Below are 57671 nucleotides of genomic sequence, written 5' to 3'. Positions count from 1 at the left end.
CTTTGAAATGGGGCGTACGGCGGCAACGATGTTACTGAACCGAATCCAAAATCCGATGTTGGAGAACATTGAGACGATTGTACTGGATGCGAAGTTGATTGTCCGCAAGAATACGCTGATAAAGAAGGTTGCTAATCCCGATATCTCTTTATAGTATTTCAGGAAGAAATCACAATCTCCGAAACAACATCCACCCCACTCTTCGCACAAGTTTCTTCGTCGGTCACATCCAGATATAGAATGAGAAGGACAAAGGCAAGATATTTGCAACCACCCTGTTCCATTATGCCCACTTTATCGTTGGATGTTATAAATGCCAGTCCATCATTTAAAGTTTTGGATACCCGATAGTACATTCTGGCATCGGGATCAGGGTCAACCTCAGTAGAAAAATAGATATATTCACTTGTAATAGCAACCGGAGTAATCCACAGATTGTATTCAGCGTGCGGATACTGATTGATTACTTTATACTTGTTCCCATCTATATACTTTTGTAACCGCTCAGCCATATTCTCATCCTGCAACCTGATCAGTTTTTGGGCAGGAAAACTGACATTAACATCCAGTATAGAACGTAGTTCAATTACTTGGGGGAGATTCGGATTATCCAATTCACAGGCAAAAAGATACACATTATCTTTGAAAATCTGCTGTCTTTGAAAAAATGCTACGGTGCTCTCCGGATGCTCAATATGCATTGTAAGCCACTGTTTGTCATCACGTGAAAAAGTAGCCTCGTAACGGGCATAAAGAACTTGTTTTTTCTCTGTATTGACTGCATACCGATACAGAGAAAATCATCTGTAACCACCTGTTCAAAATGCCAGAACACTGTAGGAGCGGAAAGCAATTCGGGTTCTACCCAAAAGCAATCTCCAAGATCAAGAAGCACTTTGTTTTTCACAACTTCCATGTTTGCTGCATACAAATTCTGAGAATTGGAAAAACAACTATAGGTTTCGAGTACGGTAAGCGTTGTGTAAATCAAAAAAGCCCGGTTGCAACAAGTGCTTTCTCTCGCAACCTTCTCTAGGCGGTCCAACACAGGTAAACGATACAGAAACTCATCACATTCAATAAACTCCCGCAGAAAAGAGTAGATTTTCCGGAAATCAGCCATGATATTTCTGACATCTCCTTTTGTCGAAGTATATAGTGGCAGAACATCAAGCATTAAAAGCAAGATAATGGACATTTCAATTCCCTGGCCATACATATTAATAGCTATATCTTTCAGAAAGGTTTTATCATTGGGCAACTGATAATCGTCTATATAGGTGTACTTCAACAAGACATGTATATTTTCTTTTTGAAGAACCTTCTTTCTTCCTTTTATATATTTGTCGTAAAACTCCGAGGCGGTTTTATACCAATCCAAGATTTTCTCTAAATCCAGCACTTCGTCAAGTTGCTCGTATGTTTCCCGGCTAAGTTCGCGAAAAATACAACGTGCCGTAAAAGGGGGTATGTTTTTAATACTGTTATTTGACCTAAGATTATACTCAATATATTGACCCAACTCATCATTTGTATTACGAAAGAGACGAAGCCTGACTGTTTGATTTAATAACTCTCTAAAGTCCACTTCGGGTTTAAGGGAAGTAGTTTCCATGTTCATTATTCAGTAGCGTTTAGTGTTCGGATACGTTTTACTTTGTTTTCTGTTATAGTTCGCAAATATAGTGAAAAGGTTTCTTGATAAATTTCCCCAAAGAGACTTATTTCGCAGTATTAAGATTAAAGACTTTAAGCATTGGCAGTCCACAATATTTATCGGAAAGGCTTTTCTATAACAAATTCTTTTTTGTATGTTTGCAAAATCATCAAACATCAAAATAAGATTATAAGAAGAAAAAACAGAAGATAAAATATTGATTGAACGTTAAGACGATTATTTGATTCACTTAAATCTAGCAGTTTATTATCGAATTCAAAGTAATAAGTCCAAATGGCGTTCACACCCTAATAGGGCGTGGACTGCTTTTGCTTATTCTGAATTCGGGGTCATGCTAGAACCTAAGTGAGCGGATAATGCGAAAGTGGTATCACGCTCTTTTTTTGTGCGTATGGGTGAGGTTTCTATTATGATTGGAGTATGCAATATCTTGTGTTCCTCATACTCTTTAATATAAAGTCTGCTATATGAAGGAACAGTATAGCTATTAAAAACAGTGTATATGAAAAAAGTATTTTTTTGTTTAAGCATTCTATGCTTATTATTTGTGGCATGTTCAGACGATGACGACAACACAAACAATCCCCCCGCTACCGATTTCCAGTTATATGGATATGGGTATATTCCTGGTGCCGGCGAAGATGAAGAAGAAGATGCTATGTACAGCCTCGATCCGGAAACCGGCAAGTACGACAAACTTAATTTAAAGATGTTTGATCTCGAGTTTTATGATTTCATACATATGCCCGGTACCAAAACTATTTATGGTATTGAGTATGGCGAGAGAGAAATGTCAGAAGCAATTTGTTCATACAACATGGATACTCAGGAGTACAAAAGAATCAGTCCAAAGACTACCCCAAATTACGGCAACCTATTAACTAAAGATGGAGAATTATACAATCTGGAACAAAACAGTTCTACCAGCAATGTCACTCTGTATAAAGTAGATATAGCCACAGGCGCCTACACTACCATTGCCGACTTTGGTGTAATAGACAAAGATGAATTTGGCTGCGTATACGACCCAGTATTTGATGCAAAAGGTGCAAACATTATTTGTGCTACCGAAGAGGGGTCTACACTTATACTCAATTTAGCTAAGAAAGCGGTAACGTATATTGAATCCGATGAAGATGAATGTTATACCATTTTTAGAAAAGGCGACGAAGTGTGCATGTTAGCCTATACCGGAGCTGGTATGATTCTCTATTCTGTCAATGTAGATGCCGCAAGTATCAGTAAAGTCGGTTCCTTTAATGGAGAATGGACACAATGTACATATAGTACAACTAAAGATAGATTATATTGTCTTTCCGACAATGAAGGAAACAAATATGGTGCTTTAGGGTATTACGACTACAAAACAGGCAGTTTCAAGAAGCTAATGTCCGAGAGTCCGATTGAATGGATTTTCGGCGTTGAATAGCAGGCTTTTGGGGGTCAAGCAGAAAAATAGATTGAGCGGCCAGATTAACCTGGTCGTCAATCCTCTAAGTCACAAATATAAGCAAAATCAGATCAAAAAGATAGCATTTGATTCATTTTGATTACATGCAAACTTTCAAAAAACCATCAATGAGATGTTAAAATCAGGTCTTAGGCTTGCTTATATAGTGTATTATTGATATTTGGAGGTGCCCCAGCGCAATAATTTCTGCACTTGAGCCGCGTACTGCCGACAGCACGCGGCTCAAGTATAGATAACGCGCGGCTCAAGTATCGACAGCCAAGCGCTCAAGTATCGACAGCACGCGGCTCAAGTGTTCGGCGTGTTTCATTTTATAGATTTTTATCCTCTGGTTGGTCTGTTTTAAGCGAAACGATTGAAGTGTGTATTTGCTGTATTTGTTTTTACTTGTGTGGCTATTTGCGGCTTATTTTGTTGTATTTTGGATATTTTGATAGTTTATTTTGCAAATTTAAATCTTATCGATTTCCGCAAATACGATTCTTTTGCCATTTTTCCTTTCCTTTCTGCCCCAAGCCCGGAATTTGCGATTACCGCTCCATTCTATTATCAAAATGTCATTTCTGTCATTTTGTCTATACTTTGCTCTTTCCAACAAAACCCTATAAAAGGAAGTAAACGGAACTATCTCAAGCATTCATCCTTAATAACTATGTTAATTTAACAAGGGAGGGGGTACAGTAAGCTGAAGGATCGTGAATCCCAATTACTATTGTAGCATCCGTTGGGTAGTATGCTGAAAGTAGCAAAAATCTTGCAATCAACTGAAACGTGAACCATCGGTTAATTTAAATCCACGAAGTAATTCTTCAATACTCAGTCGTTTCTTGCCCGAAACCTGCAATGACTTTACAGACAAAAAGCCATCAACTGTAGCTACATTCAAGTATGTTTTCCCGTCAGTAACGAGTGTTCCGGGAGCAAGGTCATGTTCCTTCTGTATCTTCTCGCTTTGGTATATCTTCACCGCCACGCGCTTGCTATCAGGCGTTTCCAACTCTGTCCAGGCAGCAGGATAAGGAGAAAGACCGCGGATAAAATCATAAATACGCTTTGTGAGTTGCGTCCAATCAATCCGGCAGGTATCTTTAAAAATCTTTGGAGCGGGACGTAATTCGTCGACTACAACCATCTTTTCCTGCGGAATAGATTCAACTGTACCATCAATTATTGCATCGACAGTTTCTACGACAAGCTCTCCACCAAGCATCATGAGTTTATCGTGAACAGTGCCTACATCATCCGTATCGGCAATAGGAACACGCACCTGCTGAATAACTTCACCTGTATCAATTTCATGAGTCAGGAAGAAGGTAGTAATACCTGTTTCCGTATCACCATTTATTACCGCCCAGTTGATCGGTGCTGCGCCACGGTACTGGGGCAACAAAGAAGCATGAAGATTAAACGTTCCCAAACGGGGCATATCCCAAACCACTTCGGGCAACATACGGAAGGCAACCACAATCTGCAAATCTGCTTTCCAGGCCCGCAATGCATCGAGAAATTCTTCATTCTTCAATTTCTCCGGCTGTAGTATCGGCAAATTATGACTGACGGCATACTGTTTCACAGGAGAAGCCTGCAACTCATTATGATGACGGCCAACCGGTTTGTCGGGCATGGTAATCACCCCAACCACATTATATCCGTCTTCAACAAGTCGGCGTAAAGGCTCCACCGCAAATTCCGGTGTACCCATATATACTATTCTCAATTCTTCTTTCTTCATATTCCTTCATTTTTCTTATAAAAACCTCGCGGCGGCACGTTGCCGCTCAGTCTTCCGAGAACTGTACCAACACATCCCGGTACGCATTAAAGATCTTTGACTTCGATACCATGCCCAAATATTTGCCCTCGACATTAACTACCGGCAAGTTCCAGGCCTGGGTTTCATCAAATGTACGCATCACCCTCTCCATACTATCCGTGTCATATAAACGGGCAGGTACAGCAATCATCAGCTTGCGCACCATAAACCGGTGGTAAAGTTCCTGGCGGAACATAATATTACGGATATCATCCAATAAAACGATACCGAGTAAAACGCCCTCTTTATCCACTACGGGGAATATATTACGACAGGAGTTTGATATCACTTTGACCAATTCGCCTAAATCCATATCCGGCTGAACAGTTGTAAAATTAGTTTCCACAACATGCTCCATCTTCATCAGAGTCAATACCGCTTTATCCTTATGATGGGTCAATAACTCTCCTTTTTTAGCCAATCGCATAGAATAAATACTATGAGGCTCAAAAATAATAATGGTAAGATAAGAACTCACAGCCACCATCATTAACGGAAGAAATAAATCATACCCCCCTGTCAGTTCGGCAATCAGGAATATCCCCGTCAGCGGAGCATGCATAACACCACTCATCACGCCGGCCATACCCATCAACGCAAAATTCTTTTCGGGCAGATTGGGAGTAAACTCAAAATAATTGCTGAGGTGGGAAAAGATAAACCCTACAATACAACCCAGGAAAAGCGAGGGTGCAAAAATACCACCACAACCACCGCCACCATTCGTTGCACTCGAAGCAAAAACCTTAAACAGAACAACCAAGATCAAGTAAAGAAGCAGAATATCTCCATGTCCATAGAACAAAGAGTTATTCATTACCGTGTCCCACTCCATATCATTTGTCCCGTTAAGAAGCAAATGGATCGTATCGTAACCTTCACCATAAAGAGAAGGGAAGATAAAGATCAATATACTTAACATCAACCCGCCTAACACCAATTTATGATAAGGCCCTTTACACTTTGCAAAGATTCCTTCTGTAAAAATCATCGCACGGGTAAAGTAAAGCGACACCAAACCACAGAAAATCCCCAATAGAATAACATAAGGGATACGCTCAAACTCAAAGACCTGGTCCATGCTGAATTTGAACATCGCTTCCGTACCGGTTAGGATATACGACATCGTTGCAGCCGTAACCGAGGAAATAAGCAAAGGAAGCAGTGAAGTCATGGTCAGATCCAACATCAATACTTCAATGGTAAACACCAATCCGGCGATAGGAGCCTTAAAGATACCTGCCACAGCCCCGGCAGCTCCACAACCCACCAATAACATCAGCGTGCGTTGATCCATTTTGAACACACTGCCCAAATTGGAACCAATAGCCGAACCAGTCAAAACGATAGGAGCCTCAGCTCCAACCGATCCCCCAAAACCAATGGTAATGGAACTGGCAATCAGAGACGACCAGGTGTTATGCCGTTTTATGCGACCCTGACGACGGGAGATGGCATAAAGTATTTTTGTTACCCCATGACTGATATCATCTTTCACTACATAACGGACAAATAAACCGGCAAGGAAGATACCTACCACCGGATATACCAGATAGAGGTAGTTGGCTCCTGTTGCACTAAAATTATCTGTCAAAAAGTTCTGAATCAAATGAATGAGGTGTTTCAGAAGTATAGCAGCCAACGCAGTGAGAATACCCACCAGAAAGCTAAGTATCAATACAAATTTCTTTCCTTTTATATTTTGCTCACGCCATAGAATAAAGCGCTGTAACAAACCAGTCTTTTCTTTTTTCATTAGAGATGTTTCCTGTTATCCTTATTTCCTTATAATATTAATCACCCCGCCTTTATCTAATTTAATAATACCGGATGGAGCTGGTCGGCTCATATCATCCTGGCGATAAGTTACTACATAGTCAACCAATGATTTAATTTCCTCACTGATTTCACTGAAATTAGCCGGCGAAGGTTTCCCACTGACATTTGCCGAAGTCGAAACAATCGCCTTACGGAAGCGCTGGCACAACTGATGAGAGAATTTCTCCTGAGTAACACGAATCCCCACACTGCCATCTTCAGCCAAAAGATTGGGTGCAAGATTTCTGGCTCCCGAATAGATGATAGTCAGTGGTTTATCGGTTAGTTCAATCAAATCCCAAGCCACCTCGGGAACATCATCTACATAAAAATCTACCTTTACGGAAGAATCCACCAACACCAACATGGCTTTGCTATCGGCACGTTGTTTGATTTCATATACCCGACGCACAGCCTCAGGATTAGTGGCATCACAGCCCAATCCCCAAATCGTATCCGTAGGGTAAAGAATTACCCCACCGCCTGCCATGACCTCGCAGGCCTTCTTTATATCTTCTACCATAATCGACTAACTAAGAGCCTGTTTGAATTTTCCACAGGAAATTTAAACAGGTTCTAATACGTACAAACTGCAAAAATACACAAAAGGTTTCCGCAACCAAAAGAATCAAAGATGATATTTGGTCGGACGGGCGTAAAGAACTATTTTTGTTCGGAAATCATTTTAAATATAACCCGAATACACTATAATGGAAGATATAAAATTTCACCATACCCTACCCATACAACTTAGATTCAATGATGTAGATAAGTTTGGACATGTAAATAACACAGTTTATTTCACTTACTACGATCTGGGCAAAACAGAATACTTTGCATCTGTTTACCCCGGAGTAGATTGGGAAAAAGATGGAATGGTAGTAGTACACATCGAAGCTAACTTCATTTCACAGATTACTGCCGCAAGCAATGTAGCCATACAAACAGCAGTTGTGGAAATCGGCAACAAAAGCCTGACTATCGTGCAACAGGTGATAGACACCAAAACCCAGGAAGTGAAGTGTCTCGCCAAATCTATTATGGTTGCTTTCGATCTTGAAGCGCACGACTCCAAAGAAATACCCGAAGATTGGAAAGAAGCCATCTGCGCTTTTGAACGCAGAGATCTAAGGCGGTGACCGGCAAGGTGCCGGTTCCAGGTCTCTATGCAGCACTAATCTACTTTAATCCGTGTTTCTATATAATATAAGTAAATTTTAGCATATACTTACCGTACACTTCCGGCTTTTTTCGTACTTTTACAACTTAGTTGTAGGAGTGCGCTCTTGCAACCCTCTGAGACGAAGAAAAGAAAAAAACAATATATAATGAATAACAAATGGAATTATCAACCTATTACACAAGAACAGGAGGATATAAGCCGGGGATTGGCGCAAACAATAGGCATTAGCCCTATCCTTGGTAAGCTTTTGGTAATGAGAGGAATTACAAATCCAACGGCTGCCAAGAAGTTTTTTCGCCCGCAACTACCCGATCTGCACGACCCATTTCTGATGGAAGATATGGACGTGGCAGTAGAACGCCTGAACAGAGCAATGGGGAAGAAAGAGCGTATCTTGATTTATGGAGATTACGACGTAGACGGAACCACATCGGTGGCATTGGTTTACAAATTTCTGCAACAGTACTATTCGAACATCGACTATTACATTCCTAACCGGTATGAAGAGGGTTACGGAGTGTCTATCAAAGGTATTGACTATGCTGTAGAAACAGGAGTCGGACTCATCATTGTGCTCGACTGTGGTATAAAAGCCATCGAAGAGATCACTTATGCTAAAGAAAAAGGAATTGATTTTATTATTTGCGACCACCATGTGCCCGACGACATTATGCCGCCGGCCGTGGCTATACTGAACCCCAAACGACCGGACAACACATATCCCTATGTCCACTTGTCGGGTTGTGGAGTGGGATTTAAGTTCATGCAGGCATTTGCCATGAACAATGGTATAGAGTTCCATAACCTGATCCCGCTGTTGGATCTTGTAGCCGTGAGTGTAGCTTCGGACATCGTACCCATTATGGGAGAGAACCGTATACTGACGCACCACGGTCTGAAACAATTAAACAGCAATCCGAGTGTCGGGCTGAAAGCTATTATTGACATTTGCGGATTAACAGATAAAGATATCACTGTCAGCGATATCGTATTCAAAATAGGCCCCAGAATAAATGCTTCGGGACGTATACAGAACGGGAAAGAAGCTGTTGACCTACTTACCGAGAAGGATTTTTCATTGGCATTGGAAAAGGCTAATCAAATCAACCAGTACAACGAAACGCGCAAGGATCTGGATAAACAGATGACCGAGGAAGCCAATCAGATTGTATCTCAACTACAAGGGTTAGCCGAACGTCGCTCCATTGTACTGTACAACGAAAACTGGCACAAAGGCGTTATCGGAATCGTGGCATCAAGGCTAACTGAGGTTTACTACCGGCCGGCCGTTGTGCTGACCCGCACAGATGATATGGCAACAGGATCAGCGCGTTCAGTTTCCGGATTTGATGTATATAAAGCAATAGAAAGCAGCCGCGACCTGTTGGAAAACTTCGGGGGGCATACATACGCTGCCGGACTATCTATGAAAGTAGAGAATGTACCGGAATTCACCCGCCGCTTCGAGGAATATGTAACAGAGCACATCTTACCGGAACAAACAAGCGCCGTTATTGATATAGATGCAGTTATTGATTTTAAGGACATCACGTCCAAATTCCATAGCGACCTTAAAAAGTTCAACCCTTTCGGACCGGACAACAAAAAGCCAATATTCTGTACACACCACGTATATGACTACGGAACAAGTAAAGTGGTAGGCCGCGACCAGGAACACATCAAACTGGAACTGGTTGACAATAAGTCAAACAACGTGATGAACGGTATTGCTTTCGGTCAGAGTTCGCATGTACGCTATATTAAAACCAAACGTTCCTTCGACATCTGTTATACGATCGAAGAGAACAGCCACAAACGTGGAGAGGTGCAACTACAAATTGAGGATATTAAACCGACAGAGGAAAGTTCAGTTGAATAAGATTTCACCACAGAGTTACACAGGGTTTCACAGAGGCAGCAAGATACTGCTGTTTATTTTGAATTAAACTTTTAAAATATAAGCTCTGCGAAACTCTGTGTAACTCTGTGGTGAAATAACCTGTAAAATGGTAGACTACAAAGATATACTCAAACAATACTGGGGTTACGATGCCTTCCGGGATTTGCAGGAAGATATCATCCGGAGTATCGGAGAAGGTAAAGATACCCTTGGGCTAATGCCTACCGGTGGTGGAAAGTCCATCACCTTTCAGGTTCCGGCATTAGCCAAAGAAGGATTATGCCTGGTAGTAACTCCACTCATCGCCCTGATGAAGGATCAGGTGCAGAACCTCAAAAAACGAGGAATAAAAGCCATTGCCGTATACTCAGGGATGACCCGCCAGGAAATCATTATTGCGCTGGAGAACTGTATCTTTGGCAACTACAAATTCCTCTACATCTCGCCCGAGCGTCTGGATACCGAAATATTCCGCGCCAAGCTACGTTCCATGAATATCAACATGATCACAGTCGACGAGAGCCATTGTATTTCACAATGGGGCTACGACTTCCGTCCGGCATACCTGAAAATTGCGGAGATCAGAAAACTATTGCCTGGCGTACCTGTACTTGCACTAACAGCCACAGCAACACCGGAAGTGGTGAAAGATATTCAGGAAAGGCTTGGCTTTAAGGAAGAAAATGTCTTCCGGATGAGCTTTGAGCGGAAAAACCTGGCCTATGTTGTACGCAAAACGGATGATAAAAACAGGGAATTGCTGAATATTCTGCGGAAAGTATCCGGGAGCGCTATTGTTTATGTACGTAATCGTAGAAAAACGAAAGAAATAACCGAACTTCTGCTTGGCGAGGGATTCACAGCCGATTTCTATCATGCCGGACTAAACAACGATGTCAAAGACATCCGGCAGAAACGCTGGCAGAACGATGAATCGCGCATCATTGTAGCCACCAATGCTTTCGGAATGGGAATCGACAAACCCGACGTGCGGGTAGTGGTTCATATGGATCTCCCGGATTCTCCGGAAGCCTATTTCCAGGAAGCCGGGCGGGCGGGGAGAGATGGGGAGAAAGCTTATGCTGTTCTATTACATTCATCATCGGATAAAGCACAGTTGCACAAACGAATCGTCGATACCTTCCCCGATAAAGAGTACATCAAGAATTTATACGAGCATTTGAGTTATTATTATCAGATGGCGATGGGCGATGGATTAGGGTGTACCTATGATTTTAGCCTGGAAGACTTCTGCTGGAAGTTCAAATACTTCCCCACCCCTGCCGATAGTGCCCTGAAGATATTAACTCAGGCGGGATATATTGAGTATACGGATGAGCAAGACAATACTTCACGCATTCTTTTTACGTTGCGCAGGGAGGAACTGTACCGGCTCGGAGAAATGGGTAAAGAAGCAGATGCGCTAGTTCAAACCCTGTTGCGTCTATATACCGGAATATTTACCGACTATGCTTATATCAACGAAGAAAGTCTGTCTATACGTACAGGACTACCTCGGCAGCAGGTATATGATTTGCTGAAAATGCTGTCTAAACGGAGGATTATAGATTATATTCCCCATAAGAAAACGCGCTTCCTTATTTATACCCGGGAACGTGTCGAACTTCGTCATCTGAAAATTACCCCCACTGTTTACGAAGATAGAAAAGAGCGCTACGAGCGACGTATCAAGGCTATGGTAGAATATGCCACATCCGAAACGAGATGCCGCAGCCGGATGTTATTGCATTATTTCGGAGAGAAGAATGAACATAACTGTGGACAATGCGATGTTTGCTTAAAACAAAGCGTCAGCAGAGGTTTATCCGACAAACAGTTTGAAATGATACGGAAAGAGGTCATACAGGTACTGCAAAATGAGTCCATGACCCCTGCCGAGATAGCTAGCAGGTTAGGAACTGATAGTGAACAACTGGCTCGTGCCCTGCAATTCTTACTGGATGAGGGCGAACTTATGAATCAAAATGGAGTTATTAAATTGAGAATGGAGAATTGAGGATGGAGAATTATGATACCGGTCGGAAGCCTTATTATCTGTACTACTTATATCTGCAAGGTTAATTCTTAATTCTCAATTTTCAATTCTCAATTTTCAATTCTCAATTTAATAAACTAAGTTTGCAATCAAATTAAAAAACAAATAGAAATGGCCAACTTTTTTAAATCCCTTTTTAAGACTAAAGAAGAGAATGCCGAAAACGGGCAAAACAAGAATAATCAGAAAAACTTTGAGATGTTTAAGTTTGATGGCTTACGTGCCCAACGCATGGGACGAATAGATTATGCCACAAAATGCTTCATCAGTGCACTCGAAATTGAAGAAGACTTTGAAACCATGGGTTACCTGAGTCAGATTTATATTCAAACAAACGAACTGGATCAGGCAAAGCAGATCTTAACCCGTATGATTGAACTGGAACCGGAACTCACCAATACATATCTCACGATGGCCAATGTATGTTATATACAGGAGTCTTATGGCGATATGGCAAAGGCGGCACAAAAAGCGATAGAACTTGAAAGTGAAAATCCATCGGCATACTATCTACTAGCCAAAGCCCACCAGGGCTTGCAGGAAGATATTATGGTTATTGCACAGTTAACGAAAGCAATCAACCTGAAAGCAGATTATATGGATGCCCTTCTTATGCGTGCGGAAGTCTTGCTGCAAATGCAACAACACCAGGAAGCGCAAAAGGATATAGATGCCGTTCTTGAACTGAGTTCCGAAGAAGAAGCTGCACTTCTTTTACGTGGAAAACTTAAGCAAGCCACAGGAGATGAAGAAGGTGCGGAAAATGATTTCAAACAGATTACCGAGCTTAACCCGTTCAATGAGCAGGCATATATACAACTCGGACAACTTTATATTACTCAAAAGAAATTAGCCGAGGCCATAGAGTTATTCGACGAAGCCATAGAACTCAATCCAAATTCGGCACCGGCTTATCACGAGCGTGGAAGGGCTAAGCTGTTGAACGGTGATAAAGACGGTTCGGTGGAGGATATGAAACAGTCTCTTCAACTTAACCCGAAAGATAACGAGAACCTGAGCGGACAGTTCCAAAACCTTGGAAACACAGGAAACAGTCTTGGACTGAACATCTGAGTTTAATGATACATTCGCACCAAGTCAATATCCAAAAACGACTAAAGCACAAATAACCATGACAAAGAAAGAATCTTTAAAACTGTTTGAAGATAAGAAAATACGTACAGTTTGGGATGATCAACAAGAGAAATGGTACTTCTCCGTTGTAGATGTTATTGCTGTATTGACAGATAGTAAAGATTATCAAACAGCACGTAATTACTGGAAAGTACTGAAAAACAGGCTTATAAAAGAAGGAAATGAAACGGTTACAAATTGTAACCAGTTGAAAATGCAAGCTGCTGATGGCAAAATGAGGATGACTGACGTAGCCGATACAAAGCAACTTTTCCGATTGATCCAATCTATCCCGTCACCAAAAGCAGAACCTTTTAAACAGTGGATGTCAAAAGTAGCCAGTGAACGCATAGATCAAATGCAAGATCCGGAACTCTCCATAGATCAAGCTATAATGGACTATAAACGGCTTGGATATTCTGACAATTGGATAAACCAGCGCATCAAAAGTATTGAAGTGCGTAAAGAATTAACAGATGAATGGAAACGTAGCAGTATAGATGGCATACGATATGCTTCATTGACTGATATAATAACCAAAGAGTGGAGCGGACGTACCACCAAAGAATACAAGAATTTAAAAGGATTAAAAAAAGAGAACCTACGTGATAACATGACTAACATTGAACTTGCTTTGAATACTCTTGCCGAAGCTTCTACTACTGAAATATCAAAAACAAAGAATCCCAAAGGTTTTAACCAGAGCGCAATCATAGCCAAAAGTGGAGGTAGTGTAGCAAAAGCAGCAAGACAACAACTTGAATCACAGCTTGGACGATCTATTATTTCGTCTGCAAAAGCTAAAGATTATCTGCTACCCGAAAATGAGAATAAACAGGTAGAAGAAATAGAATAAGCTAAAACATCTAATCCAATCGCAACCCCTCGCTGCATGCCATAACATTGGCAGGAGGGCGTTGGTGCATGAGTTCATTCTTCATAAAATCCATGTAAGGGGCCGCATGTTTAAAGAATTGATAATATCCTTTGCACAAATAGTTTAATCCGGGTTCGCCCGTAACGGTTTTGGCAAAACGATTCTTAGGGCACTCGCCGTTACAGGCAAATAAGAACTCACATTCTTTGCATTGCGTGGGCAATGTGTTTGCTTTGTTTGCCCCGAATGTTTGCTGTTCCTGACTGTACATCATCTCGACCAATGTTTTGGAATAGATGTTTCCCAGTTTATACTCGGGAAATACAAAATGATCACAGGCATATACATCGCCGTTATATTCCATTACTCCGGCATGACCGCATGTTTTTGCTAAGGTACAGACACCGGGCTGTTCGCCCATCCAGTTGGCAAGAGTAGAATCAAAAAGTTGGATATAATAATTGCCCACATCCTTCTTCACCCATTCATCGAAAATGGTGCAAAGGAAATTGCCCCATTGCTCGGGAGTAATTGAAAAATCGGCCAGTTTGCCGTCCTCCCCTTCTACGGGGGAAGCCAGATAGCGCCCGTCTTTATGAGGCAAAATACGTTCTACGATGGGCGAAAACTGTATGTAGTGGCAACCTATTTCTTTAAAGAAATTATAAAAATCTAATGGATAATCGGCATTAAAATCATTCACCACCGCCATTGCATTCCACTCCACACCATGTTTATTTAATAGCCTGATGCCTTGCATGACTTTATTAAAAGAAGGAAGTCCCTGTTTATTGCGCCGGTATTCGTCATGAAATTCCTGGGGACCATCGATAGACACCCCAACCAGCCAGTTGTTTTCCTTGAAAAACTTACACCATTCGTCGTTGAGCAATGTGCCATTGGTTTGGATGCAGTTGTCAATCTGCCTTCCTCCGCCGTAGCGTTTTTGCAGTTCTAGTGCGCGTTTGTAGAAAGACAGCGGACGCATCAGTGTTTCTCCGCCATGCCAGGTAAAGAGTACCTGCGGCTGGGTTTGCGAATTGATGTATTGATCCACAAAGCGTTCGAGCAATTCATCGTTCATAATGAATTTATCCGCAGGATTGTCCGTCTTATATAAATTGTTCTTTTCCAGATAATAGCAATACTCACAAGCCAGGTTGCAAATGGAACTGACCGGTTTTAGCATTACATATAATGGTTTGGCAAAGGGTGCAAATGTTGTCATACGTTTATTACCGATAATTAAGCGAAATACAAATATAGTCTATTTCTTCGGCCCGGGGAAGTAGATTCGCTAAGAAATGACGCACTGGCTCAGCGATGCTCACCCAGTGTCTGAGCAGGGCTGACGCACTGGCTCAATCTAACTCATGCACTGGCTCAATCTGGTTGATGCACTGGCTCAATCTAGCCAATGTACCGGATAAATCAGATTGATCTACTACATGCACGACATTCCCCTACCGCTTGAAGGAGATTCGGCCTATGCCCGGGGGAGATTGAACTACTGGCTGAACCTCATTAAGACAGTGCCCGATTCGCCGGCAACCAGTTCTTCAGCATTCCCCCTGTTCTATTCGTTAATCAATCCCGATTCATTTTTCCCTATTCCCTGTAGGGTTTAACCTAAAAAAGATTAGAGAAAACATCTTTTATGAAGATTTATCCTTTCATAATTTTATACCAGCATGATAATCGAACCTTAATTAATCAATTACCATTACCATTATGAAACGGCTAAACTTATACACATGCATGCTATGCATATTGTTTTTACAACTAAGTTGCAGAAACACGGTAGAAAGAGAAAGTGTGAAAACCCCGAGTCCCACTGTTAGCAATACTGAAATCGTTCAGGAAACAGAAGATTCTCTTACTGTGAACAGCGAAAGTATCAGTAAGAAAAGCGAAACGGTATCGCACAACAAAAGTAATAATATACAAAACACAAACAAGGATCAATCGCCATTACCCGATCATGAATCTGCGAACCCCGTATATGAAGAAACTCCAAGCATTCTGATAGGCGACTATCCGGATGACAATTATGATATACCCGAAGATAACTATCCTTATCTCAATAACGAAAGTTATTATATAGAAAACAGTTCACCCATATACCATAATGATTACTACCCCATTTTTACTGAAAATTATATTACTGATTATCTCTTTATGGATTATTATTATCCGGATTACTCATACTCCCATCATCCGGGGTGGGTAAACAAACCCCATAAACCCATAAAACCCAACAAGCCAAACAGGCCGAATAAACCAAACAAACCCGGCAAACCAAAACCCGAGCGACCTGGCCATGAGCATAAACCCCAACCGCCGGCGGAACGTCCTGGCAGAGGCAAAGACAACCAATCGAATAGCGACAGATCACCTCAAAGACCAACGCCGGAGTCCGTAACTAAGCCAAGCAGCCCAATAGGAGAAAGAAATCCGTCCAGGCCCATTCCCGAATCGGTGACTAAACCGGAGAATATTAATATTGAACGCGAATCTGAAAGAGAAACCAATTCGAGAGACAACGAACGTCAGGAAGCCGAAGCGCGCAGACAAAAAGAAGCGCAAGCACGTCAGGAACAAGAGCGCAGAGATACCGAAAACCGCAGACAACGCGAAGAACAAGACCGTCAGCAACGCGAACGACAGGAAGCCGAAGCGCGCAGACAAAGAGAAGCGCAAGAACGTCAGGAGCAAGAACGCCGGGAAGCAGAAAACCGTAGACAACGCGAAGAACAAGACCGCCAGCAACGCGAACGGCAAGAAGCCGAAGCGCGCAGACAAAGAGAAGCGCAAGAACGCCAGGAGCAAGAACGCCGGGAAGCCGAGAACCGTAGACAACAAGAAGAACAGCAACGCCAACAACGCGAACGACAAGAAGCAGAATCACGCAGGCAAAGAGAAGTACAAGAACGTCAGGAAAGAGAAAGACGGGAAACCGAAACGCGTCAACGCGAAGAACAACAGCGCAACAGCAGCCGTAGTTCCGAAAGTGGACGTAGCGGCCGATAACACATATATTCATTAACTAAACTTTATAAATGATGAAAAGAGTATTCTTATTATTAGCGTTAGCCATATCATTTATGGCGTGTGAAGGACCAGTCGGTCCTATGGGACCTTCCGGAATGGATGGAATGAATGGAAGAGACGGAATGGATGGAAAAGACGGCAAGGATGGTATTGGCACAAACTGGCTTACAAAAACATTCACCATTCAGCCTCACGAGTGGGAACTGGTAGGTACTCCGGGCGAACTAAATTCTTTCTTTCTTGTAGACAGGAAACTGCCCGAACTCACCAAAGACATATTCAAAGAACGAGCAGTCATTGCCTACATTAAAACCGATGACGGCTATAAGAACGGCATGCCCTACGTTTTACATAAAGGCGGAACCGGCGACAATGGAAAAGAATTCATATGGACTCAAACATATGACTTCGATTACTCCGAAGGTTGGGTCGGCTTCTATCTGACATATTCTGATTTTAACACCCAACTGAAACCGGAAGATCCGACAACCTTCTATATAGTATTAATGTGGTAAAGCCTAAAACAACAACAATTTTCCCATTAAATGCACTAAAGAATAAAAAAATATCAGTTTTTTCTTGCTTTTAATAGAAAAGTATTACCTTTGCCCAAGAATTAAAGAAAAAAGTCACCAGATGAACTTATTCGCTTATACATATTCTTTCTTTTTTTACTTTTACTTTAGCCAGAAAGTAGAGCGGGAATGCGTATGTATAAAATAAAGATGATCTAAAATCAGAATCAATCATAAACATAGAATCCCGCTCCGAAAGGACGCGGGATTTTTTTATTCAAACAAGTAAGATGAAAAGAATCGCTATTCAGGGAACATTAGGGTCGTACCACGACATTGCAGCGCACCGATATGCGGGCGAAGAGAAAATAGAACTAATCTGCTGCAAGAGTTTTGAAGACATCTTCAAAACAATGAAGAACGACGCAGATGTGATCGGTATGCTCGCCATCGAGAATACAATTGCCGGAAGCCTGCTCCAGAACAACGAACTATTGCGCCAAAGCAATACGCAAATCATTGGAGAATACAAGCTACGCATCTCACATTGCTTTGTTTGTCTGCCCAATGAAGACTGGGACGATATTACAGAAGTCAACTCCCACCCCATCGCCCTGATGCAATGCCGCGACTTCCTGAATCAGCATCCGCACATAAAAGTAGTAGAAGGCGAAGATACGGCACGCAGCGCAGAAACCATCAAAAAAGAAAACCTGAAAGGACACGCTGCCATCTGTTCCAAAGCAGCAGCCGAACTTTACGGCATGAAAATCTTACAGGAAGGCATAGAAACAAACAAACACAACTTCACCCGTTTTCTGGTTGTATCGGACTCCTGGCGGGCAAACGAAGTACGGAAAAACCAAAGTATAGACAAAGCCAACATCGTATTTTCGTTACCACACACCGAAGGAAGCCTGTCGCAGGTATTATCCATTCTTTCATTCTACAACATCAATTTAACCAAAATACAATCACTCCCCATCATCGGACGGGAATGGGAATACCTGTTTTACGTAGATGTGGTGTTCAACGATTACCTGAGATACAAACAGGCCATTACAGCCATCACCCCATTAACCAAAGAACTCAAAACATTAGGCGAATATGCAGAAGGAAAATCAAGTATATAAAATAGCCCCGGCCAACAGGTTGACTGAGGTGAGCGAATACTACTTCTCGAAGAAACTAAAAGAAGTAGCGCAGATGAACGCGGAAGGTAAAGATGTAATCAGCCTGGGAATCGGTAGCCCCGATATGCCACCAGCCGATGAAGTAATCCAAACGCTTTGCGACAGTGCCTGGGACCCTAATGGACATGGATATCAGCTGCACATCGGTATTCCCGAACTACGCAATGGACTCTCCAATTGGTATAAAGCATGGTATAACGTAGACCTAAACCCTGCTAACGAAATACAACCGTTAATCGGTTCAAAAGAAGGAATTCTCCATATTACGCTGGCATTCGTCAATCCGGGCGATCAGGTATTGGTTCCCAATCCGGGATACCCAACCTATACTTCGCTCAGCAAACTTCTTGGAGCAGATGTAGTGAACTACAACTTAAAAGAAGAAAACGGATGGATGCCCGATTTCGATGAACTGGAGCAAATGGACCTGAGCCGGGTGAAACTGATGTGGGTGAACTATCCCAACATGCCCACAGGTGCCAACGCGACTCCCGAATTGTATGAACGACTGGTGGAATTCGCCAAACAAAAAGGAATCGTTGTTGTTAATGACAACCCATACAGTTTCATTCTAAACAACAAGCCGTTAAGTATACTGTCCGTACCCGGTGCCAAAGAGTGCTGCATTGAATTGAACTCGATGAGTAAAAGCCACAATATGCCAGGATGGAGAATCGGGATGTTGGCTTCCAATGCAGAGTTTATCGGATGGATTTTGAAAGTAGCAAGCAATATCGAAAGCGGAATATTCAAAGCTACACAACTTGCCGCCGCCAAAGCTCTTGAAGCCGGACCGGAATGGTATGAAGGAAATAACAAAAACTATCGCGGACGCCGCCAGCTAGCCGGAGAGATCATGAAAGCACTAGATTGCACATATGATGAAAAACAAGTGGGTATGTTCCTCTGGGGAAAAATACCCGAGTCTTGCGCAAACGTAGAAGAACTAACCGAGAAGGTTCTTCACCAGGCACGGGTTTTCCTTACGCCCGGATTTATATTCGGAAGTAACGGAGCACGATATATCCGCATATCCCTTTGTTGCAAAGAAGATAAGTTGGCAGAAGCGCTCAGAAGAGTTCAGGAGAATCTGAAATAATGCATTGAGTATAGATATTAAATATTAAAACAATAAAACAAGCCGCAAGGCAACTTACAATTATGGAACTAGAATCAATCTTACTACCAGGCATAAGCGACCAAAGACCTATGGTTATAGCAGGCCCATGCAGTGCCGAAACCAAAGAACAGGTAATGAAAACAGCTACAGAGTTAGCTGCTAAAGGAACTAAAATATTCCGTGCAGGAATCTGGAAACCACGTACCAAACCAGGAGGCTTCGAAGGAGTAGGCGTAGAAGGTTTGGCATGGCTTAAAGAGGTAAAAAAAGAAACAGGCATGTATGTTGGAACGGAAGTTGCCACTGCCATGCACGTATACGAAGCACTCAAAGCCGGAATTGATGTACTCTGGATCGGAGCACGTACAACAGCCAATCCATTTGCCGTACAGGAAATTGCAGACGCCCTGAAAGGAGTAGACGTACCTGTACTGATTAAAAATCCCGTTAATCCTGATCTTGATTTGTGGATCGGAGCATTGGAGCGTATCAACAATGCGGGACTAAAACGCTTGGCAGCCATTCACCGCGGGTTCAGCAGTTACGATAAAAAGATATACCGCAACCTGCCCCAATGGCATATTCCGATTGAACTTCGCCGCCGCATTCCCGAACTTCCTATATTCTGTGACCCAAGTCACATTGGTGGAAAACGGGAACTGGTAGCCTCACTATCACAACAAGCTATGGACCTGAACTTCGACGGACTCATCATAGAAAGCCACTGCGATCCGGATGCTGCATGGAGCGATGCTTCGCAACAAATCACTCCCGAGGTCCTGGACTACATTCTTAGTCTATTGGTTATCCGCAAGGAAACACAAACCACGGAGAATCTCAATGAGCTACGTAAACAGATTGACGAATGCGACAATAATCTGATGCAGGAATTGGCAAAACGTATGCGCGTTGCCCGTGAAATCGGTACATACAAAAAGGAGCACAATATGACAGTACTCCAGGCCGGACGCTACAACGAAATATTAGATAAGTATGCAGCACAGGCCGTACAATGTGATATGGACCCTGAGTTCATCAAGAAAGTATTCGAAGCGATACACGAAGAAAGCGTGCGTCAGCAAATAGAAATCATTAATAAATAAGACCGATGCGTATATTAATTTTAGGGGCCGGGAAAATGGGCTCCTTCTTTACCGACATTCTAAGCTTTCAGCACGAAACGGCTGTATTTGATGTAAACCCTCATCAGCTTCGCTTTGTATATAATACGTATCGCTTCACCACATTGGAGGAGATCAAAGAATTTGAACCGGAACTGGTTATCAATGCGGTTACTGTAAAATATACGCTTGATGCTTTCCGCCAAGTGCTCCCTGCGCTACCCCAAAATTGTATCCTAAGCGATATCGCATCAGTAAAGAACGGATTGAAGAAATTCTATGAAGAATCCGGTTTCCGGTTCGTTTCTTCACACCCGATGTTTGGTCCGACATTTGCCAGCCTCAGCAACCTTAGCCAGGAAAGTGCCATTATAATCAGCGAAAGCGACCATCTGGGAAAAGTCTTTTTCAAAGATTTGTATAACAGTTTAAAGCTAAATATTTTTGAATACAGCTTTGAAGGTCATGACGAAACTGTGGCATATTCGCTATCTATCCCTTTTGTCTCTACATTCGTGTTCGCTGCTGTTATGAAACATCAGGAGGCACCGGGAACAACCTTCAAAAAGCATATGGCCATAGCCAAAGGGCTGTTAAGCGAGGATGATTACCTTCTCCAGGAAATCCTCTTCAATCCGCGGACACCCTCACAAGTAGAGAATATCCGGACGGAATTAAAAAACCTTCTGGAGATCATCAGCAATAAAGATGCTGAAGGAATGAAGAAGTACCTGACGAAGATCAGGGAGAATATAAAATAATATAAGGTTCTTCTTTTTAACCGCATAGTTTCGCAGATTAACGCAGAGTTTTAATATTAGTATTTCTCTGCGTTAATCTGCGAAACTATGCGGTTAATAAAATCTATATGATTATTGAATAGGAAGTTCAAACCAGAATGTGCTTCCTTCTCTTAATTCGGAATCCACACCAATCTTACCATCCAGATGCTCTACTATGCTCTTACATAAAGCAAGTCCTAGGCCGGTTCCCTGAGCATAAGAATCCAGTTTATCGAAACGCTTAAATATACGTTTCTGATCTTTAATATCGATACCACAACCGGTATCCTTCACGAAGAAATAATAGCAATCATGTTTCATGCGATATCCCAAGGTAACACTACCCTCGTGTGTAAACTTGATCGCATTGGAGAACAAATTCTTCAGCAACCGGAAAAGTGCTTCGGAATCCGTATAGACAATCGGGTGGGTTTTATCCAAATCCAGTACAACATTCAGTTGCTTGTCATACAGGTCTGAATATCCTGTCATCATCACCTTTCTGAATAAATCATCCACCTTGACAGGTTCCCACCCGAAAGTCGTTTGTCCCGAGTCTATTCTTGACAACTCAATTACATCGTCAATAAGCATCGTAAGCAGTTTATTGTTCTTCAGAATCAAAGAAACATGCTCTTTTCTCTCTTCTTCGCTCTCACTTGCAGCCAATATTGCCGAGAAACCGACAATACTATTTAATGGAGTACGAATCTCATGATTGATATTAGCCAGGAAGTTCTGTGTCTCAATAATAGAGTGCTCTACTTTTTCCTTTGCCGATAGCAAGACTGTTTCGGCTTTCTTTTGCTCATCAATATTCAGATTCAATTCAATCAGCATCTTACGATCACTGTGATTCGTGAAGATATGCTGCGTAATCCAGTGTTCCTCGCCATTTTCATCTAGCACACGGATATCTTTATTTAAAGGAGGGAGTATCTCACCCGCCCGGACTCTTTCCCGGTAACCGATCAGTACATTGCGATCTTCGGATACGACGTGTTCATAAGTCGGCAATAATCCCGGTGCAATTTGTTCATTCAAGTTGCTATACCAAGAGTTGGTAGCCGTTCCCTCTCCTGTCTCAAGACTATAGAAAGCAATCCCCATCTGAGAAGAATCCGAAGCAAAACGTACCAGGTTCTCAAAACGTTCACGCTCTTCACGTTCACGAATAATCTGATTAAGGTTAATAGCAATTGCTACATATTTGGCAGATTGGGTATTCTCGTCACTCAATGGTTTAACCATTAACTGGTAAACCTTTCTTTCGGAATCTACAGATGACAGTTCTCCTTCTACATAAACCGTCACTTCACTATTGATAGATTGATTATTCCGTAATTGCTCTCTCAATTTGTGACTCAGATTCGAATTCTCGAATAAATTATCGGAAAAGACTCCTCCTTTATCTCCACCAAAGATTTGCTCCCGACCTTTTGATATACTAAAGATGAGTTTCCCTTCTTTATCATATAAAGCCAAATCCGTGGAAGTATGCCCATAAATCAGGTGAAGTTTGTTATATAACTTCCGATAGCGCATGTATTCCTTATGAACTTTCCGGGTATACCGGTTTCTACTGATCCAATAGGCCAACAATCCTAATATAATAGCGCCTACAATTACAGAAGCCAATATCAGTTCTTCATTTTCCTCGTAATAGGTTGGAGGTATATTTACCAACTCAACACCTGGCAATGATTTCAACTCATTCCACAATCCATACTTCTTCAAAAGAGGTTGATCGAGCGTGGTCTGTCCGCTATTTACAATCTCAAAAGGAATATCATTTGCATTCTCCCCATGCAATACACGGGATATTTGCTTCACAGACTTATCTGCAAATTCCGCATATGGCCTGTAATAACCACCTACCCAATAAGGGTTGGATAAAGCACGCCGGGTTAGTGAAAACAAAGGAACACTAGCATAATTCGTAAATAAAGTATGAATCTGCTCATCAGTTTGCCTACTAAATGTCCCATCCACATCCCACGAGTAAGTCAAGTATATTCTATTGGATTTGGGAGTTAGCAACTCGTTATATATAGAGTCTGTGTTGAATCGGTTCTGCCTGATCTCACTAAATTTCACATTCGGGTATTTCGTAGAGAGTTCTCCCTTCAGTAACCATTGAGCATAGGCTGCTGAATAAAAGTCATTGTCAACCCATACAATCTCTTCCAGGTTTGGCATCAAATGGTGGATCAAGTCCAGATTTTCACGAATGGGCAATGAATTCTTAACACCGGTCAGGTTATAGTCGGTCTTAACCAAATATCCTGGAAGGACCTCATGTCTTTTGGATTCAAGTCCAGCATCAATGTTCCCAAAACTCCTATCACTAACAAAAGTCTCAACATTTCTGCGTTCTTCAATGGGTATTAAAGAATTAAAATTATAAGTATTACCAGATAACCACTCGGTATTAATTATTTCATCGGTTACGCTACAAAGCACAATAGGAACATCTTTCCACGGTCCCAGCCATGGCCCGTAATTCTGGTAAAACAAGAACCCGTCATCACCCACAAAGACCAATACATCCGGACGTTTACTTGAAGCAAATAATGAATTGACACGTCCATCCTCGGCGGTAATAGTGGTTGGATCAGAGTCTGCATAAGACCACAAAGTCGCTCTCAGAGTATATAGCGGATTAGCCGGTAATGTATAGGTGTTCAAATTCATGTGTCCAACAAAAACATGAATATCCGGAAACTGGCGTTCCAGTTTAGCCACGATCTCATTAATTATCTTCTCGCTCCAATCTGTATCTACCTGATAAGAACTGATAATTAAGACTTTAGGTGCAGAAACATGAGTCGTATCTACCTGAACCGTTTGAGCACAGATAGGTAAAACTGCAATTAATAGAAGATATAGGAGTACGATCTGTCGTTTCATAACCCTGTTTGTTTAGTTGCACCTGTTCTTGACAATTCTATGATACGTTCCACATACTTCAACAACATATCATTATTCTGTTCTATACGAACCATCAATGATTCTTTTTCCTCCTCATTATCCGTCTCAATCAAACGGTTTGAGAGAACAACAAGCTCATCTAAAGCGGGACGTATATCGCTACTCATATTTGCAATAAATGCATTCTTTAAGCGGTCGGACTCTTTTGCAGCCTGCAAAGCCTTGTCCAACTCTTGTTCGTTATATTTCTGTTTATCAACATTTAATGCCAGTTCAGCCACAATGATTCGCCCTTCATCAGGACCGTACTCTAACAACTGAATGACGTATTGCAACCAATGTATTTTATTTCCATCCTTAACACGGATTGTATCTGCAAAATAAACTTCACCGTCTTCTCCTATATGTTTAAGGAAATACTCTATCTTCTGACGATCCTCTTCTACTACAGAACGGTAAACATTCGAATGTCCCATTCCTTTATTTATGCAAAGATTCTTATACCAGGCATCTGTAGCAAACCGGCTATTGTCCATTACATTATATTCCGCAACTCCCAAAGAAGAAGCATCCATAGCAAAATTAAAGATGCTGTATATTCTCTCTTTCGCAACTTTCTCTTTTTGTATGCTGGTATAGTCCAATACAATCATCAGGATATTTTCGCTATCACTTTCCTCGTCCAGTATATGCCTGAAAATGATTCGCAAGCTACGATCTTCAAATTCAAACACTTTATTAACAAGCAATTTCTTTCTTATTCTATTTTTAGATTGGTCATCAATCAATGTAGTCTGGAAAAGATTAAAATCTACAAGTTCATCTGAAGATACTTTATCAAAAAAGAGATTTGAACTTTGATTCCGGTTCAATAAGTCACCATTCCGATCAAAGAAAACCAAGCCCATAGGCATATTCTCATAAACGATCTGATACTCATCATAAATCTTTTTATATTTTCCCATCGAACTTACGATAGATTTCCGATAACGTTTTTCGCGCAGGTTCAACAAGAAAATGATGATCAGAATAACACCCGCTAACGATAGCAGAAGGATAGCCCGCATATACTTTTCCACAAAAGGATCTGAGATATTCGTATACACCACATCTGCTACTTTAGAAGCTTCTCTCTTTAAACCGAAATGTCCTAAGGCCGTTTTATTCAGATAAGGAACTTCGCCACCGATATAAGAAAAAGGTATAGAGTCGGGATGTTCGCCATGATGAATGCGTAAAGCAATATCAGCCGCTTCAATGGCGTATGTTTCCTGCAATGGATAGTATCCTCCTACAACATCGCCACTCAGTTTCCGATCATTTAATTGAAATATTGGCCGGTCCAGTCCTTCAGGTACTTTTCCTGCTCCTAACAGAATGGCTGCATCTTCGGGCAAACTTGAGAGTTCTGCATGCAAATCGCTGGATTTCTTTTCATCAGTATGAATGACCCTCAGATTCATTTCAGAATACTGCACTGCCATTGATTTTTTCAACATATTATGTGCATATTCGTCTTGATAACTACTTGAAGACAGAAATACGACTTGGTTTAGATCGGGCAAAAGCTGCTTCATCAGCCAAACGGTATATGCTTCATTATCCTGGTCTATGATTGCCGTTACGGGAAGATTCTTCCTGGAGCTTTCTAGCGATATCATTAAACTGTCCTGAACAACCCTTGATGGCTGAAATTTTGAGAAATCGCTCATAATCTCAGGCTTAACGCCTACAAGCAGAACCGGAACTTTTTCCCATATGCCACGCAAATTCATGATACGATAATACATCCAGCTTTCATCGCCAATCAACACTAAAACAGTAGGAATAGAGGTGTTCTTTTCGATACGTCCATTTGCAAAAGCTGCCTGCATGCCAAAACGACCGGAAAGAAAAGAAGTACGGTTAGTTATTCCGGCATAACTGATATTGACCATAACATTTGGGTCTTGCTTTTCTATTTCATGGCGGATTTGCTTAGAAAGAGTGGTACCCCAGTTATCGTCGTAGGTATGAGAGTTAAGTATGAGAATATAATCATTCTTCCGCTTTTTCAGGGAATCCACCTCTTGCGCATATAACTTAATGCAGTATAAAGAGGACACGGCCAATAGAATGATAACCAATATTCGTTGCATTGTTTTCTCTAATATTCTCTGCAAAATTAAAACATAAAGTTGAATTGCCAAAAGAAAAGTTGTATATTTTATCCATTAAATTAAATTTAGTTGTATTATCTATCGAAAACCAAGGTTATTTTAATAGAAATAACGCTTATTAACGCTCTAAAACGAGTTATTAAGTTCTAGTCCGAGAATTAAGTAGCAATTCTAACAGATCAGAATATACAAGTTTTCAATCCAAATTATAAAATATACAAGTTATCTATAGAATTCTCTCATTTGATTATCCAAGAAATATCACGTACATTTGTATTCCCTTTGAATGAGGAGTAAGATTACTCAGGTTCAACATTTGCACCCGGATAAGTTTAATGATAGATCAAGCTACAGTAGAAAGAATATTGGATGCCGCTCAAATTGTAGATGTGGTATCCGAGTTTGTAACCCTTCGCAGAAGAGGAGTAAACTATACAGGTTTATGCCCTTTCCATAATGAAAAGACTCCCTCGTTCAGTGTTTCTCCATCTAAAGGGGTATGTAAATGCTTCAGTTGTGGAAAAGGGGGGAATGCGGTTCATTTCATTATGGAACATGAGCAACTCTCTTATTATGAGGCATTAAAATATCTGGCCAGGAAGTACAATATTGAATTTAAGGAAAGAGAACTCACGAGCGAGGAAAAGCAGGCGCAGAATACGCGCGAGAGTATGTTTGTTGTCAACCAGTTTGCCCGCGATTACTTTCAGAATATACTAAAGAATCATATCGAAGGCAAAAGTGTCGGCATGGCTTATTTCAGGCAACGTGGATTCAGGGACGACACTATAGAGAAGTTTCAACTGGGATATAGCATTGAGGAGCGTGATGCCTTATCGCAGGAGGCTCTCAGGAAAGGATATAAAAAGGAATTTCTTGTTAAGACAGGGCTTTGCTACGAAACGGACGATAATAAGGTGGTCGACCGGTTCCGCGGGCGTGTGCTCTTTCCGGTTCATACATTATCGGGAAAGGTGGTTGCTTTCGGCGGCCGTATACTTAGCACGGAAAATAAGAAACTTGCCAAATACGTCAATTCGCCCGAATCGGAGATATATCACAAGAGTAATGAGCTTTACGGGATTTATTTTGCAAAACAGGCGATTGTAAAACAAGACCGGTGTTTTTTGGTTGAAGGTTATACTGACGTAATCTCGATGCATCAGTCGGGAGTGGAGAATGTGGTTTCATCCTCGGGTACATCGCTTACTCCGGGACAGATACGTCTCATACATCGTTTCACCAATAATATCACTGTGATATATGACGGGGATATGGCGGGTATTAATGCTTCCATCAGAGGTATTGATATGTTGCTGGAGGAGGGAATGAATATCAAGGTGGTGCTATTGCCCGATGGAGACGACCCGGATTCATTTGCACGTAAGCACAATGCTACTGATTTTCAGGCGTATATCAGCGCGCATGAAGTGGACTTTATCCGGTTCAAAACGAATCTGCTATTAAAAGAAAGCAGTAAAGACCCTATGAAGCGGGCCGAATTGATCAATGATCTGGTAAAAAGTATAGCTATCATACCGGAGGCTATTGTGAGAGATGTCTACGCCAAAGAGTGCGAGCAGCTGCTACACCTGGAGCAAAAGCTTCTCATTACAGAAATAGCCAAGCAAAGGGAAAAACTTTTAGAGAAGGGGAACAAGCCAGAAAGAGCCTCCGAGCCGGAAGAACAAAATACAACATCTGCGGCACCCGAACCTTATAAAACGTTCATTCCACAGGCGGGAAGAGAAGGACAAGAGTTCTATCAGTTTGAGCTGCAAATCATTCAGACTATAATAAGGTATGGGGAAAAGACCATTTTCAGTGTTCCGGACGAGAATGGGAATGAAACTAAAATCACTGTAACTGAATATATCAATAGTGAATTAAAGGACGACAATTTATCGTTCCACAACCCTATACATCAGATTATTCTTGCCGAAGCTATAGAAAATATCCATAGGGAGAATTTTATTGCGCAGCAATATTTTATTAAGCATCCCGATATTGAGATTGGAAGGCTGGCTGCCGAACTTGCCAGCAACAGGTATGAGCTTAGCAAGTATCATTCTAAAAGTCAGAAGGTTACCGCCGATGAGGAACGGTTACATGAATTCGTCCCGATGTTTATTACGAATTTTAAAAGTGCAATTATTAGGGAAGAACTTGTTCATATAGCACGTAAGCTACAAGACCCAAGCATTATGAATGACCCGGAACAATGCAAATCGATCATGCTTCGCTATAAGGAACTACACGAAGCACTCCAGATACTGGTAAAGAAAGAAGGGGATCGTATAATTCTTAAATAAGATTATTACCGATTAAACATATCGGGAAAATAAAACTGTCTTGAGCATCCTACCGAATAATCAATATGATCTAAAAGCACCAGCCACTCTTTCGTTTTGTTTCTATTTCCAGTTTTTTACTTACTCGTATGTTTTTTATTTTAGGTAATCTGGAGAGAAAAAGCCGTTGAATCTGCCATATTTATCTGTCCTTTCCCTCAATTCCTATTGTTTTTGATGCGAATTCCATAAGAATCCGGTCCGGATTCCATAAGAATTCAGTCTGAAGTCTTATAGAACTCGGACTGGATTCTTATGGAATTCAGACTGAATTCTTATGGAATCTAGCTAGAACACTTGTTTCATCTGCAAGCAAACTACTTTCTGGGCGTACATTTTTGCTAAATCATCCGGATAGAATGCAATCAAACAATTATCTTAATTATGCAGAAAACACACATCGGTAATCGTTTTAATAGCACTACAACCTTTATTGTATCCAAACAACTGAAAAGAATCAAATATCACATCATTTTAACCATCACCCAATCATTCAGTTTACAATAAATCCCACCCCTTCTGATGAGCGGTACAAAGAAGACAATACAGCAGACCTTCATTTGCAAAATGTCACTTTGACATTTCACCCATCCGCGATGAGGTTGTATTTACATCAAAACTCTACGCTCGTATCACCCATCCATATACTAATAGGTGCTTGTTTAATAAAAAAATTAAGTATATTTGTATGTGTTATTAATATATTGCAAGATGAACAGACATTTTTTGAAAGAAATAGAAATAGGTTCCAAGAATGCCTTGGTTAAGAAGAGAATTATTACACATTATATATATAATGGAAGTTCTACCATTACCGATTTATCTAAAGAGCTAGATCTGAGCGTTCCTACCGTAACCAAATTTATTGGCGAAATGTGCGAGGACGGCTACCTGAACGATTATGGCAAGCTGGAAACCAGTGGCGGACGGCATCCCAATCTGTATGGGCTAAATCCCGAGTCGGGCTATTTCATTGGTGTAGATATTAAGAAGTTTGCTGTAAACATCGGCCTCATCAACTTCAAAGGCGATATGGTAGAATTGAAAATGAACATACCTTATAAATTGGAAAACTCCGTCAAAGGTATGGACGAGCTTTGCCACATCGTGAGCAGTTTTATAGCAGAGCTACCCATCAGCAAAGAGAAAATCCTGAATATTAATGTCAACGTTTCGGGCCGTGTCAATCCGGAGTCGGGCTACAGTTTCAGCCAGTTCAATTTTGAAGAACGTCCGCTTGCCGACATCCTGAGCGAGAAACTTGGGTACAGGCTGAGCATAGACAACGACACCAGAGCCATGACCTATGGCGAGTACATACAGGGTTGCGTAAAAGGAGAAAAGAACGTCATCTTTGTCAACGTGAGCTGGGGACTGGGCATTGGAATCATCATCGACGGCAAGGTGTATACCGGCAAGTCCGGTTTCTCGGGCGAGTTCGGGCACGTCAATGCATTCGACAACGAGATCATTTGCCATTGCGGCAAGAAAGGCTGCCTCGAAACAGAGGCCTCCGGAACGGCCCTGTACCGCATCTTACTGGAACGGATACAAGGCGGAGAAAGGTCCATTCTGTCCGAAGAAGTACTTGCCGGCAAACAAATAACGCTGGACGAGATCATCGCCTCCGTGATTAAAGAAGATATGCTCTGCATCGAAATTGTCGAAGAAATCGGGCTGAAACTGGGCAAACAAATCGCCGGACTGATCAATCTGTTTAACCCCGAGTTGGTAATCATAGGCGGAACATTGTCACTCACCGATGATTACCTCACTCAACCCATTCGTTCTGCCGTTCGGAAGTATTCGTTGAATTTAGTCAATAAAGACTCCGTCATTATGACTTCCAAACTGAAAGACCGGGCAGGAATTGTGGGCGCTTGCATGCTGGCCAGGAGCCGGATGTTTGAAGCGTAACGCTCCTCTCCTACCCGCCCAGCCTCTTTAAGGCATAGGAAATGCGAGCTTTTGCTGATACATTTCCTTCCACACCCGTTGCAACTCCGGATCGGTTATGGCTTTATTGTAGAAATAGATTTCGCTATTCACCCCCAGTTGCCGGTTTATTTCGAGCTGCTCTTTGAGCAGTTCGGGCGTCATTTTTGCGTTGCCCCCTTCCATCAGTATCATGCCGGGTGCAAAAACCTGTTTCGGGTTGCTCGATTTGATGTATTTCAAAACCTCTGTCACTGTAGAGCGATAGGCTTCGCCCGAATAGCGATAACATTGCACAGCCAGTACATCGCAAAGCCCCTCTTTACACCATTGCGGCCATTCCTGCATCAACTTCTCCTCGCACCACGGGTAAGGATTGGGGGCAAAGCTCACCATAACATCGGGACCTTTGGCTTTTACACGCTGGTGCAACCGGCGTGCGAAATCGTTCAGCAAGTCCAAACGCCAGCGCACCCAAGCAGCGTCGTTACAGTCGGCAGGAGGTGCTTGTCCGCCATGTTGCTCTTTGTAGAGCGCCACCGTATAGTCGTCATAACCCGAATTGCGAGGCATGGCCGGCATTCTGTCATCGCCCTGTATGCCATCCACATCGGGATACAGCGTAATAGCCTCTTCCACCAACTCGAGCAAAAACTGCTGCACAGCCGGATTGTAAGCATTGTAATAATAATCGCTATGGTTATAATTGGCCGGCAACTTATCATTCCCCATCCCCAACCAAGTTGGATTCTTTGCCAACAAAGGATTGGTGGCGGGTATCGGTTTACCCTCGCCCATGAATCCGTATTCGAACCAGAAGAAAACCTTGATACCCCGCTTATGCGCTTCGTCAAGCAAATCACGGACAGGATCGTTGGTGGCACTCTGGTAATTCTGCATATATGCACGGAGCATATACCCCTCGGATGAAGACTGATAGGTAGAATACTTCGTCAGGACATCACTTTTGAAGATGGTTTCAGTACCTGCATAGGACACCAGGAAAAGGGCATTCATATTCAGATCGTCCAACACCTTAACAAAGTCCTTCACATTATCATACGTATGAAGCACATCGGTGAACCGGGGTGCCGGTACCCACACGCCCCGTATACCCGTTTCGAGCGTTTCTTCGGGTGTGTTTGCGGAGCTTTTATCGCGTTGACAGGACGACATAAACACTGCCAGAAGGATAAGGGGGAAGCTCCGAAACAGAAAAGTAGTAAATAGTTTGTTCATTATCTTAATTAAATATTTGATCAGGTTCGCCAGAACCATTTGATTTTTGTGAATCCCATAGCCACCAATACAGCCAATGTAGTTACGATAACCCCTCGCAGGAATCCCAGCCAGGCGTTTTCGGACAACAGATTAAGATACGCAGCCAGTCCGGTAAGATTGAGGATCGGCATTACCAACAACTGAGGCGCCACATAAGCAATCATCGGATTCTGTCCGGCCATTTGCAAAGGAGTAGTCAACGCCTTCCAGCGGTATACATCGCACATAATGGAGAAAGCAATCAAAGCCATAAAAGCCAGTCCGGATGTCACGAAATAATAGCTATACGTAGAGTGATCCTTACGGATACCTCCTTCGTAAGCCTCGAAAAAGAGCCCAAGCATAAGCAGGTAAGTCCCGGCCGTGAACAGTTTCCGCCAGTATGCAGCATTATTCCCTTCGGTTTTCCAAAGCAGATAATACAAGCAGGCCAACAAGAGTATGGTACCTATAAGATTCAACACCAGGTACCGCATGTACAGCCCGTACAAATTGAATACAATGATGCCCACCGACAGCAACAAGATAAAAGGCAACCTTCGTTTTTCGTCCCGTTGAACCGGGGCATCTGTTTTCTTACCCAGCCATTCCTTCAGATACCCACCGGCTATACTACCGGGAATTACAATGAAAAGATATTTCAGGTAATAAAACTTATACATCCACGGAACGGGAGAAAAGTCCATCACCTCTTTTATCCACGACCCCTCGGTATTACTTCCCAGGAACACAGCCATTACAAAAGGCAGAATGCCGATGCGCGCCCATTTATTACCAATCGTCAAAATATAGGCCACTGATCCGAAGATAGCCATATTGGCCAGTACAAGGATAATAATGTTACTGAACGACAAACTGAATGTGCGGTCTTTGGCATACGAAACGGTAAGCAGCAGGAAGATTCCAACAGCATAAGCCGCCAGTTCTATGGCAGTTCGTTGCCACTTGCGCATTTCCAGCGGTATACGCATAAACATGGGAAACATAAGCAGAAAGGCAAATATAGCCAACAACCAGGCACTTGTATCCTGTGGGGACGATGTCACCCACGGATACATGTGCTGGATAAAAATCGCAAAGAACGTCAGGCGTACGCCTCGCAACAAACTATCGCCGGTGAGTTTCCATTTAGATATGCCCTTCTCATATTTATTACCTATTGAAAAAGGAAAAGCAGCACCCATAGCGAATAGAAAGAAAGGAAATACCAGGTCGACCCATGTAATACCATACACCCCCGGATCGAATTGGTGCGCCGGGGGCGGAAGTTGTGCATGATACATCCACCCCGGCAATACTCCCGAAGCAATTGTACCCGACAGGATCATGGTAATAATGGCATATCCTCGCAATGCGTCTAATGAAAAAGCCCTGTTGTTCATACGATTTTAATATCCGTTTCCACTAATGTTAATAGTCTCACAGCCTTTCTTCTTTTCATCATCACTTGCCGCAATCCTGAAGTATTTCACATCGGGGCAGCGCATATCGGTAAACCGCCCACTATGAACCGGCACTTTTACCACTTCGTCTTTGTAGAGCCTGAAAAGATATGTTTCTTCCCATTTACTGTTTTCCACTTTAGTACCCGTAGTTTGGGCGGGCTTTCCTTCATTGGATACCTGGTCAATGGCATTTACGCGCTTAAACTCTCCGACATTTCCTTTCTTGTAGCCGGCACAATCATATTCGGTTTCGAACTTCTTACCTTCGCCCTCTACAACAAACTTAAGTTTGTAGTCGTTTACGATTTGCAGGGAGATGGTTACTTTATCGCCCGGATACCAGTAGTAGCGGTCCTCGGCAGGAGCGTTGGCATAATTGGATGCTTCTCCACTGACGTGGCTTGTGCGGCGCATAAAAGGCCGGAAAGCCTTACGCTCGGCAGAAACACTCCCGTTTGGCTCGCGCACCACTTCCCAGGTTAAACCGATATCGGTTTCTTGTCCACCCATATTCCCACCCATATAAACGGATGGGTTGTCCAGATATTGTCCTGGTTTGTTGGGATTCTTGCGATTCTCATCAAAAGTGATCTGGGGCAGGATAACCGTACCGCCCATACCAAGCCATTTGTCTTTGCTCGATACAACTTTACGATAGTAGGCCCCATCGAAGCACTTGATACTTGTTTGAGGTTTTACCTCGTCAACAAAGAATGTATTGATCGGGTCTTCGGGCTCCTTGCCACCACCATCATCGTCATTGCTGCTTGAACAAGCAAATACAAGAAAGGGTAAAAGCAGGAAATGAAGAATATTCTTATTCATAATCATTCTATTCTAAACAATACACATGCAATCCGACATTTGTACAAGCAAAGACAGCATGCAATTTACCACCGATCAGGGCCAGGTCGGCATCTACTGTTGCATTTGCATTTGCAGCAGAAATCGCCATCGTTTGATCGAATATCGGATTCTTATAAGAATCGAGTGTGCCATCGGTTACATCACAAATCCGCATTAAACCTTTATTGTTGGCATGTGCCGTATAAGCCATGTATAAGCGGTTCTTATGTTTTATAACCTTTCCGTCTGTAACTACCATACCGGTTTGTTTCTGGGTTTCGGCCATGGTTTCGTCGAAACAAATCAGCCCGTTGGGGAATGCAGCGTTATTGGTAGTTGCAAATCCGGTGAAACCTTTGGTTCCGATCGGCATGGGTTGTACGCTCCAGTAATAACTTGTTCCGGTGTATGGGAATGCATATTTCTGTGGCGTTGGGTTCAGTGTACCACCCGTAACCTTCCAAACAAAGATGTCTGTGCTTTGAGCCAACGGTATGGTGATGATAGCATCCGCATCCAACGAACCTGCAATGCTAATCCCCGCAGCACGCGGATTACCGGCTGTTCCCAGATTGGCTTTAGAGAAATTAAGATACTTGCTACCGGTTCCATCGGCATTGTCATACTTATACACCCACTGGTCGCCTGCCGACATTCCTAATGAAAGTACCAATACAGCTCCTTTATCATCGGTTGCAAACTTACGGATACCATATCCGGTAGCATCAACTCCGGTAATATCCATCTGCCCAAGGTTCTTGCCCGTAAGATCAAACTTCACCGGCAATTTATTTCCGGCACTATAGTTAGCCGCCAGAACGTAAGAACCACTGAAACCAACCGCAGACAAATCATTGGCAGCAAAGCCCAAATCGCCATAAGTCATAGCAAACAGTGGCGCCAATGACAACTGAGGTACGCTAATGGTAAACTCGGTATCCACCCCGTTGCTTCCGGTCACTTTAACCTTATTGGCACCCGTCATCAGGTTCAGACCCTTACCTGTGAAATCAGCATCTATTTTATTTCCATAACCCACCTGCAACTCTACATCCACAGAAGTAAAGTCAAGCAATGCAGGAATATAAGGAGTCAACACCGCGCCATTGGCTATAACAGAGTCGGTTTCTATTCCGTTTATAGTCATTGACCTGACAAAGGCCGGCCCTACAACTTCGGTGGTAATGATAAACTCATAAGGATAAATTGTTTCATCATCTACACCTTTTACTTTAAAGCTTCTTGGAAGCGTGTAATCCAATTCTCTGCCATTCTCGAAATCGACGAGCGTACCGTTGGTAAACTCCATTGTTACTTTAAGAGCATTTAAATCGGTATCCTCAGGAACCTGCACGATCAAAGAGGATGCACTTGCATGAATATCGCTCGTTGGCACTGATAGTCCTTCGATAACGAAGAATGTCAGTTTAGGTGGCGACTGAATGCGCAACGTAGTTTCTATGTTCTTTCCATTATACCCCTTAAGCTTAAGGGTCATGGGTTTACGGCAATCGTATTCCGTTTCATTCACGAAATCTATTAACGACCCATTGGCAACGAGCACCTGCAACTTTACACTGGTCAAGTCTCTTCCTGCCGGTATAACGACTTGAGTCTCTCCCGAAACGTGTTCGGTAGTAAATAGTTCATTGTCTATTTTGACTCCAACAATTCTTACATCTTCAAACTCACGTCCCTTATCATCGTCGTCCGAACAAGAGACTGCCAGCAGCGAAAACAAAGCGAGTACGCCGATCATTCCGCTCATCCATGTTATTATTTTTTTCATATTTTGCTTAGTATTAGTTTGTTATTTCTTTTTAGGAGATAGCGCTATCTTCATTTGTTCCATGAAAGTAGCCCAGTCTACATAACAGTAATCAAATATCATAAGGCCGGAAGAGTTTTCGATCGAAGCTTTAAACACTTCTCCCTGTTCTTCGACTTTCAGATCGGGTAAACTCATCGAACCAAGTATGGGTACTTGCCCATTGGTCAGGATGTTACCCAATGTGATGTAACGATTCACTTCCTTTGCCGTTTTATAGTACGTACCGATCATCAAGAAATCGATATTCTTTAAATAGCTGGTCCGGTTGTAGGCTTCTCCATAGATTTCGCTTTCGGGAAAACCCAACCGATGGTCGTATGTAAAGTTATCGCTAGCCCAATTCACCCCATTCTGGTAATACACCTCGTACCACGATCCAACGTAGGCAGCCATTTTCAAGCCGGGATTCTTCTTTTCTTTATAGGTGTTGACCAATGCACGAATCCGGTCTGTGAAACGGGCGATGGTTCCCGAGCGAAAAGTGATCCATTCTTTATAATATTTACCTTTAACAAGGGCGCCGCTTTTGTCGATTCGAAAAGCATCTGTCGGAAAGTTGTCCAGCGTTTTGTTTTCTTCGGCCAGATACTCTTCAAAAGCATTGCGGGTGACGTGGCTAAAGTCGGCATAGAGATTGTCATAACGACAGCGGTCGAGCACGATGCCATCTATGTCGTAGTTCTTCAACACTTCTTCCACACGTAACAACTGGAAATCCTGTACTTCTATGTTTGAAGGATTAACAAAAGCCAAGGCAAGAAGCTTTCCCTGAGCGGCTTCTTTGCCACGCGTACTGTCGGTAATCTTAAGCAGTTTCCCTTTATCTTCCGGGCGTTGCACGATCTCTTCCCAGTCTTTGTGTTGCCTGAGGATAGCATAATCATTCACCGTAATATTGCCCTCCGTAAAGAAGTTGAAGCTGGCATATACTTTCAACCCGATTTGATGTGCTTCACGGATGACAGACTCCAACAAGTCCAGGCCATTGTCGGCCATCATCTTATTCGGATTCTTAGTTGTCGTGAAGTAAGGGGTTCCCGACAGGTCGTTTTTGCGATAAGACACATATCCCTCGGGACCTTTGACATCAAGCCCAATAGATGTAAACCCTGCTTTTTTAATCTTGCCCATCATATCGGCTACGGCCTCATCGGAGGTCAACACCTTGGCATTCGGGAATTGCTCTACCCACATCACCAGTTCGCTACTTTGTGCATTTGGCTCTTTAGAATAAACAATCAGAGGCTGAGTTGCTACTTCCCGACCATCTACCCAAAGCCGGATATCGAAATAATTGGTTCCTGATGACAGTATCAGCTTAGACGAAAACTCACCTTTGCCATTATGCTTTAAAGTAAACGTATTATTCCCGGCAACGGCTTGTAGCTTATAGGTACTTTTTTTATTGTAGTTGGTGATTCTACCACTTACCGTCTGCTTATTACCAATGGTTGTGACCAGGAAATCATCGTAAAGTTCAATACCCGATTGCATGGCCTGGCTATTGGCCGAAAGCACACGCTCCAACGAACTGACCTCTCCATTGATTCTCAACTTAACAACATCTCCCGTACGGAAGCTCTCGGCAACAAACTTCTTGAATCCGCCGGAAGCATAACTATTGTCGGATGCTACCAGTACAAAACCTCCCGCAGGTATGAGCAAGTTTAATTTATCTTTGAAAGCAGGCCGTTCCTTAGGACTGACTTCTCCATTGATGATGGCCGTCACCTTCATATCTTTATCTACCTGGATGGCAGTATACGTAGACTTATCGGAAACAACACGTTCACCGTAGGAAGAAGCGAACAGGAACAAGGCATTATCTGCCTTTGTCCATGCTGCATTATTTATATTGTCAATCATCTTCTCAGGCCCGCGCACAATTAAAGTAGGATCTGCACTAGGTGCTTCAATGGTTATTTTAACCTGTGCCGACAAACAGCACGGGATGAGAAGTATGATATAGAAAATTACCCTTTTCATCATGGTTTGCTAAATATATTATTCACCATACCCCGGATTTTGCTCCAACCATGGAGCTTTATTCCTTTCAGTCTGAGGAATAGGCCATACATAGAATATATTATTCCAGCTTCTGCTCACATCACGCTTTCTTAGTTTATCGGCAAATGCAGCATAGAGCGCAATATCGTTCAAGTCTCTTTCCGAACCGGCTTCTCCATAAGTGGGCACCATATCGGGAGTAGCTTGTTCATATCCGTCGGGATATATACCTGCCGAAGGATTTACTCCCTGCGGCAACGGATAACCATAGGTAGGTTCTGCATTCTGAATCTCACCTGTTCTCCAACGACGCATATCAAAGAAAACCAACGACTCTTTTATCAGCTCCACTTTACGTTCGCGACGAACAATCTGACGCATTTTTGCCTGATTACCCTCGCGGGTTGGGTCTACCTGCAATATGCCAGGCATATTTACACGTGCTCTAACGCGGTCGATAGCACCTACTACGGTAGCGTCTATCTCGTTCAGCTCGATTTTTGCTTCGGCATAAATAAGCAATATTTCGGCAAAACGCATCAGGTGAATATTGTAGGTTGGTACGGCAGAACTCTCGTCATCGTAATGATTGTACTTTTTCCATGCAAATCCCACACCACTTTGTACATAACCATATGCCGCAACTGCACCGGAATAATCTTTATTATCAAGCATTTTTTCATTTCCTTCTTCATCCCACGACTTGACAGTAGGTTTGTACAACTCCATCAGGAACTTCATTTTGTTAGCTCCGGTATTACCGATGATGGTATCCTGATGCGTATAGACCGTTTCTTTCAAGCGAGGGTCGCGAGAGATGAAAGGCTTAGCCGGATTATATCCTGAACCCGGTTCATCAATACGTTTACCGTTTTTCATTTCGTACGTATCTACCAACTGTTGCGTAGGAAAACGACCACTCTGACCGATCATACGGCATTGCTCACCAAGAGACATGTAATGCGAACTCTTATCGCCAAAGTCGGAGAACATCATAAATAACATGGTTTCCTTCTTTACATCAGCCTTCAGCTGACCTGCCCGTGTGAATAAATCGCCAAAGTTAGGCGCCAGATCACGGCCGCTTTCATTGATTATCTTCCACGCAGCATCAGCCGCTTGCTGGAAATAAACAGTTGCCTTTGCTTCGTTCTTTACAGCGTCTCTTCCGTGTCCGAATTTACTCCACGAACCGGCGTACAAGGCTATTCGGGCTTTTAACCCCAATGCTACCGACTTATCTATACGACCCCATTTAGTGGCATTCCATGACAATACATTTGCAGCATCATCCAGATCAAGAATAAGGTCATCAACAATTTCACTCCAAGGTGTACGTGGAACGCTTTTCAATTGCTCGGGCGTTACAGCCGATTTAAAATAAGGCAAATCGCCCCAAAGGGAAACCATCTGGATATAGAAATGAGCTCTCAATACTTGAATTTCGGCTAAATATTTCTTAGCATTATCATTCAGTTTATTGTAGTATGGTGCCGCACCATCAAGAACGGTATTGCAACGAGCTACGGAAGTAAACAGTGTGGCCCAGATAAATTCGTTCGTATAATTGGAACGCAAGTCAACATTACCCACTCCTACAGAACTATTATCGGCACGTTCAATACCAAATGGAGTATACATATCCCAAAGGATAGCCAACGGAATATTGCTACTACTACTGTTGCTATGATCCATTTTTAACCTCTGATAGCAACCATTAGCTCCTTGCTCAATAGCTCCTTCACTGTTATAGAAGTCAGAAGACAGATAGTCGCTCATCGGTTCTTTATCCAGATAATCACTGCATCCGGTTCCCAGCGCCAATACCATAACTCCGGCCAGGAACTTGAAACTTATATTTTTTATGGTCTTTTTCATAACTCTTCCTTTTTCAATTAAAACTTCAAATCTAATCCGAAAGTGAATGTTTGCATAATAGGATAAAATTCTCCTCCCACATTTCCACCATATTTAACTTCGGGATCATAACCTTTATAGAAGTCGCTGATGGTAAACAGATTCTGTCCACTGACATAAACCCGCAAACTTCCAATCTGCATTTTTTTAGTAATATGCTTTGGTAAAGTATAGCCTAGTACGACATTTTTCAGACGGCAATAGGAAGCATCTCTAACCCATTTATCCGATTGTACATAATTATTTGCTGCATTAGCTTCGGGTACAAGAATAGGATAAGCCGCATTCGGATTGTCTTCCGTCCATGAATCTAATTGGTGCTTAAACAAGTTGGCACCATTTGCAAACGGTTTCAATCCAACACCATTCATGAATGTAGAACGCTTACCTACACCTTGGAAGAATACGGTTAAGTCAAAACCTTTCCAATCGGCATTCAATGTCAAACCATACTCATAATGTGGGAATGGATCGCCCAGATAAACCTGATCTCTGCTATCAATTAACATCGGATCGACTCCCTCTCCGGTATGAACTTTCTTGTATTTAATGTAACCCGGTCTGGAAGAAGAACCTGATAATTGCGGCGAGTTGGCCACATCATCCCAATCGGTAAAGTAGCCATCAGTAAGATAACCCCATATACCATTATTAGGATAGCCTTCAACTTGCTTTTTGTCCTGCGAGTTCTGACCATTCAGGTTCGTTATTTTATTGCGATTATCATTTATAGTGAATGTTGCACTATAAGAGAAATCTTTGATTTTATTACGATGGCTGATTGAGATTTCCCAACCTTTATTCGTCATATCCCCTGCATTGGAGTATGCGGGTTGCATACCTGCATAATAAGGTAAGGGGAACTTCATCAACATATCGTATACATCCTTAATGTAGTAATCTGCTGTCAGTCCTAATAATCCATTCCACATCACTAAATCTATACCGACGTCGAATTGTTTGGACTTTTCCCATGTGATATCGGAATTAGACAATGCAGTCTGGGCTACACCGGGCACCAGTCCCTTATCATCTCCTAAATAATATCCATATCCGGTAGATACAACAGCCGTATACGGATAATTACCTATGTTCTGATTACCTAACAACCCGTATGAAGTTCTTAGTTTCAGCATGTCGATCATAGAGCGGGTTCCCGACATGAAACTTTCTTCCGAAAGCACCCAACCTGCCGAAGCTGAAGGGAAGAATCCCCAGCGATTATCTTTCGTAAAACGGGAAGATCCATCGTAGCGTCCATTCAATTCCAACAAATAACGCTGTTTGTAGTTATAGTTTAAACGGGCATACCATGACATCATAGACCAGGCATTGGCACTACCACCCGATGTTGCGGTAGAACCGTCGCCATTATCAAGGTAATATCTATCCAGTTCGAAATCTTTCTTAGCTCCGTAGAAGCCATTATATTCACTATCTTCTGCCTGGAAACCACCTAATAACTTTGCATAATGGTCACCGAATGTTCTTTCATACGAGGCTTGTGCACGATAATAATTACGGATTGTTTCTTCCCATTTTTCAGTTAAGCCGTCTTGCGAAGGATAAACACCCATAACCTGCCCTTTCAAAGAAGTAGTGTATGGAGTAGTCAATGTTCTGGTGCGTGTACTCACTTGCCTTCTTGAGTATTGGCCAATGATTTCCATACCCTTTAATGGAGTTAAAGTTAATGTCCCATTTACAAGAGCTTCTGATATTCTTACCTTTTTCTCTCCACTATCTTCGGCTATAGCTGTAGGGTTCAAGCCATTCTTTCCATATCCCCAGTTTCCATCCAGTTCTTTGGCAGCAGAAATGGTGGGTAACATATAAAGGGCTGTATTGATGATTGACTTAGGAGTACTCATACCCGGATTGAGCTGATTGGATTGGCGCATATTACTTTCAATCCCTACTCTGGCCCATGGTAGTACTTTAGCATCAACATTCAAACGAAGGTTAGTACGATCAAAGTTATCATTCTTAATCAATCCATCTTGATATAGATAAGAACCTGAACCGAAGAACTTGATATTTTCATTACCGCCACTTATTGTTACATTGTGACTGTTCATCAATGCATAGTCTTCAATAGTTTCTTTCTTCCAATTTGTGTCATAGCGATCCCAATTGTCCGGACCATATTTACGTTGCTCCTCAATCATCTTGAGTTGTTGTTGACGTTGCGTATCTGTAATATTCAGACCGGCATTATCCCAGGAATTGAGTTCTGCTTGCAAATACTGCCATGCAGCAACCGGTTCCGGCATATTAGTTGGTTTTTGCAATGTAAGATATCCGCTATAGCTTGTGGCCACTTTTCCTTCTTTACCTCTCTTGGTGGTAATCAGGATAACCCCATTAGCTGCACGGGAACCGTATATCGAAGCAGATGCCGCATCTTTCAATACCGAAATACTTTCTACCGTGTTGGCATCTACCTGATTAATATCCATTTCGATACCATCTACCAATACCAACGGGTCGGAATTGGAATTGATGGAGCCAATACCGCGAACGCGGATTTCAGATCCGTCTGCTCCCGGCTGTCCGGATGTTTGCTGGATAGTAACCCCTGGCATAGCTCCTTGCAAAGCTGTAGATAAAGAAGCAACATTTCTTTTAGCAATGGTTTCAGAATTTACGGATGATACCGCCCCTGTCAATGTAGCTTTCTTTTGCACACCATATCCTACGACTACTGCTTCATCTAGCAACACAGCATCCGTTTTTAGTTGAACATCCAGTACGTTTTGGTTAGTTACCGTAATTATTTCCTTGCGATATCCCACGTAAGAGAATACAAGTTTATCGCCTTTTTTCACTGAGATCGAAAATTTTCCGTCTACATCTGTGATTGTACCCTGAGTTGTACCTTCTACAGATATACTTACACCGGGTAATACATCAGAATCGTCTGATACTACCCCTCTTAAAGTAAAGTTCTGTGCGTATAAACATACAGAGCTTAATAAGAAAATCGAAAATAGGAGTTTTCTCATAATGCAATGTGATTTGGTTTTAGATTTATTTGTTAATAAGGATTTTCGCCCATTTGGTATTCAAGAACTCCACCATCCATAAGGTCTTTATAGGACATATAAGGGTGGGAATACGTTTTTCCGTTTAGTTTAACAGACTGAATGTATTTGTTCTTTTGACTGTTTTCATTGGCAATGATTTCGAGTGTTTTTCCATTGTTCAGGTGTATTGTGGCTCTGTTTATAAGAGGAGAGCCGAACACAAAAGTTCCATTAACCGGATTAACCGGATAAAAGCCGAGAGAAGAAAAGATATACCAGGCAGACATTTGCCCGCAATCTTCGTTACCGATAAGGCCGTCGGGGGTGTTTGTATAGAATTCTTCAAACACCTGGCGTACCAGCTCTGCCGTACGCCACCTGCGACCTGCAAGTGCATATAAATAGAGGGTGTGGTGGCTTGGTTCATTTCCGTGCGCATATTGTCCGATCATGCCGGAAATGTCTATGGATGCACCTTCATTAAGTTCTGAGCTAACCATAAAAAGGCTATCGAGTTTATTAAGAAACAGTTCTTGTCCGCCAAACAGATCGATTAGTCCTTCGACATCGTGTGGAACCAACCAAGTGTACTGCCAGGCGTTTCCCTCAACGTAATCATCTTCGAGGTGGATACTGTGAGATGGATTAAATGGGGTTCGCCAACTACCATCCGACAGTTTACCACGCATGAAGCCGGATGTGCCATCGAAATATTCCTGATAAAGTTTGGAACGTTTCAGAAAGTATTGACAATCGTCTGTATAATGTAACTCCCGGGCAAGTTGAGCAACGGCATAATCATCAATAGCATATTCCAATGCACGAGCCACCGACCAGTTTACTTTATCGGCAGGTATATAGCCTTTTTCGCGTACATGGTCCAGCCCATTTTGGTTCATGGAACGGATGGATGAGACAGCACGGTAAGCCCGTTCTTTATCTATGCCCTGAAAATCTTTCAGACAAGCATCTACTACCACCGGAATAGAGTGAACACCAACCATGCAGTTTGTTTCGTTTCCGGCTAAATGCCATACAGGCAATGTGCCTTGCCGGTCGTAAATATCCAACAGGGTATTCACATAATCCGGTACATTGTTATCCACAAGAGTGTACAAAGGATGAACAGCCCGATAAGTATCCCACAAGGAAAATATAGTATAAGGAGTAAATCCTGTTGAATGATGGATTTTCCCATCTGCTCCTCTGTACATACCGTCAACATCCGAAAACAAAGAGGGTACAATCATGGTGTGATAGAATGCGGTATAGAAAATCGCTTTCGTATGATCGTCACACACTACATCTATCTTTGACAGTGCTTCATTCCACTGAGTTTTGGCTTGCAGTGATGTACCGTCAAAGTCCCATCCGGGTAATTCTGCTTCCAGATTGCGCATAGCTCCTTCTTCGGACACATAAGATATCCCGGTTTTCACTAATAAAGAGGATGCTAACTTTCCGAAGTTAAGTGTAGTCACAAGTCCGGTGTTCTCGCGAATGGAGTCGCAGCTCAGAATGGGTTCGGAGAACACAGTAGTAAAGTATACCCGGTGATCCGTAGCCCATTCGTTCGAAATCCGATAACCGGCTACCGTGCTATCGTTGAGTAGTCGAAGTCCCGAAGATAATGTTCCTTCACGGAACATGAGGGATTGTGCACTCTCGTTTAAATTGATAATTACAGCCGACTCTTCATCCGAAGGATAACTGTATTTATGAAAACCAACTCTCGGAGTAGCCGTAAGCTCGGCCTTCACATCATACTTATCCAACAGCACTGCATAGTACCCGGGACGAGCCTGTTCGTTTTCTTTCTTAAATGTAGAGAAATAAGTGGCAGATATCCTCTCAGATTTCCTCCGAAGGTCCACATTTCCGGTAACGGGCATAAACAAGACGTCTCCCAGATCGGCTATTCCCGTACCACTGAGGTGGGTGTGGGCAAAGCCGATAATGGTTGAATCGGAATCGTGATAACCCGAACACCAGTCCCATCCTTGCGACAAGTTGTTTGGTCCCAGCTGCACCATGCCATGCGGCAATGATGCACCGACAAACACATGTCCATGCCCTCCGCTACCGATTAGTGGATTGACGTAGGAAGTATAATCCTTCCCAGTGTCTCCTTTCTTTGGACTTGAAACGGTACACGATGCGAGCAGAAGACATAGTCCCCCAATGTATAAATGATAATTCATGGTTCGGCAGATTGTTATTTCTCTGATAGTTCTTCTAAGGTTTTCCAGCATTGATATAGCCCGCGGGGGACATGGAAGCATCCTTTCCATTTACCACCTTTCAGTTGCAGGAGCACTTCTCCCCTTCGGTTCAGGTAGCCATACCATTCGGGGTATAGAGGATCTTTGAAGTGGCTCCACACGTACTCGTGTACTTTCCCGAACCACCGGAGGCATTCTTCCGAGCCGGTAAGCTGATAACCTTTTAACAAAGAGATCAGTGTTTCGATATGTACCCACCACAGTTTCTGGTCCCACTCCAATTGTTGCGGCGGGCAGCCTAAACGGTCCATATAATAATAAATGCCGCCAAATTCCTTATCCCATCCGTAATTAAGCATAGTCAGAGTAATCTCGGTAGCTTTCTTGCTTAGTTCCGGTTGGTTGAGGCGCACAGCCAGGTCCATAACAAACCACATGGCCTCAATAGCATGCCCTGGATTGAGTAACCGACCGTCGAACGTGTCGGATAACCGACCGTCGAGCGTGACATTTTCTACAATAAGCCCCCCGAGTTCGGGACGGTAGAAGACATCCATCACTTCATGGATACATGTTTTCATGGTTGCTTCGAGGAAGCTCTCATCCAGAAGGTGCTGTATCTCTAACGCCAGGTTACACATGATCATAGGCAGTGCAAAGTTCTTCAGACAGCGGGTGCCCGGATAAGCTTTATTCCACTTCCCTTTGGGATTATCAACACGCGACAGAATAATGTCGAATGTTTTCTTGGCGATATCGGCATACTCCTGATTGCCTGTAGCCAGGTTTAGTTGCCCAAAAGCCATAGCCGCAAACGTATAAGAGAAGATGTTATAAGGTTCTATCAGCGGTTCGCCTTCACGGGTAAGCGAGAAATACCAGTTGCATTGGCCGTCGTGACCATACTTCTTTAAGAATTCGCCTCCTTGAATAGCACATTCCAACCACTCTTTACGTTGTTCTACTTTATTGTAGAGCATAGCAAACATCCATACTTCCCGCGCTTGCAACCAGATAAATTTGTCGGTATCAAATACCTTCCCTTCTCTATCCAGGCAAGAAAAGTAGCCACCATACTCTTTATCCTGCGAGTGTTCGAGCCAGAAAGGAAGTACTCCGTTAAAGAGTTCGTCCTTATATTGATCTGCTAGTTTTTTAAAGTCTATCATATATGGAAAATTAAGGTCAATTTTTAGTTTTATTCCAATAGCGTTCAATCTCTTCCAATGATTTACCGGTAGTTTCCGGTATCATTTTCCAGACAATCAGGATATATGGTATACACATCACGGCAAATAGAAAGAATGTTCCGGCGGGGGTTAAATTCTGGAGCATCCAGGGGGTTAATTGCCCGATGAGATAGGTGCCGATCCATAGCGAGAAACCAGCGATGGACATAGCCAGTCCTCTGACTCTTGTTGGGTACATTTCGGACAACAATACCCAGACAACAGCACAAATAGAGACTGCACAACAGAAGATGTAGAGTAGGAAGAACGTCAACAGGAAGAGGTTGGATATGCCCAACGACTCGCCCCAAATAAAGTATCCCCCGATAAGGAGCAACGTAACAATCATACCCGACACTCCATAGTAAACCAGTTTTTTGCGTCCTACTTTATCAATGATCACTAGTGCCAATACAGTGGTCAGCATATTGACCAGCCCAACAAGTACTTGATAGAACAAAGAATCGCCACCCGATAATCCTGCGTTCTCAAAGATTGAAGGACCGTAATAAAGAACAGCATTCACTCCCATAAACTGCCCAAGTATGGCTATTGCAGAGCCGATGATAACTGCTTTGCGTATGCCTGGCTTCAAAAGCAAAGACCAATCGGACTTGGTATCGCTTTGGATAACAGACTTGGTTTCGTTTATCTGAGCAATGACTTCTGTAGTAGAGGTATAGATGGATTGCAGTATTTTCTGCGCCCTTGTTTCTTTCTTCTGCAGAATGAGCCAACGCGGACTCTCGGGGATGAAGAAAATAATGATAAAGAACAACAACGCCGGCAGCGTTTCCATTCCCAACATTCCCCGCCACACCTCGCTAACGAAGATCTTGTCCAGCCACTCATTACCGAATCCCGGACCGCTTTCGGCCCATCCCAGCAACTGGTAGTTTACAAGATAGGCTCCCAGAAAACCGACTGTAACCGCCAGTTGATAAAGAGATACCAATCGGCCGCGGTACTGTGCAACGGACATTTCGGAAATGTACAAAGGAGAAATGATGGATACAATACCGATGCCCACACCACCTATGATCCGGTAAGCCACCAGCTGGCTAAAGTCGCTACATACCGCGCATCCCAAAGCCGAAGCCGTAAACAGAATAGCAGATATGATCATGGTATATTTACGCCCAAGCTTATCGCCAAGAACACCGGCACATGCCACCCCGGTAATGGAACCAATCAGGGCACACCCCACATACCACCCTTGCTGAATGGTATCGAGACTGAACAGTTGTGTTACCTGCGAGATTGTACCGGAAATAACAGCCGTATCGTATCCAAACAAGAAACCACCTAAGGCTGCTACCACCGACAAAAAGACGAGATACCCTAAATTTATATTCGATTTCATGCGCTACTTGATTTGAAAGTATTCCTTGTATCTGTCGTATAGATGTCCGGCTTGCAAATAGGCCGATTGCGGACTCATGAAATGCGAGAACTCGAAGGTAATGGCTTTATCGTATCCGGCTCGTTTGGCTGCTTCGAGTTTCATGCGCAGTTTGTCAAACTTAATGGGAAAGAAGCGGATGGGCATGTCACGGTCGAAAGACTCGGCATTGGTCCAACATTGCATACCATATTTATCGGCCAGTTTTTTGTTGACTTCGAAGAAAGCATCCAGCTCGTCATAATCAATATGTCCATCCTGAAAAGCACAAGCATCGACCACGTCATGGATGCCCGAGAATATTTCTCCCCATTCCCTCTCATGCTCCTGAACAGAAACCGACTCTTCGCGGGTTAGCTTGTCAGTGCCACTGCCCATGACAGCTTTCTTACCGTCAATCCATGGAGAAATGAATGTCGGTAAACCATTGGATACGTCTTTACATTGTTTCCCCATCGCATGGAAAGCATCAATGGCGCCTTTGGTTTGACGACTTATTTCACCGCTGATATACCAACCGCCGAAGCTTTTGTGTTTCGAACCGTAGTTTTCCCATACCTCGTCGATTACATATTTATTGTCTTCGATCTCCCATGACAAGTCTCCGGTGTCCCAATATCTACCGGAATCATATAATCCGAAGAAGAATTTCATACCATGTTTGTCGGCCAGGCGCAAGTACATATCCAGAATATCTGTGGAAGGCATATAACAGCCCTTTTTCAGCAGGTACTTGGAGGGATAGGTTATGAATTTGCGATAGCCCGAACGAATCATAATCACGGTGTCTATACCGATGTTTTTCATGTGTTGGAAATCCATATCCCATTCCTTCTCGCCCCAATTCTGATGGGGGATATCGTGGGAGATTTCGTCCAGGAACGTACCGGTTATCCTGATCCCGTTGTCGGGTGGAACAATCAACGTGCTGCTTGCGCTACTGCCAACCGCCGAACTGCCGTTACTACCATCCGAACTGCCACAACCCACGAGAGAAGGAAGCGTAAGCGCCGAAGCACTTGCCAATGTTGCGGTTTTAAGGAATTCTCTACGACTACTTTTTTTCATACGTATTATTTTATAATTTCACCTTGGATATTTATTTGTTTCCTATTGAAGGGGTCGAGCGTTTGGTCGATAAGTAACGCCATCTCTCCCCGTTTAATTTTACGTTCGGGTTTGAACTCATCCATATGGAATTGCCCCCAGATCTGTACAATCTTATCCCGCGTGCTTCCCGCTCCGGGCAGCCCTTCTTGCGCCATGAGTTTATCAATAAGATCAACTGCCTCATTCAGGGTAAGTGTTGTTCCAAACGATTTTAATATGTTGTCTGCTTCCGGATAGAATTCGGCCAATCCGCTCAATTCCGGAGTAACGAGAATGGTATCTGCCCTGAGCCAGGTTTCGTTAGACCAATCTACGTTCTTTCCCACACCTTTCAGTATCCCGGTTGACCCTATGCGTTGGTATACCTTGAATACCGGATGGTCAGTCGCTACGTCTCTGTAAGGCAACAAATAGCCATTGGCCTTTAGTAATGTGTTTTGTACATCGCGCACGGGAACGTCTCTGACTTCCAGGTTTTTACTGACGGAAAGCGCTGCCAGTATACCGGCTGCCTGACCGATTTCCAATACGACCGGCTGTAGACGGGTACTTCCGTTAATGATGTTCGATACGGAAATGGACTTTTCAGCCACAATCAGTCCATCCACATCCCGGGGGATTAAAGTTCCCAACGGAAGGCCGAACGATGGGATGGGATGAAAGTAGAGATCGGGAATTTCTTCCGTCCCCTCGTAGCGGGTGTGATGGTGATCAACGGGATAATCGCCAACAGCAATGCAGGTTCTGTATGTTTTGTCCGTTCCATACGGGTCGACTACATTGTTTAATGTAAAACGAACCTCACCATGAATTCTTCGCGATTCCCTGTGATAGGGTATGTAGGGCATCCGGTCGACGGTAGGATATTCATCGTCGGCAAGCCCGAGTGTATTGAAGCCCAGTTCATGTTGAATAAAATAAACGAAACGCATGGTACGTTCTTTTGCTCCTTTGAGAGCTTCGACACGCTGCTGAGGGGTCATCTCGATGATATTGACATAATAATCGTTACCTTCAATGGGCCAGTTGATCATGTATTTATTGTTTGGAAGTTTTCCGTAGGTAATCATCATATCTTTCGACCAAAGCCGATGAGGTTCTTTGGGTGTTATGCACTGGTCATTGTCGCAGCAGCAGGCAAATTCTGCCGGATTGTAGTTGGCTGGTTGGGGTATACTTACGTCTTTTCCGTAATCTTTCAAGATGGCCACATACGTTATATCCTGAATGATATTATTCTTTTGTTCGGGGGCGACACTTTCGTTTGTGTCGTATTTGCTTTCCATGCCGATGTCATATTTCACTCCACAGAGTTTGGCTATATCGCCGAGTTCTGTTGCATCAATAAGCCGTTTGGCCAGAATTGTCTGGGGCTTCCCTTTGTAGAGAATCTCAACACTCCACGCTTCGGGTAGTTTGGTTACGTTTTTTACAATAGTCCCCTTCTGCACGGTTAGGTTTGGTTCTTTGGCAACCATTTCATGGAATATTTTATTGCCCACAGATGGTTCAAACAGTGTGGCACTTACCCATCCGGTTTCTAATGAGTCTGATCCGCCGTAATAGTCTTCCAAATGCCGGCGAAACTCACGCCATAAACCACCTTGCAGTTTATTATTGCCATCGGTTGCACTTACTCCGGCAGAAGTCAGCATACCGCCGAGCCACTCGGTTTCTTCTATAATAAGTGTACTGGCATCCAATCTTGCAGCTTGAATTCCTGCTGTAACGCCGCTTGCACCACCTCCTATAATCAGGACATCTACTTGTCTTTCGGTAGGAGTATGGCATGAAATAATAGTTAACAGAATTAGGCTAAAAAACACGGAGGTAATTAAATTTTTCATATTAGATATGCTTAAAGGTTTTCACATTTGAATGTTTTCACGGAACAAATATACAAACATTTATCAATTAAGCAATATTTAATAAAAGATTTTATTATATAACTTGAACAAAGAACAAATATTCAATAAACAACAAGGTTATACAAAAGTCTGAGGTAAGCAGAGAAGTAGGTTGAAGGTTAAATTCATTTATATAGCTTATTTGTATAGAAGCGGAATGGTTGGCAAGGCTATTAAGTTTTCTGTGTTAAAACAGCGCAGCAACCCCCCTCCTGCCCTAGAGGAGGGGTGGCCTTTAGGCCGGGGTGGTGGGAGCAAATTGTATTTCAATCTAAAATCAGATCCAGAAACCCCTTCCACCACCTCCCCCTTCGGGTACTCCTCCTCTATAAGGAGGAGAGTCTATGCAGCATAAACAAAAACTGAGTAGCGCCACTCTTTGGAGGGGCAGGGGAAGGAGAGTTTTGATACATCTTCATATGATTTTTATAAAAACTGCGATAAAGTAGCATTCATTCGCTGAACCCTCCTGTTTATAGGGCATACAGAGTGGTGCTTTGTTCTTTTCCTGCTAGCACTCTGCTAGCACATGTAGCACCGTGTGATTCATTCCGTTTCAGTATAAACCAGATTAAACCTGATGACCTGTTTCGAATAAAATCAGTTGCCGGTTTCGTTTTGGTTTCCTCATCTAGGTCGGGAACTCCTCCCCACCTAGATCGGGAAGGCCACTCCACCTAGGTGGGGAAACCAAAACGAAACCGGCAGCTGAAACCAAAGAAACTATTGTTTCAAACCACAGATAGTTGCACAAGAAACCCGTAGTGCTAGCAGTGCTATATGAGTGCTAGCAGGAAAAGAACGAAGTACCACTCTGTATACCCTATAAACAGGAGGGTTCAGCGAATGAGTGCTACTTTTTCGCAATTTTTATAAAAATCACAGGGAGGTTTAGAGCGTTAGCTATGCCGTATCAGGTTCATAAATTCTTCGCGTGTCTTTGCCTGCTTAAAAGCCCCGGTAAAATCGGATGTTGTTGTTATTGCATTTTGCTTTTCCACACCGCGCATCTGCATACACATATGTTTTGCTTCAATCACAACCATTACACCTAATGGGTTCAAAGCATTCTGAATACACTCCTTGATTTGCAGGGTCATACGTTCCTGCACTTGGAGACGGTGTGAGAATATATCGACCACACGGGTGATTTTGCTCAATCCGGTGATATATCCATTGGGGATATAAGCTACATGCGCCTTTCCATAAAAAGGTAGCATGTGGTGCTCACAAAGAGAAAAGAAATCTATATCCTTCACAATCACCATCTGACTATATTCTTCTTTAAACTTTGCCGATAAGAGAACTTGATTCGGGTCCATCCGGTAACCTTCGGTCAGCGTCAGCATTGCTTTCCCTACCCGTTCCGGTGTTTTAAGCAAACCCTCACGTTCAACGTCTTCACCCAGCAAAGATATGATGTTACGATAATGATCTTTAAGCTCTTCCAGTTTTGGAAAAGCATCTTCTTCTCTCTCTTTCATTGAATTATAGGGAAATATTTACTTGATCTTTAATTATGGCCGCTTCTTTAAAGCCACCTTCTTTGCGGAGTTTTCTCATCATGGCATCGGCCTCTTCCATACTAAGGAAGTCTCCCACCCGGCATAACCAACGGGGAGGATTGAACATGGTATAAATTTTCAGTTCAGGAAATCCACTTCTTACTCTTGCCGCCATGCTCTCGGCCTCTCTCTTTGAATTGCGGGAGTTACCTCCCGAATAAACTTGTACCCGATATCCTGCCATCTTAATTATTCCGTCACCCGAAGAGCTCAGGCCATGAGGGCTACCTATTAAAACTCCGATTTTAGGGTCCTGATGAATAGTCACCCGTCCTTCTCCCGGAGCATTACTTTCAAGGCTTTTCACAATATTATCCTGTGCCTGCACGTTTCCTGCAAGACATAAGAAAAGTAACAATAAACAGAAATACGATGTATAAGTTTTCATGGGAGTTTTGAGTTTTAAGTCTTAAGTTTGCCATGCGGCCAGTTCCGGCCGCATGGCAAAAAGCTCAAATCTTATGTTATATTTATGCTTTAAAACCGTCAATAACACCTTTAAAGTCGGCCACCTTCAAAGCAGCACCACCAATCAGACCACCATCCACATCAGGACATCCGAACAGTTCTTTTGCATTAGAAGGATTACAGCTACCACCATAAAGGATAGAAGTATTATCAGCTACTTCTTTACCGTACTTTTCGGCAACTACCGAACGGATATATGCATGCATATCCTGAGCTTGTTGTGAAGTTGCAGTTTTACCTGTACCAATAGCCCAAACTGGTTCGTAAGCCAATACAAGTTTAGAGAATTCTTCGGCTGGAAGATCAAACAAAGATTCAGCCAACTGGGCATATACTACTTCATTTTGTTTTTCAGCTTCGCGTTCAGCCAACACCTCACCAATACAGAAGATTGGAGTCAGGTCGTTTGCCAAAGCCAGGTTTACTTTTTCTTTCAGGATTTCAGCAGTTTCGCCATAATATGCACGACGTTCCGAGTGACCAAGGATAACATACTTAGCACCTGTTGAAGCAACCATAGCTGCTGAAACTTCACCGGTATAAGCGCCCGATACTTTATCTGCGCAGTTTTCTGCACCAACACCAATATTTGATACTTCAAGAATAGTAGCCACAGAAGCCAAATGGATGAATGGAGTACATACCACTACATCACAATTGGGTTTATCTGCTGCCAATACGTCTTTAAGCTCTTTTACCAACTCAATTCCTTCTTGAAGGGTTTTGTTCATTTTCCAGTTTCCTGCAACAATGTTTTTTCTCATTTTGTTTATTTATTAAAGGGTTAATTAAATCTCTGTTTTCTTCTGCTGCAACCGGGCACTTCTTTTCACCAAAAAGATATCCAGCCATAATACTAATAATAAAGGAAGGATAAACCACAAAAGCACCAATCCAATGGTATATAAATCGTTCCTGGCTTGTACCTTACCAAGTTCCAGACGATCCAACGAATCTGTCAACACATACTCATCCGGCAGTTTACGCCCATTCCATTTATTCAGGATGGTGCCATCCTTTATCAGTACTAATCCGGGATTGGCCCGCACAATGGTCTTTAATGTTATATCATCCATCAGGCAAAACGGATATTCTGCCCCGGTTTTATCTTTCCATTGTTCTATCTCATAATCGGGAGATGAAGTTAAGCAGTAGAAGCCGTATTCATGCTCGATACTGTAGTCGTATATTTCATTGATCAGGTCGATATTGCTATCGTCGGCTTCTTCAATGCGGTGGGCTATAAGCAGAAAAGTATAATTCTTATTAGCCAACACTTCGGAGGTTATATCATCGCCCGTATCCAGGCTCATCATAGAGAAATCCTTTACGGGTGGTTCATACCCCTTCTGCCGTAACACCGTACGGGCGTCGACGAAGGTCCACGTACTATCCGGATAGTTCTCTAGTGTAAACTCTTTCTTCTCTCCGCCCTTCTGCAAGATAAAGATACTTTCATAGATACTTGGTTGGGCATCGGCTGGTATAGACATACCCTCACGAATATTGTTACCAACCTTATAGGGACGGAAGTCCAATATCGGCAGGCGAACCAGGCAGTATATTGAAACTGCTATAATAAAGAAGACCGTATATAAGGAGATTAGCCACTCAGACTTCGGGCTAATGAAACGTATGATTAAATAACGCCACTTAAAAGAAGCGAAAGCAGCCAATAAAAGAATAACGTTCTTGCCAAATGTTTGCCAGTTCGTGAGTACCCACGCATCTCCGAAGCAACCACAGTCCGACACAGGGTTAGCTATGGCCAGATATAAAGTCAATGGAGTCATAAAGCACATAAAGAGCAGCGACAGAGAGGTGGTTGTTCCTTTTCTGATACCAAAGAACATCATTACCCCTAAAGCAAACTCTAATGTCGATAATCCGACGGCTCCGAACAAGGGGAAGAAAGAAGGCAACCAGGAAATTATCCCGAAAGCTTCCAGATAGTCTTGTATTTTATACATAGACCCAAGTGGGTCTACCGCTTTTACAAAACCGGAAAAGATGAATGCCACTGCCAGCACAAAGCGGCAAATGTTTATCACCGAAACATTAATAATATGTATTTGCTTATTCTCCAAATTCAAGTTTAATTAAGCCAAAAACGGAATAGTTAATCATATCCATATAGTTGGCGTCAATGCCTTCGGATACCAATGTATTTCCGGCTAAACTCTCGATCTGTTTTGTACGGTGGATTTTCATCAGAATCAAATCCGTATATGAGCTGATACGCATTCCGCGCCACGCCTCACCATAATCATGATTCTTCATCAGCATGAGTTCAAGCGCTTCTTTTGCGTATTTATCATAAAGCGCCAAGGCTTCTTCATTACTGATATCGGCAGCCTCAGCATAACCTAACTCCAATTGTATCAAACCAACAATTCCATAATTCACGATAGCGATAAATTCTCCGCGCACGCCCTCATCAATCAGGTTCACCCCCTTGGTTTCAATGCTCCGGATGCGGCAGGCTTTGATATAAATCTGATCGGTCAAGGATGCCGGGCGCAAGATACGCCATGCCGGACCATAATCATGTAGTTTTTTGGCAAACAAGTCACGGCAGATAGCGACAACATGTTCAAATTGTAGTTTGGTATCTTTCATTACTTTACAAATAGAGTGCAAAGGTAGCAATATTTAAAGAAAAAAGAAAAGAGGGCACTCTAAATAATATTAAAGTGCCCTCCTGATCAGTCGATGTTTGTTGCTGTATCTTTTTAAGCAATTATGAGCATCTTAGTACTTGCCCTGGCCTCAAGATTGTTCTTCTTGTAATACGATTGAGTTTACACAATGCATCAATAGAAATTCCACGCTGATTGGCAATCTTCGACAGTGTATCTCCGCTTCTGACTTTGTGATATCTGATCACACCGTCTTTTCCGGCAGCCACATAAGTTCCTGCTGCTGTTCTGACATTTGTTTTACCTTTTTTAAAGGTGTATGCATCGGCTACAATATCTTGTTTCGGGAAGTCAAATAATAAAGCAGGATTGATAGGAATACCCAGGAAGCGGGTTTCGAAATGCAGGTGTGATCCGGTAGAACGTCCGGTGTTACCACCTAATCCTATAACTTCTCCGGCTTTCACCAATTGGTCTTCTTTCACTAATTGCTTAGACAAGTGACCGTAAACGGTTTCCAGTCCATTATCGTGACGAATCACAACATATTGTCCGTACCCTCTGCGCTCGGTTCTTACGATACGTACTTTTCCGTCAAATGCAGAACGAATGGTATCACCAACGTAAACTTTAACATCAAGCCCGTTATGCATTCTTCTTCTACGAGGCCCGAAAGGCGATGTGATACGTGTCTGAGTGGTAGGCATGCAGAAGCCTGTCATGTCAATAGTATAAGATTCGGGGACAGTAGCGTTCGCATAATTGTGCACGTTTGTATTACTCCAATTAGGATATAAATCAAATGCGGGAAATTCTGCTTGTTCAGCTTTAATCTGTCTATGTAATGCCAGTGAATCTACGCTTTTCAGCTTTTTGTCTATAGGTGCCTGGCGTGCGATCAGGTCTTGTGAAAATGAGCTTAAGCTTATCATGGACGCCACAGCAACCAATACGGTTTTGATGCAATTAGATTTCATTCGTTTTTAGTTCATTTAATATTCGTCATTCGCATAGAGATATTCAAAGGTCGCTTGCATATAATCGAATATTTCTTCCGGTTTAAAGAATCTGTTTAATTCAGCAACAGCTGTTTCGGGTGAGTCGGATGTATGAACGATATTCTCTTGAAAGCTCATACAATAATCACCGCGAATAGTCCCAGGTGCTGCTAAACGTCCGTTTGTTGGTCCCGCCAAATTTCGAACGGTTTGAATCGCATCCACACCTTCGTAGCAACAAACGATGACAGGAGATGCCATCATAGAATCTTTTACGCGTTGGAAAAAGGATTTCCCACTCAGGTGTGCATAGTGTTCGTTAAGTACCTCATCTGTCAACTGCATCATCTTCATCCCGGCCAGTCGTAATCCTTTCCGTTCAAAGATTCGGGTGATCTCTCCTACCAATCCTCTTTGAAGCGTACATGGCTTTAATATGACCAGGGTTTTTTCAATCATAATCTACAGTATCCAAAGGTATTATTCGTGTTTTTATCACAAAATTCTCCCAAAGATAGTATTTTGTTCCTAATAAATGGTATATTCCTTAACTTTTTTTGGCACGTTTGGGTGAACAATATCATTTTTTAGCTCCTGAGTTTGGCGCTGGGACACCCAAATCAAAATCCGAACATTTTGGCAAGCGCTTTTTGCTCTTCGGATAGAAGCAGTACTCTTTTTATAGTCCTA

42 protein-coding genes (1 of these 42 running past the window's edge) are annotated in these 57671 nt (G+C 42.7%); 15 read left to right on the top strand and 27 right to left on the bottom strand.

Going from position 1 to position 57671, the window contains the following annotated elements; translation table 11 throughout:
• Positions 1 to 154: the 3' end of a LacI family DNA-binding transcriptional regulator gene (locus D0T87_RS06810; RefSeq protein ID WP_239063525.1), read on the top strand. It extends 890 nt beyond the left edge of the window; 154 of the gene's 1044 nt are visible here — the last part of the coding sequence; its start codon lies off the left edge, out of view; it ends in the stop codon at positions 152 to 154.
• Positions 155 to 158: 4 nt separating this feature from the next.
• Here D0T87_RS06810 and D0T87_RS06805 read toward each other — a convergent pair whose 3' ends face one another.
• Together D0T87_RS06805 and D0T87_RS06800 are read right to left on the bottom strand one after the other, a co-directional pair.
• A complete protein-coding gene (locus tag D0T87_RS06805; protein WP_163174113.1) occupies positions 159 to 701 on the bottom strand; it encodes a hypothetical protein in 543 nt (180 codons plus the stop codon).
• Positions 671 to 1621, bottom strand: coding sequence for a hypothetical protein (locus D0T87_RS06800; protein WP_163174111.1), 951 nt, complete (start codon positions 1619 to 1621; stop codon positions 671 to 673). The genes D0T87_RS06805 and D0T87_RS06800 overlap by 31 nt, the downstream gene beginning before the upstream one ends.
• 559 nt (positions 1622 to 2180) lie before the next feature.
• Between D0T87_RS06800 and D0T87_RS06795 the strand changes: the two genes are divergently transcribed.
• The gene (locus D0T87_RS06795; RefSeq protein ID WP_163174109.1) at positions 2181 to 3107 is read left to right on the top strand and encodes a hypothetical protein; all 927 of its coding nucleotides are present in this window, start codon (positions 2181 to 2183) and stop codon (positions 3105 to 3107) included.
• Positions 3108 to 3909: 802 nt separating this feature from the next.
• On the opposite strand, the gene fmt is transcribed toward D0T87_RS06795, so the two are convergent.
• Genes fmt through D0T87_RS06780 form a run of 3 tightly spaced genes read right to left on the bottom strand, consistent with a single transcriptional unit; the run spans position 3910 to position 7303 of the window.
• Complete coding sequence (gene fmt / locus D0T87_RS06790) at positions 3910 to 4881, bottom strand: methionyl-tRNA formyltransferase (protein ID WP_163174107.1); 972 nt, start codon at positions 4879 to 4881, stop codon at positions 3910 to 3912.
• A 46-nt stretch (positions 4882 to 4927) separates the two neighbouring features.
• Complete coding sequence (locus D0T87_RS06785; RefSeq protein WP_163174105.1) at positions 4928 to 6718, bottom strand: chloride channel protein; 1791 nt, start codon at positions 6716 to 6718, stop codon at positions 4928 to 4930.
• A 21-nt stretch (positions 6719 to 6739) separates the two neighbouring features.
• The gene (locus D0T87_RS06780) at positions 6740 to 7303 is read right to left on the bottom strand and encodes an L-threonylcarbamoyladenylate synthase (protein ID WP_163174104.1); all 564 of its coding nucleotides are present in this window, start codon (positions 7301 to 7303) and stop codon (positions 6740 to 6742) included.
• Positions 7304 to 7490: 187 nt separating this feature from the next.
• Here D0T87_RS06780 and D0T87_RS06775 point away from each other — a divergent pair, with 187 nt between their 5' ends.
• From D0T87_RS06775 to D0T87_RS06755, 5 genes are all read left to right on the top strand, one after another.
• Positions 7491 to 7919 carry a thioesterase family protein gene (locus tag D0T87_RS06775; RefSeq protein WP_163174102.1) on the top strand — a complete coding sequence of 143 codons (429 nt, stop codon included), beginning with the start codon at positions 7491 to 7493 and terminating at the stop codon, positions 7917 to 7919.
• A 189-nt stretch (positions 7920 to 8108) separates the two neighbouring features.
• Positions 8109 to 9842 carry a single-stranded-DNA-specific exonuclease RecJ gene (gene recJ, locus D0T87_RS06770; RefSeq protein WP_163174100.1) on the top strand — a complete coding sequence of 578 codons (1734 nt, stop codon included), beginning with the start codon at positions 8109 to 8111 and terminating at the stop codon, positions 9840 to 9842.
• 127 nt (positions 9843 to 9969) lie between these two features.
• Complete coding sequence (locus tag D0T87_RS06765) at positions 9970 to 11880, top strand: ATP-dependent DNA helicase RecQ (RefSeq protein ID WP_163174098.1); 1911 nt, start codon at positions 9970 to 9972, stop codon at positions 11878 to 11880.
• A gap of 150 nt (positions 11881 to 12030) precedes the next feature.
• Positions 12031 to 12993, top strand: a complete 963-nt coding sequence (locus D0T87_RS06760; protein WP_163174096.1) for a lipopolysaccharide assembly protein LapB — start codon at positions 12031 to 12033, stop codon at positions 12991 to 12993.
• Between the two features lie 58 nt (positions 12994 to 13051).
• Positions 13052 to 13909, top strand: a complete 858-nt coding sequence (locus D0T87_RS06755; RefSeq protein WP_163174094.1) for a Bro-N domain-containing protein — start codon at positions 13052 to 13054, stop codon at positions 13907 to 13909.
• A 10-nt stretch (positions 13910 to 13919) separates the two neighbouring features.
• On the opposite strand, the gene D0T87_RS06750 is transcribed toward D0T87_RS06755, so the two are convergent.
• Complete coding sequence (locus D0T87_RS06750; RefSeq protein ID WP_163174092.1) at positions 13920 to 15158, bottom strand: anaerobic sulfatase-maturation protein; 1239 nt, start codon at positions 15156 to 15158, stop codon at positions 13920 to 13922.
• Positions 15159 to 15745: 587 nt separating this feature from the next.
• Here D0T87_RS06750 and D0T87_RS06745 point away from each other — a divergent pair.
• From D0T87_RS06745 to D0T87_RS06720, 6 genes are all read left to right on the top strand, one after another.
• The gene (locus tag D0T87_RS06745; RefSeq protein WP_163174090.1) at positions 15746 to 16960 is read left to right on the top strand and encodes a hypothetical protein; all 1215 of its coding nucleotides are present in this window, start codon (positions 15746 to 15748) and stop codon (positions 16958 to 16960) included.
• Between the two features lie 29 nt (positions 16961 to 16989).
• Positions 16990 to 17496, top strand: a complete 507-nt coding sequence (locus D0T87_RS06740) for a hypothetical protein (RefSeq protein WP_239063524.1) — start codon at positions 16990 to 16992, stop codon at positions 17494 to 17496.
• A 290-nt stretch (positions 17497 to 17786) separates the two neighbouring features.
• Positions 17787 to 18629 carry a prephenate dehydratase gene (locus D0T87_RS06735; protein WP_163174088.1) on the top strand — a complete coding sequence of 281 codons (843 nt, stop codon included), beginning with the start codon at positions 17787 to 17789 and terminating at the stop codon, positions 18627 to 18629.
• Positions 18604 to 19788: a pyridoxal phosphate-dependent aminotransferase gene (locus tag D0T87_RS06730; protein WP_163174086.1), complete on the top strand. Its 1185-nt coding sequence runs from the start codon at positions 18604 to 18606 to the stop codon at positions 19786 to 19788. Before D0T87_RS06735 ends, D0T87_RS06730 begins: the two co-directional genes overlap by 26 nt.
• Positions 19789 to 19850: 62 nt before the next feature.
• Positions 19851 to 20912 (top strand): bifunctional 3-deoxy-7-phosphoheptulonate synthase/chorismate mutase type II, encoded by a 1062-nt coding sequence (locus D0T87_RS06725; RefSeq protein ID WP_163174084.1) that lies wholly within the window; start codon positions 19851 to 19853, stop codon positions 20910 to 20912.
• A gap of 5 nt (positions 20913 to 20917) precedes the next feature.
• Positions 20918 to 21691 carry a prephenate dehydrogenase/arogenate dehydrogenase family protein gene (locus tag D0T87_RS06720; RefSeq protein ID WP_163174082.1) on the top strand — a complete coding sequence of 258 codons (774 nt, stop codon included), beginning with the start codon at positions 20918 to 20920 and terminating at the stop codon, positions 21689 to 21691.
• Positions 21692 to 21802: 111 nt separating this feature from the next.
• On the opposite strand, the gene D0T87_RS06715 is transcribed toward D0T87_RS06720, so the two are convergent.
• Together D0T87_RS06715 and D0T87_RS06710 are read right to left on the bottom strand one after the other, a co-directional pair.
• Positions 21803 to 24622, bottom strand: a complete 2820-nt coding sequence (locus D0T87_RS06715) for an ATP-binding protein (RefSeq protein ID WP_163174080.1) — start codon at positions 24620 to 24622, stop codon at positions 21803 to 21805.
• On the bottom strand, positions 24619 to 26781 hold the full coding sequence (locus D0T87_RS06710; protein WP_163174078.1) for a hypothetical protein: 2163 nt from the start codon (positions 26779 to 26781) through the stop codon (positions 24619 to 24621). Before D0T87_RS06710 ends, D0T87_RS06715 begins: the two co-directional genes overlap by 4 nt.
• Positions 26782 to 27137: 356 nt before the next feature.
• Between D0T87_RS06710 and dnaG the strand changes: the two genes are divergently transcribed.
• Both dnaG and D0T87_RS06700 read left to right on the top strand, forming a co-directional pair.
• Complete coding sequence (dnaG, locus tag D0T87_RS06705; RefSeq protein WP_163174076.1) at positions 27138 to 29114, top strand: DNA primase; 1977 nt, start codon at positions 27138 to 27140, stop codon at positions 29112 to 29114.
• Between the two features lie 750 nt (positions 29115 to 29864).
• On the top strand, positions 29865 to 31070 hold the full coding sequence (locus D0T87_RS06700) for an ROK family transcriptional regulator (protein ID WP_163174074.1): 1206 nt from the start codon (positions 29865 to 29867) through the stop codon (positions 31068 to 31070).
• 27 nt (positions 31071 to 31097) lie between these two features.
• Here D0T87_RS06700 and D0T87_RS06695 read toward each other — a convergent pair whose 3' ends face one another.
• The 19 genes from D0T87_RS06695 to ndk all read right to left on the bottom strand — a co-directional run bounded on the left by D0T87_RS06695 (position 31098) and on the right by ndk (position 57440).
• Positions 31098 to 32327, bottom strand: coding sequence for a glycoside hydrolase family 10 protein (locus tag D0T87_RS06695; protein ID WP_239063522.1), 1230 nt, complete (start codon positions 32325 to 32327; stop codon positions 31098 to 31100).
• A gap of 20 nt (positions 32328 to 32347) precedes the next feature.
• Positions 32348 to 33751 (bottom strand): DUF5009 domain-containing protein, encoded by a 1404-nt coding sequence (locus tag D0T87_RS06690; protein ID WP_163174072.1) that lies wholly within the window; start codon positions 33749 to 33751, stop codon positions 32348 to 32350.
• A gap of 6 nt (positions 33752 to 33757) precedes the next feature.
• Complete coding sequence (locus D0T87_RS06685) at positions 33758 to 34639, bottom strand: hypothetical protein (protein WP_163174070.1); 882 nt, start codon at positions 34637 to 34639, stop codon at positions 33758 to 33760.
• A 7-nt stretch (positions 34640 to 34646) separates the two neighbouring features.
• Positions 34647 to 36449 (bottom strand): hypothetical protein, encoded by a 1803-nt coding sequence (locus D0T87_RS06680; RefSeq protein WP_163174068.1) that lies wholly within the window; start codon positions 36447 to 36449, stop codon positions 34647 to 34649.
• Positions 36450 to 36470: 21 nt separating this feature from the next.
• Positions 36471 to 38480, bottom strand: a complete 2010-nt coding sequence (locus D0T87_RS06675; protein ID WP_163174066.1) for a family 10 glycosylhydrolase — start codon at positions 38478 to 38480, stop codon at positions 36471 to 36473.
• 15 nt (positions 38481 to 38495) lie between these two features.
• The gene (locus D0T87_RS06670; RefSeq protein WP_163174064.1) at positions 38496 to 40376 is read right to left on the bottom strand and encodes a RagB/SusD family nutrient uptake outer membrane protein; all 1881 of its coding nucleotides are present in this window, start codon (positions 40374 to 40376) and stop codon (positions 38496 to 38498) included.
• A gap of 17 nt (positions 40377 to 40393) precedes the next feature.
• Positions 40394 to 43420 carry a TonB-dependent receptor gene (locus tag D0T87_RS06665; protein WP_163174062.1) on the bottom strand — a complete coding sequence of 1009 codons (3027 nt, stop codon included), beginning with the start codon at positions 43418 to 43420 and terminating at the stop codon, positions 40394 to 40396.
• Positions 43421 to 43452: 32 nt separating this feature from the next.
• Positions 43453 to 45642: a GH92 family glycosyl hydrolase gene (locus tag D0T87_RS06660; protein WP_239063520.1), complete on the bottom strand. Its 2190-nt coding sequence runs from the start codon at positions 45640 to 45642 to the stop codon at positions 43453 to 43455.
• A 14-nt stretch (positions 45643 to 45656) separates the two neighbouring features.
• On the bottom strand, positions 45657 to 46829 hold the full coding sequence (locus tag D0T87_RS06655) for an AGE family epimerase/isomerase (RefSeq protein ID WP_163174336.1): 1173 nt from the start codon (positions 46827 to 46829) through the stop codon (positions 45657 to 45659).
• 19 nt (positions 46830 to 46848) lie between these two features.
• The gene (locus D0T87_RS06650) at positions 46849 to 48255 is read right to left on the bottom strand and encodes a sugar porter family MFS transporter (RefSeq protein WP_163174058.1); all 1407 of its coding nucleotides are present in this window, start codon (positions 48253 to 48255) and stop codon (positions 46849 to 46851) included.
• 3 nt (positions 48256 to 48258) lie between these two features.
• Positions 48259 to 49362, bottom strand: coding sequence for a DUF4434 domain-containing protein (locus D0T87_RS06645; RefSeq protein WP_163174056.1), 1104 nt, complete (start codon positions 49360 to 49362; stop codon positions 48259 to 48261).
• Positions 49363 to 49367: 5 nt separating this feature from the next.
• Positions 49368 to 51251: an FAD-dependent oxidoreductase gene (locus D0T87_RS06640; protein ID WP_163174054.1), complete on the bottom strand. Its 1884-nt coding sequence runs from the start codon at positions 51249 to 51251 to the stop codon at positions 49368 to 49370.
• A 959-nt stretch (positions 51252 to 52210) separates the two neighbouring features.
• Positions 52211 to 52795 (bottom strand): GTP cyclohydrolase I FolE, encoded by a 585-nt coding sequence (folE, locus tag D0T87_RS06635; protein WP_163174052.1) that lies wholly within the window; start codon positions 52793 to 52795, stop codon positions 52211 to 52213.
• Positions 52796 to 52799: 4 nt separating this feature from the next.
• A complete protein-coding gene (locus D0T87_RS06630) occupies positions 52800 to 53264 on the bottom strand; it encodes an SPOR domain-containing protein (protein WP_163174050.1) in 465 nt (154 codons plus the stop codon).
• A gap of 82 nt (positions 53265 to 53346) precedes the next feature.
• The gene (gene tpiA / locus D0T87_RS06625; RefSeq protein WP_163174048.1) at positions 53347 to 54108 is read right to left on the bottom strand and encodes a triose-phosphate isomerase; all 762 of its coding nucleotides are present in this window, start codon (positions 54106 to 54108) and stop codon (positions 53347 to 53349) included.
• 24 nt (positions 54109 to 54132) lie between these two features.
• Positions 54133 to 55431, bottom strand: a complete 1299-nt coding sequence (locus tag D0T87_RS06620) for a BT_3928 family protein (protein WP_163174046.1) — start codon at positions 55429 to 55431, stop codon at positions 54133 to 54135.
• Positions 55421 to 55963 carry a DUF1599 domain-containing protein gene (locus tag D0T87_RS06615; RefSeq protein WP_163174044.1) on the bottom strand — a complete coding sequence of 181 codons (543 nt, stop codon included), beginning with the start codon at positions 55961 to 55963 and terminating at the stop codon, positions 55421 to 55423. Before D0T87_RS06615 ends, D0T87_RS06620 begins: the two co-directional genes overlap by 11 nt.
• Positions 55964 to 56084: 121 nt before the next feature.
• Positions 56085 to 56960 carry a peptidoglycan DD-metalloendopeptidase family protein gene (locus tag D0T87_RS06610; protein ID WP_163174042.1) on the bottom strand — a complete coding sequence of 292 codons (876 nt, stop codon included), beginning with the start codon at positions 56958 to 56960 and terminating at the stop codon, positions 56085 to 56087.
• 15 nt (positions 56961 to 56975) lie between these two features.
• A complete protein-coding gene (gene ndk / locus D0T87_RS06605; protein ID WP_163174040.1) occupies positions 56976 to 57440 on the bottom strand; it encodes a nucleoside-diphosphate kinase in 465 nt (154 codons plus the stop codon).
• Positions 57441 to 57671 lie beyond the last annotated feature (231 nt).

Source organism: Bacteroides sp. 51, assembly GCF_010500965.1.
GTDB lineage: Bacteria > Bacteroidota > Bacteroidia > Bacteroidales > Bacteroidaceae > Bacteroides.
The sequence above is the reverse complement of the archived record's forward strand: the minus strand, read 5'-3'. Positions and strand labels throughout refer to the sequence as shown.

Coding starts and splice junctions, on each gene's coding strand:
- D0T87_RS06805 (WP_163174113.1), bottom strand. CDS start 701: ATGCATATTGAGCATCCGGAGAGCACCGTAGCATTTTTTCAAAGACAG.
- D0T87_RS06800 (WP_163174111.1), bottom strand. CDS start 1,621: ATGAACATGGAAACTACTTCCCTTAAACCCGAAGTGGACTTTAGAGAG.
- D0T87_RS06795 (WP_163174109.1), top strand. CDS start 2,181: ATGAAAAAAGTATTTTTTTGTTTAAGCATTCTATGCTTATTATTTGTG.
- fmt (WP_163174107.1), bottom strand. CDS start 4,881: ATGAAGAAAGAAGAATTGAGAATAGTATATATGGGTACACCGGAATTT.
- D0T87_RS06785 (WP_163174105.1), bottom strand. CDS start 6,718: ATGAAAAAAGAAAAGACTGGTTTGTTACAGCGCTTTATTCTATGGCGT.
- D0T87_RS06780 (WP_163174104.1), bottom strand. CDS start 7,303: ATGGTAGAAGATATAAAGAAGGCCTGCGAGGTCATGGCAGGCGGTGGG.
- D0T87_RS06775 (WP_163174102.1), top strand. CDS start 7,491: ATGGAAGATATAAAATTTCACCATACCCTACCCATACAACTTAGATTC.
- recJ (WP_163174100.1), top strand. CDS start 8,109: ATGAATAACAAATGGAATTATCAACCTATTACACAAGAACAGGAGGAT.
- D0T87_RS06765 (WP_163174098.1), top strand. CDS start 9,970: ATGGTAGACTACAAAGATATACTCAAACAATACTGGGGTTACGATGCC.
- D0T87_RS06760 (WP_163174096.1), top strand. CDS start 12,031: ATGGCCAACTTTTTTAAATCCCTTTTTAAGACTAAAGAAGAGAATGCC.
- D0T87_RS06755 (WP_163174094.1), top strand. CDS start 13,052: ATGACAAAGAAAGAATCTTTAAAACTGTTTGAAGATAAGAAAATACGT.
- D0T87_RS06750 (WP_163174092.1), bottom strand. CDS start 15,158: ATGACAACATTTGCACCCTTTGCCAAACCATTATATGTAATGCTAAAA.
- D0T87_RS06740 (WP_239063524.1), top strand. CDS start 16,990: ATGATGAAAAGAGTATTCTTATTATTAGCGTTAGCCATATCATTTATG.
- D0T87_RS06735 (WP_163174088.1), top strand. CDS start 17,787: ATGAAAAGAATCGCTATTCAGGGAACATTAGGGTCGTACCACGACATT.
- D0T87_RS06730 (WP_163174086.1), top strand. CDS start 18,604: ATGCAGAAGGAAAATCAAGTATATAAAATAGCCCCGGCCAACAGGTTG.
- D0T87_RS06725 (WP_163174084.1), top strand. CDS start 19,851: ATGGAACTAGAATCAATCTTACTACCAGGCATAAGCGACCAAAGACCT.
- D0T87_RS06720 (WP_163174082.1), top strand. CDS start 20,918: ATGCGTATATTAATTTTAGGGGCCGGGAAAATGGGCTCCTTCTTTACC.
- D0T87_RS06715 (WP_163174080.1), bottom strand. CDS start 24,622: ATGAAACGACAGATCGTACTCCTATATCTTCTATTAATTGCAGTTTTA.
- D0T87_RS06710 (WP_163174078.1), bottom strand. CDS start 26,781: ATGCAACGAATATTGGTTATCATTCTATTGGCCGTGTCCTCTTTATAC.
- dnaG (WP_163174076.1), top strand. CDS start 27,138: ATGATAGATCAAGCTACAGTAGAAAGAATATTGGATGCCGCTCAAATT.
- D0T87_RS06700 (WP_163174074.1), top strand. CDS start 29,865: ATGAACAGACATTTTTTGAAAGAAATAGAAATAGGTTCCAAGAATGCC.
- D0T87_RS06695 (WP_239063522.1), bottom strand. CDS start 32,327: ATGAACAAACTATTTACTACTTTTCTGTTTCGGAGCTTCCCCCTTATC.
- D0T87_RS06690 (WP_163174072.1), bottom strand. CDS start 33,751: ATGAACAACAGGGCTTTTTCATTAGACGCATTGCGAGGATATGCCATT.
- D0T87_RS06685 (WP_163174070.1), bottom strand. CDS start 34,639: ATGAATAAGAATATTCTTCATTTCCTGCTTTTACCCTTTCTTGTATTT.
- D0T87_RS06680 (WP_163174068.1), bottom strand. CDS start 36,449: ATGAAAAAAATAATAACATGGATGAGCGGAATGATCGGCGTACTCGCT.
- D0T87_RS06675 (WP_163174066.1), bottom strand. CDS start 38,480: ATGATGAAAAGGGTAATTTTCTATATCATACTTCTCATCCCGTGCTGT.
- D0T87_RS06670 (WP_163174064.1), bottom strand. CDS start 40,376: ATGAAAAAGACCATAAAAAATATAAGTTTCAAGTTCCTGGCCGGAGTT.
- D0T87_RS06665 (WP_163174062.1), bottom strand. CDS start 43,420: ATGAGAAAACTCCTATTTTCGATTTTCTTATTAAGCTCTGTATGTTTA.
- D0T87_RS06660 (WP_239063520.1), bottom strand. CDS start 45,642: ATGAATTATCATTTATACATTGGGGGACTATGTCTTCTGCTCGCATCG.
- D0T87_RS06650 (WP_163174058.1), bottom strand. CDS start 48,255: ATGAAATCGAATATAAATTTAGGGTATCTCGTCTTTTTGTCGGTGGTA.
- D0T87_RS06645 (WP_163174056.1), bottom strand. CDS start 49,362: ATGAAAAAAAGTAGTCGTAGAGAATTCCTTAAAACCGCAACATTGGCA.
- D0T87_RS06640 (WP_163174054.1), bottom strand. CDS start 51,251: ATGAAAAATTTAATTACCTCCGTGTTTTTTAGCCTAATTCTGTTAACT.
- folE (WP_163174052.1), bottom strand. CDS start 52,795: ATGAAAGAGAGAGAAGAAGATGCTTTTCCAAAACTGGAAGAGCTTAAA.
- D0T87_RS06630 (WP_163174050.1), bottom strand. CDS start 53,264: ATGAAAACTTATACATCGTATTTCTGTTTATTGTTACTTTTCTTATGT.
- tpiA (WP_163174048.1), bottom strand. CDS start 54,108: ATGAGAAAAAACATTGTTGCAGGAAACTGGAAAATGAACAAAACCCTT.
- D0T87_RS06615 (WP_163174044.1), bottom strand. CDS start 55,963: ATGAAAGATACCAAACTACAATTTGAACATGTTGTCGCTATCTGCCGT.
- D0T87_RS06610 (WP_163174042.1), bottom strand. CDS start 56,960: ATGAAATCTAATTGCATCAAAACCGTATTGGTTGCTGTGGCGTCCATG.
- ndk (WP_163174040.1), bottom strand. CDS start 57,440: ATGATTGAAAAAACCCTGGTCATATTAAAGCCATGTACGCTTCAAAGA.